Genomic DNA, 57,671 nt, shown 5'->3' with positions numbered 1-57,671 from the left:
ACGTCGCTGCCAAATCGAGCGAAGGTCTGCGCCATTTCGCAGCCGATCGGACCACCGCCGATCACCGCCAGGCGACGCGGCAGTTCGGTCAGGGAAAACACCGATTCGTTGGTCAAAGGCCGGACGTCGTCCCAGCCGGGAATCGGCAGTTCGGCGGCCCGGGCTCCCGTGCAGATGACCGCGCGCCGAAACGTCAGCGTCCGGCCATCGACTTCGACCGCGTTGCGCGACGTGAATCGGCCATCGCCGAGATACACGTCAACACCCAGACTCGAAAACCGCTGCGCGGAATCGTGCGGACTGATTCCGGCCCGCAGTCTTCTCATGCGTTCCATCACAGCGGGAAAGTCGGTGTTTATGCCGTCGGGAACCTTCACTCCGAACCGTCCGGCGTCTCGAACCGCCGCCGCCACCCGCGCGGCGCTGATGATTCCCTTCGACGGGACGCAGCCGACATTCAGGCAGTCGCCTCCCATCAACTGCCGTTCAATCAGGGCGACCTTCGCTCCCAGCCCGGCAGCAACCGCAGCGGTCACCAGACCTGCCGTTCCCGCGCCAATCACGACAAGGTTGTAGCGGCCCGAAGGCACCGGATTCTTCCAGTCCGGCGGAGCGACGCTGGCCTGCAGCCTGCGGTTATGAACATCAAGCGGCTGCAATACGATGGATGCGGTCATGGTGCGACTTTCGGTCAGAGGCAGGTGCCTGCCTGGAACAGGACGTGTGGCAGAACATTATTCCGATCCGACGATCAGACGGGAAACTGACCGGCATGGCCTGTAGACTTCGAAGTGCGGACCATTCAGCTTTCCGTGGTGCCGCTCGTGCAAGACGACTGAGAAGTCGTGACAAAACCCGGATGACTGACGCTCATCCGGCCTCTTGTCGGGAGGTATTTCCACGATTCTTCGTTCCGTGGTTGAAAGCATCGTGCCATGTTTGTTCGCGTATTTCTGATCTTCGCCGCTGTTGTAACTTCCGCGCAGGGTCACGCCCTGTTCGGACAGTCCATCCAGTACGGCACGCCAATCTACAGCGATTCCGCAATTCCGTCCGATGGATCAATCATTCTGTACGGCGACTCCGGAATTCCGTCGGGAAGCACAATCATTCGATCGGGTGATTCCGGAATTCCGCCGGGAAGCACGATCATCCGGTCCGGCGACTCCGCCATTCCGTTTCGCGATTCGCAGATCCCCGGCGGCGATATCACAATTCGCCGGGAATCACCCAGCGGGGCTCCACTCCAAGAGGCAGCTTCGCGCGCGGAAAAACGACTGCCGTTCGACCAGTTCTTCTGGCGGTATCTGTCGGACAGCCGCTACCGTCTGTGGGCACCGCCTCCGGGAACAAACGGTGACGCATACTACGGCCGCGAGCCCCACGGATCGCTGCTGAAGATGTATCTGAATCGCAAGGCTGTCGGCCGACCGGACGAACTGCCGGACGGTTCGATTCTGGTGATGGAAAGCTTCGAAGCTGACGGGGAGACGCTGCGGGCCGTTGACGTCATGTACCGATCTGACGGGTACAACGCGGGTGCCGGCGACTGGTACTGGGCCAGCTATTCTCCGGATGGCAAAGCCGAGCGAATGGAAACCGACACTGGTTCCGAAAAACTGGCCGGGCGCGTCAGGACCTGCATCGAATGTCACTCGCGCGCTCAGGGCGGTGACCTTGCATTCTTCAACGATAGAAACGATGCCGGCGCCGAATCACCGGCACTCAGCGAACGATAGGAATCCATCGCGGCGACCTTCGCTCACCGTTGCGGAATATCAGCTCGCGGACTCACACATCAAGTCCCATCATGCGCATCAGTTCGATGGCATTGCTGCGCTGCACGACGCCCGGGCGAAGCTGATAGTCGAAGCTCATCGAGCCGTCGATGATCTGATCTTCGAAGTGCATGTTGGCGGCGCGGCCGTCCATTGTGTCGACAATCTGCGTGAGTGCCAGGTCATGAGTGGTCACCAGTCCCAGGCCGCCTCTGGCCACCAGAGTCCGGATTACGGCTTCGGCTCCGTGACGGCGGTCGTGAGAATTCGTCCCGTGCAGGATTTCGTCCAGCAGAAACAGCACAGGCCGCGTTTCGGACGTCAGGTCGACGACGGACTTCAGCCGCTGGACAACGCTGAAGAACAGTGATCTGCCTTCCTGCAGAGAATCGCTGACTCGCATCGCCGTACCGATTTGAAACGGATACGTCGTCAGCGATGCCGCGTTGGTTCGCGAACCGCAGAAGGCCAGCACGGTATTGATGCCGATGGAACGCAGCAGCGTGCTTTTTCCCGACATATTCGATCCGCTGATCAGCAGCAGCGGTCGTTCGACGGTCAGGTCTACGTCGTTGCGGACACATTCCTCACGAGGCAGCAGCGGATGACCAAGCTGTTGAGCGGAAAACAGCGGCGCGGAATCGTCACAGTTCGGCAGGCAGAAGTCGCTGTTGTCGAAATTGAATGCTCCCACGGAAATCAAAGCTTCCAGAGTCGCGGCCGCTTCCAGCCAATCCGCGACCCTGGCTCCGTGCCGGTCCCGCCAGGTTTCGATGCGGTGTGTCAGCACCACCAGCAGCCCGCACATCCATGCGACGGGTGCGAAGAGCTGGTTCCGTAAAGCGTTGTTCAGCCAGGCAATCAGATTGCTCAGGTGCCGGATTTCCGCTGACGCCGAATGACCGGCAACACTGAACTGCCGCTGCAGGTCCTGCAGTGACGGTTCGGAAAAGGAATGCTGTTCGAATTCACGAATCATCGCCGACAACTGCCGCAGTGAGGAATCCACGTTGTCGACGACGCCGGCGACACTCTTGATCTGTGCGCGAGTCAGCCAGATCAGCGGTGCCTGCAGCACCAGCACCAACAGCACGATCGTCCACGGAATGAGCGCCAGCAGCACCAGCAGCAGCACAAGTGCTCCCAGAATTCCCAGCAGCGATGACAGCGACAGAATCCATGCGGGAATCGGTCGCGCAGATTCGGCAATCCAGCCCGTCAGCACGGCTTCAGCGGCATCCCAGCGTCCCTTTTCGTCGATCACAGCCAGCCGTTCCCGCAGATCAAGATCGTTACGGAGTGATTCCGCCTGACGCTGGCGTCGCCGCAGTACTTCGACGGAAGGCACAGTCGTCATCCACGATGCCAGGCGGCGGCGACCGGGCAAAGTGCGGCACTGATTCATCTTCTGGAACAATGACCCCTGACCGAACAGATCCAGATCCTGCGACCACGAATGCGCTGCGTCGCTGAATGACTGACCCGTGTCCGGCAGCGTCTTCCATTCACTGGTCAGCCGCTGCCTCGCGTGCTGGTAGAATTCGCTGGCGGCGTCAGCACGCTTCAGCTTTCGAATCGTTCCCGCATGAATCAGCACCAGCGCAGTAAAGACGCTTGCGGGAATCAGGATCCACCACCAGGAAACGGACTCGTCGCCAAAGCAGACGAAGACCGTGCATACCAGCAGCGCGAAGGCCGCCAGCCGAAACCGCACGAACCGCTGATCCGTGCGCCGCAGATCGTCGAGCTGCGACTGGCACGCGCGCAGCCGTGAATCGTATTCCATCGCGGCTGCCGCGGCCCCGCTGGTAACCGGCGAATCGCTGGGCATGCTTGTCCTGCTGCACGAAAGGCGACGGGGAAAATCAGGCCTGCGGACGCGGACGGCGCTTCTTCGCCGGGCGGCCCTTTGGTCCCTGAAAACTGCGCTGAACTTCTTCCAGCGACGTCTTGCCTTCCACGACAAGCCGCAGCGCATCCTTCTGCAGAGTGCGCATGTCTTCGCGGAACATCTGTTGCCGCATCGCCGCCGGATCGGCACCGGCGGCTACTACTTCCTTCATCCCGTCCGACATCTCCAGGACTTCAAAGCACGGAATGCGACCGTAGTAGGGCATTCCGTTGCAGTCGGCGCACAGTTCTTCAATGGTCGGAGCTTCAGGATCGTCCGCCGGCGGCGGCGCGGGAGCACGGTACAGCACGGTCACTTCCGGCGGCAGACCCAGCCGCTTCAACAACTGAGGATTGGGTCGAAATGCCTGCTTGCAGTCGTCACAAAGCTTGCGGATCAGCTTGTGCGTGACGACGCCTTTCAGGTGTTTCAGGACGCTGTCCACGCCGACCCACTGGATCAGCGTCTGCACGGCTTCGATCGGAGTGCGGCAGGGAATCTCCCCGACGAAGCACAGCCGGTCGCTGAAATCGAACAGCAGTTGCGTCGTTTTGGGGTCGGTGAACGGAGGCATGTAGACCAGGTCGGCTTCACGGCGGGAAATCCGGTCCAGCGTGAAAGCCAGATCATGACCTTCTTCCGGTTCGTAATCGGCGACGTTGACCAGCGAGTGCTCGCCGACGTCTGCCAGATTGAAAACGGAGTAAAGATACGGATCGGTACAGTGCAGCGTCACCAGCGATAGCGACGTAATTCCGGAATCCGGTGGCCCGCAGGCCAGCACGATGCCCTTGCTGTCGGACGTAAAATCTCGAATCTTCTGCCGCAGATCGTTGGGGACTCCGACGTCCTGCGGACGGATAAACGAATCTTTGGGATTCTCGATGCGAATTCGCAGACGCTCCGCGCCGCCTTTGACGGGAGTCGACAGGACCAGCAGTCGGTACGCCTTGCCGGTGTATTCGGATCGGATGCCGCCGGACTGCTGGACCGTTCGTTTCTGAGGATCCAGGCCGGCCAGCAGTTTCAGCATCTGCACCATCCCGACGCCCTGCCTTGCGGGGACCGCGCCGGCGGGATACGCAATACCGTCCACGACGAATCGAATCGCGATCTTGCCGGGTGCCGGTTCCAGCAGGACTGTATGAGCCCGCCGCGAAAGCGCATCCGTCACCATTCTCTTGACGGGAACCAGGGCCGCCTGCACCAGCCGGGGATTCTGCTTGAGGTTCGCGTCGCGACCGTACATGGGCCCCTGAAACAGGACCTGCTCACGTTCGTCCAGATCTTCTTCTTCTTCCTGAGCGTCGCCTTTCGCCACGTGCTCGAACCTTTCCGAATGATTGACAGTACTTCGCCTGGCCCGTGGACAACAACACCCTGCGACACCCGGACGCCACCGGCACGGCATTCTGATCGACAGTGCCACAAGTGGCCAGCTTTACAACGCAAATTGTCGCATCAGCAGCAGATCTCGCACGTCGACCGCATGAACTTCGTCACGCTCACCGTCTCGGGACGAACTGATAAACACCGCCGCGTCCGATTCCAGCCGCTCCGTATCCGGCAGCCGGCCGTGGCTGCCCCTGACGATCGACGCATCCAGGCCGATAACGTCCATGTAATACCGAAATCCCAGCAGCTTTCGCGCGAGTCGGGAGGCTACCTTCAACCTGGGAAAACGAATCTGCGGATCGATGAACAGCTCCACAGGGTCGTACCCCGGCTTGCGGTGAATATCGACGGTCCGGGCGTAGTCAGGCGCAACCGCGTCATCCAGCCAGAAGTAGTAGGTGAACCAGGAGTCACGGCCGCTGACCGCCACCAGCTCGCCGCTTCGTTCGTGATCCAGGCCGACGTCTCGCTGACCGCTTTTGTCGAAAACGTGTTCCACTCCGTCGAGACTCTGAAGAATCTGCCGCACGCGTTCGACATCAGTTTCCGCCTTCACATAGACATGAGCCACCTGGTGATCCGCCACAGCGAACGCTCGCGACGCGCCGCAGTCCAGTGTTTCCCAGCCCGTTGGTTCCCGCCGAACTCGCAGCAATCCGGCTTCGCGAAGAGCCCGGTTGACGTGAATGGGCCGGTTGACTTCGGTGATCCCGTATTCGCTCAGCACGACGATTTCCGCGCCGCGTTCACGGCCCGCCGCAATCAGCCGGCCGGCTTCGTGATCCACCGCCCGGATGTCGTCGACGATCCGCGGATCATGCGGCCCCAGTCGCTGCAGGTTGTAATCCAGGTGAGGCAGATAGATCAGCAGCAGCGACGGATCGTGTTCGTTCAGCACGGAAAGGCCGGCGTCCGTAATCCACCGGGAACTTCTGATGTCCGCCGTCGGGCCCCAGAAGTTGAACAGCGGAAATTGGCCGAGTTTCCGCTGCAGGTCATCCCGCATCTGTGGCGGTTCGGAGTAGATGTCGGGGATCTTGCGTCCATCGGCCGGATACGACGGTCGCGGCGTCACTGACCAGTCAACGTCGGCGTACATGTTGTACCACCAGAACAGGTTGGCGGTCGTGTGAGACGCGTCGCGGCGCTTTGCCGTCTGAAACAGCTTCTCCCCGCGGACCAGACCGTTGGACTGTTTCCAGAAACCGACTTCGGCCAGGTCTCGAAAGTACCAGCCGTTGCCGACGATCCCGTGATCGCGCGGCAGCGTTCCCGTCAGCAGCGTCGACTGGACGGAACATGTCACCGCCGGCAGCACCGTCTGCATCGGCCTGGCGAACCCGGTGTCCAGCAGAGAGCGAATGTGCGGCGTGTTATCGCCCAGCATTTCGTAAGTCAGCCCGACAACATTGATGACGATCAACTGTCGATGGGCTTCACGTCCGGAAGGCATTTCGCGCGATCACTTTGCCGGTTGCTGTACGTCCTGAACCACCATCAGCTTGTGGTTCGCAACATCGTATTCGTACCGCTGACCCTTCGGCAGAACCGGCAGCCTCATATTGTTGGCCTGGATCACCTGAGTCATGAATTCATCGTGATCCTTCGGATACCGGCCGTTCGTCGCCTGGAACAGATCCACCGCGTGCTGGATGGCCAGTTCGGAAATCTGCTGTTTGGCTCCCGGCAGCGCTTCCAGCGGCCCGGTAACGGGATTGGTATACACGATGTCGGACGACACGGTTTCTTCGCCTTCACGGACCTGGAACTCGCCGATGTCGGTCGTCGTCTTCGGTCCGGCCGGCTTCGACGACTGCATGCCTTCGTCAAGTCCGCAGCCGCCGGAAGTCAGCAACAGCACCAGCGGAATCCCATGCAGCAGGTTTTTGAGTTTCACGGTTGCGCCTCCGCCTTCAGGATTCAGGACCGTCTGAGAAGCAAACGGCACCAGGCCGCAGCGATGTTGCGAATCGGAATGACCTGGCTTCGTCAATGCATGATGCCAGGACCCGGTATCATAGGTGTCGCCGAGGAATCACTCGCCGAACCGTCATTCACGGCGTTTGACAGGATACACCAACCCCAGCAGAACTGTCACGCTGCACAGCATCGGGAACCAGTCGCCCCAGCGCAGATACAGCGTATCTCGCGAATCCAGCGGAATCTGCCCGCATAACACCGCCGAACACTGGCGACGGCGTGCTCCCGTCTGCTCGTCATACATCGAATCCACTTTGCGGAATTCCGCATCGAGAGCGGCGGTCTCTTCGTTCATCACCAGCATGTTGTCCGGCTGGCGAATGCAGCCGTTGGAATCAATGAACGCGGAGATCCCGGTGTTGACGGCTCGCACCATGGGCCGGCGAGTTTCCACGCAGCGAAACACGGCCGTAATCAGGTGCTGATCCAGTTCACTCGACCCGTGGAACCAGCCGTCGTTGGTCAGATTGATCAGAACATGCGGGCGGCCGAACGACTGATCGCCGGCCCGAACAACCTGTCGAACCAGATGAGGCACCGTGTCCTCAAAGCAGATCACCGGCGCGAAGCGAGCCGTTCCGTATTCGAAGACCTTTGGCTGTCCGCCGGCCTCAATGCCGAACCCCGCGCCGAACGGTGTCAGTTTCGCCAGCCACGGAAATACCGTCCGCAGCGGAATGTACTCACCAAATACAACGCGATGCATCTTGTCGTATCGGTCCACGTACCCGAGGTCCGGCCGCACGAAGGCCGCGGAATTGAACGTCTTCATGCCGGTCATCGTGGCCTGATGAGTCTGCAGGCCGAACATGATGGCCGCAGCCGTCTCCTGGCTGCGGTTTTCCAGCAGTATGCGAGTTTCCTCGTCACGCCATCGCGCGACTTCCTGCTTCGCGATCTCTGCGTTTGTGACACCGCTTTCGGGAGGAAGCATGGCGATCAGGTCATCATCCGAAACGTCGGCGTCCACCACGAAGTCGGGGACGGGAAACATGGTCTCCGGCCAGACAATCAGATCCGGCCGAAGCTTCGCCGCTTCCGTCGTCATCAGGTCATGCTCACGAACCATTCGCAGCCACTGATCGCGGTCGTGCTTGATCTCCGGCGTGAAGTTGCCCTGGACGATCGCCACCACCGGGCCGTCCGGATTCGGGACATCCGGCTGCCGGCGAATGTAACCGTACAAACAGGCTCCGCCGATCACAGCCAGGCTGACAAGGATCGGGACCTGCCGGACTCCGGACTCGGACGAAAGCATGTCGTGCTGACTGCGGACCAATCGCGTTCGCGCCAGCCAATGAACGGGAACCAGCCCCGCTACAGCCGCGGAAGCAAGCGCCACGATAAATGAAACTCCATACGCGCCGGTGACGTCCGAAATCTGAATCAGCGTCGTCCAGCGGTATTGAGAATGGCCAAGGTAATACCAGGAAAAGCCGGTCAGCAGATACGCCCGAGCGTACTCCAGCGCGGTCCACACGACCGGAACCGCCAGCCACATTGGTACGCCGCGGCTGACAATCCGGCGAGACACCGCCAGAAACACGGGTGTATACAGCGACACATAGAACGCCAGAGCCAGCAGAGCGAAGTGCATGGTCCAGTGCCCCAGCCTCATCCACTGCAGCGTCACCAGCCAGCACACGAACGAAACTCCGGTGACCGCCAGGTACGCTTTACGCGGAAGCCTCTGAATCCGAACAAGCTGGCAGATCGGCACCAGAGCCAGCCAGGCCACCGGAGCGAACTCCATTGGTGCAAAGCTGAACCACAGCAGAACTCCCGTCAGACCGCTGGCCGCCGCGACGGATTTCAGTGAACCCGCGGCGGCATCAGGAACTCGGCCCTGAGAAATGATCCGGTGGATTTCCGGGCGGAGCTGGGGTTCACGCAAGGGAGCGTCGTGTCCTTGTGGCTTGAGCTGCAATTCATTCACTGGCGGCCATCCTGGCTTGAAGCAATGTCGTGAAGAGCGCCTGCTGAGGCAGATGGGAACCCATTCTGAATCCACTCGGCCGACGATCCGAAGGATTCGGTTGACGGCGGCGGTTTCTGCCGCGATCCGACAGTCACTCCGCCGATTGCATTACCGCTGTTCGTGTGGAAAACGAATTCGCGGCATGATTCTGTCAACGGACGTCCGCCGACGCGGACGCCAATTGTAGCTGCCGTGCCCCGGGATCAGAATCCCGGTTCGCGAGAGGGCCCGGCCGGGGAATTCCGGGCTTCAGTTGATCAACTCCCGGATTTCCTCAGCGGTAAACTTGTGGTCCATTCTCGCTCCGAGCTGCGAGACGATTCGCGCGGCGGCGTGAGATCCCAGATGGCCGGCCTGCTTCCAGGTCATGCCGTTGGTGATGCCATACAGCAGACCCGCGGCGTACATGTCACCGGCGCCGGTTGTGTCGATGGCGTTCACGCTGACTCCTTCAATGGCGATCGCTTCACCGCCGTGCATCACGATCGACCCGTTTGGTCCCAGAGTCATGGCGACGTTCTCGGCATGCCGATGGATTTCCGCAGCGCATTCGATCGGATCCTCCCTGCCCGTCAGGCTTTTCGCTTCTTCTTCGTTGCAGAAGAACAAATCGACCGGGCCTTCCACCAGAGCCCAGATGTCGTCCCGCAGCAGGTTGACCAGAAACGGATCGGACGCCGTGAAAGCGACTTTCACGCCGTGCTTCTTCGCCAGTTCAATGGCCTTCATCGCGGCCGGCCGGGAGGTTTCGCCGGTCAGCAGATATCCTTCGATGTAGACATATTTGGACTGCCGCAGTTCGTCTTCGCGGATGTCGTCTTCGGTCAGCGTCGCGGCGACACCCAGATTGGTCAGCATCGTTCGCTGAGCGTCCTCGGTAATCAGAATGGCGCTGGTTCCGGTCTGGCCGGAGGACGACGGAGCAACTTCGACGGTGACGCCCATCTTCCGCATATCGTCCAGGAAGAACTGCCCGATTTCGTCCGTGGAAATCTTGCCGACGTAGGCCGCCCGGCCGCCAAAATCCGCGACACCAACGATCGTATTGGCCGCGGATCCTCCGGCGCAGCGGTTCAGCCGCACGCCGTCCAGACTCGCCAGAACGGCCTGCTGAGTGGCATCGTCGACCAGCGTCATGATGCCCTTGTCGAATCCGCTGGCTGCGATCACGCTGTCCGGGACGCGCGCCTGAATGTCCACCAGTGCGTTGCCGACACCAAAAACGTCGTATTTCATGAGTTTCCGTGTGTGATAGATGTTTCGATGCGACGTCTGCCCGGTCGAAATGAAGCCTGCCCCACCCGCGAACGAGTCGCGGACTGGTCCGCGATCCGGGGTCAAACCGGGGCAGGGCAGTCACGCGCTGGGAGTGATTTTGAGCAGAAGACACCCGTCAGAGAATTCCCGGCGGCGGAGCATACCACTTCTCAGTGCCGACGGAATCCGGCGGCGCAGCTTCACCCGTCAAACTGGCGAAACCTGCGCGGCAATGGTGGTTGCGACACGCATGCTGGATCATGGAGGCAATCCGTGACGATCTCAACCAAGACAGTTCAACGCCACTTTGAACCGGCAGATTCTGCGCGAACCGACAGGTCTGTGACGAACCGGCGGATCTTCATGAGCACGTTCACAGGATTACAGCAGCAGGCATCGCGGCGACGGCGGCGACTGGCGACCGACGACCTGGAACTGCTCGCTGAATTCGGCACCGAAATTCATGCCGACGATGACAGCGACGAACCCGCCGAACCCGAATTCTGCGCCGTTCGCAGCGACGAACTGCTGCCTCGCATGGTCTTTCGAAAGTTGTGGAAGCAAAGTCTTCTGGTCGCTGCTGTGGTGCTTCTCGGAATGATCGCCGTCGCGCTGGACCAGAGCTTCGCCGCGAACTTCGTCGCCACGGCGGAGGCGACTCCCCGATTGCAGGACGGGCTGGCGGGAATTTACCTGCTGGTGTCCGGCCAACTCGCACTGCTGATCGGCTGGATCCGGTCACGAAGCGCGGTCGACTTCAATGGACGTTACCGCTGGTGGAAGTGGCTGAGCGCTTTGCTGATCGTTTCCGGAATTGTCTGGCTGACGAATTCTCAGCACACGCTGCCCGTCCTGGTCGCGGAACTGGCGAGACCGCTGATCGGCGGCGTCACGGCGGCACGCGGAACACTGGTCATTGTTCCCATGCTGGCGCTGGGTAGTCTGGTGATCGTTCGAATTGTTCCGGACATGAGCCGATGCCGGACCTCGCAGGCCCTGTTTTGCCTGGGCCTGTTGCTGCTGACGGCCAGGTTCGCGCTGAAGTCATCGGCGGCGGGTCTGACGATCTCGCCGAGTGAGCTGACGACCGTGCTGCTGTCGGCTGCCACATGTCTGGTCGCTGCGATGCTGTTGCACAGCCGCTATGTTCTGTTCGTCAGCAACGATCCTCCGGTTGCCGCCAGAAAACCCGCTGCAAAGCCGGCGCGACTAAGCGAAACGGACGCACCACAACTCCCCGCAGCAGCGAATTCAGGTCCTGCCAAAGTACCGGCCGACAGCACGCCGCAGGCTCCCGCCGCGCAGTCCGCAGTTCCGCAAAAGAAGAACGCGGCAACAAAGGTCGCGGCGCCAAAGGTCGCGGCGCCAAAAATCGCGGCACCCAAAGCCGCGTCGCAAAAACCGCCGGCTGCGGCAACGTCCGGCGCGGCACCCGTTAATGCCGCCGCCAGCGCTGCAAAAGACAGTGCGAAGAAGGCAGATTCAAAGCCAACCGCGGATGAAGTCGCCGCCGTGGAATCGCCAGCCCGGCAGTCTCGCAAGAGCAAGAAGAAACGGCGCCGCGCCGCGTGACAACGGCCTATCGTTCCTTCAGCACCATGTCGATGCACATAACGGCCGCCATGATCAGCCCGCGAATCGGATTGTCGGGCGGCACGTCTTCGGAAATCTGCAGCATGTAGTTGTCGGCGGATGTGAACAGTTCGCGACCGATTCCTGCCCATTTCTTGGAGACACTGGCGAGTTCCCGATCGCCGGCCTTGAATTTGAAATTCCAGCCCGTCCACTTGCCCTGCAGCAGGCACAGTTCGCGATCGTCCGGACCGAGCACTCGGAACGCGCCGCCCAGTGAGAACAGCTTCTGCTTGAAGCCGCCGATCCGCTCATCGTCGGCATCCAGAACATCGACCGTCGACAGAAACAGCGAAACGCCGCGACGGACGCTCAGGATCGGTTCGCCGGACGGCGTGCGCAGATCCACATGAAATGGCGTCAGAGTCTTGTAGTCCGTGAACCGCAGCAGCTTCGTGAACATGCCAAGACGATCCTCACGACAATGAATGATCTCCTCATTCGTTTCCGGATCATAGATGTCATAATTGTTGGCCGCCTTGAACATGCCGACATGTTCCTTCACCAGATACAAATTGCCGTTGAGTACCGGATGCATAATCGTCTGCCCTGAAATGCCGCGGTCTTGGTGATTCGCTGACGGAACACGAATCGGACGGGTGCGAGAATCGTGGGATATGCCTACGGGAATTGCAATCAACCGGCCAGCGCTTCGTCAGTCGAACATTGATGAATCGCCCGAGCGGGGATATCGGCAGCTCGGCAATCGACGGGCTCTGCAAGAGTACGGGCGAGGCTGCCGCAGTGCCGCTGTCGTATCAGACGGCGCAGGGAACACACGGCTCGAAAGGAACCTCGCCCTCCGGGGCACCGTCGCGGCTCTCGCAGCGTTCTCAGTCGGCTGTTAGCTTACGGCGTAATTCGAACCACTTCGCGCCGACCATTTCGCCCCCTGAGACTCCCGTGACTGATCCTTCCATTTCTGACGCATTCCCGAAGGATTCAACGGAGGCGCCTGGCAGAGCAACCGGGGCGAATCTGACACTGATGGGCACGGGAACCAGTGTCGGGGTTCCGATCGTGGGTTGCGATTGCCACGTGTGTCAGTCCGACAACCCGAAAAACAAACGTCTGCGATCCGGCATCCTGGTGCGGGACGCAGGTGGTGAATTCGTCATCGACACCGGACCGGAACTGCGCCTGCAGCTCATTCGAAGCAGGGCGACGCTGATTCAGGCGGCGCTGTTCACGCACGCTCACGCCGATCACATCATGGGTCTGGACGACCTGAGAATTTTCGGCTTTCGACTGCCGGATCCGATTCCGCTGTACTGTGAGGAATCCGTTGAAGACAGCATTCGAAGAATCTTCCACTACGCATTCATCGACCCGGCGACGCTGGCCCATCCGTATGCCGCTCCCCGACTGCGATTCGAACGGATCACACCGGGAAAGCCGTTTGGAGTCCTCGGCCAGGAAATTCTGCCGGTACGGCTGCACCACGGACCTTTGCCGGTCCTGGGCTTCCGAATCGGCGACGTGGCGATCTGCACCGACGTTTCGACAATCCCCGCGGAGAGCCGGAAACTTCTGGCCGGACTGGATACGCTGATTATCGATGCGCTGCGATACAAGCCTCACCCGACACACATGCACCTGGACGCGGCGCTGAATGCCGTGAATCGACTGAAGCCGCGCCGTACGATTCTGACTCATATGGCTCACGATTTTGACTATGAGCAATTGGCCCGCGAACTGCCGGATGGCGTCGAACCAGGTTACGATGGCCTTCAGGTCCCGCTGGTGTAAGGGATTTCCGACGGACCGTGCCGCATTGTCGCGGGTCTCGTCGGTCGCCCCGTAAACGCCGCGTTTCAATTGCCGTGAAGCCAGCCGCTTCTTCGCGAACAGGCATCTTTGGAAATTCGATCCCGCAATGGTGGATATGACTGAAAATTCCGCGGTCGGCGTGACTGTCACCGGCAAACCTCGTGACCTGATGCCCATGGATCCGCAACTGACGGACATCCAGCCCGGCGGCGGAATTGTGATTCATCTGGAACAGGCGTGGGGTCGAGTCCGCCGGCTGTGGCTGAAGACGTTTCGTCGCGGCTACGTGAAACGAATGGAATCCTGCCGCCAGGGAGACTTCAATCCGTGCCCTCACGAAGTGCTGGATTCGCGGGATCTGAAGTTTCACCGCAACCAGGGAGGCTGGTACTGGGATCCTGCGGATGATCCGTTCGCCTGGCGGGACCGAATTCCGTTCGCTCGCGTCGGACTCGCTGAATTGCTGCTGATGGCGGGAAGCTTCTTTCTGCTGACCCTGGCGTTCGGCTGGTGGGCTGTGGAAACCGGCGGAACGATGCGTGCAGTGGCTTCGGTGTTGGCAGTCGCCGCCGCCGTGTGCGGAATTCTGATCGCATGGTTCTTTCGTGACCCGACGCGGGCAATTCCCGCCGGCCCCGGACTGGTGGTTTCTCCCGCAGACGGAAAAGTCGTCGAGATCGAAGAACTGGATCACGACGAGTTCATTGGCGGCCCGGCAGTCAAGATCGGCATCTTTCTGTCAATCTTCAACGTCCACATCAATCGAGCTCCGCTGGCCGGAAAAGTCATCGGGCTGATGTACCGGCCCGGAAAATACCTGAACGCTCTGCGCCCCGAATCCGCGCGGGAAAACGAACGGCTGACAGTTCTGCTGGAATCGCCGGAACCGCCATATCGCGGTTTCGTTGTTCGCCAGATAACCGGAGCCATCGCCCGGCGAATCGTGTGCTGGCTGAAACCAGGAGACGTTTTGCAGCGCGGTGAGCAGTTCGGGATGATTAAACTGGGTTCCCGAACGGAACTGCTGCTGCCCGCCGAATCGACCCTGAAGGTCCGCACGGCCATCGGCGAGCATGTGAAAGCCGGGACGTCCATTCTTGCCGAGTACCAGGACGGCGATTGATGAGTACCGAAACCGACGCCGATTACGAATCAGCGCCCTTCCGCCGAAAGACGCGGCGACAGAAGGTGTTCGCCGTGCTTCCCACGATGCTGACGCTGGGCAACGCCGTCTGCGGATTTGGCGCCATCTCGATCGCCGCAAAGGTCGGCCCGGATTCCTTCGGCGGGAACGAGCTGATCGTGGCGTCGCAACTGATCTTTCTGGCGATGCTGTTCGACGCGCTGGACGGCAGTGCCGCACGGCTGACAAATCAGACAACCGATTTCGGTGCCCAGCTGGACAGTCTGTGCGACGTCGTCAGCTTCGGTGCGGCACCGGCATTCATCATGCTGCAACTGACGCACCCGGCCCACCACCTGATGAACACGGTGGAGAACGCTCCGTTTGAATATCACCCCAGAGTGCTGTTTGCGATCGCCGCACTGTTTCTGGTCTGCGCAACGCTTCGGCTGGCGCGGTTCAATGTCGAAACGGACGAAGACGATTCGCATGATGCTTTCAGCGGACTGCCGTCTCCGGCCGCCGCGGGCGTCATCGTGTCATTTCCGATCGGGCTGAGAGGGCTGAAGGATCTGGTCACGGAATCCACGGCGTCGTGGGTGGCGCCGGTGCTGCAGATCGTAAGGCCGTCGCTGGTTGTGCTGCTGCCGCTGATCGCTCTCGCGACCGCCATGCTGATGGTCTCCCGCATTCCCTATCCGCACGTGTTCAACCAGTTTGTGCGGGGACAGCGAGGCCGCAAACAGATGATCCAGATGGTCTTCGCGATCGCTCTGGTATTCGTCGTGCGCGAAATGGCACTGCCGGTCCTGTTCTGCGCGTTCGCCTTCGCCGCGCCGCTGCAAAAGGCGTGGCAGAAGTCGCTGAAGCCGGCGATTCACGGTAAGGGCACTGCGGTGGGCGGATGACAACCCGCCGCAGCACGAAAGCATTGCGCCCGAAGACTACTTCTTCCGCTGCGGTTTGTACTGGTGCGTGGGCGACCCCAGCACGCCTTCGGCTGCTTCCATCAGCGTTTCGGACAAAGTCGGGTGCGCGTGGATGGACTCGGCGACGTCGCGCGCGGTGGCTCCCATTTCCACGGCAAGGACTGCTTCGGCGATCATCTCACCCGCCCCCGGGCCGACGATACCCACGCCCAGAATGCGCTGCTTTTTTGGTTCGACAATCAGCTTTGTCAGCCCTTCTGTGCGGGCCAGAGACTGAGCTCGGCCGGAGGCTGCCCAGGGAAAACGCGTGACGGTGACGTCCATGCCGCGTGCCTTCGCTTCGCCTTCGGTCAGGCCACACCAGGCGAGTTCCGGGTCGGTAAACACAACAGCGGGAATCGCCACACTGTCGAATTCGCCCGGTTCGTTCAGCAGAGTTTCCACGGCGACGTGAGCCTCCCGCGTCGCCTTGTGAGCCAGCATCGGTTCACCCGCCACGTCACCGATTGCAAGCAGCTTCGGATCCGCTGTGCGCTGACGGCGATCAATTTCGATGAAGCCCCGCTCGTCCACTTTGACTTTGGTGTTTTCCAGTCCGACACCACGACTGTTGGGGCGTCGACCGACCGAAACCAGCACTCGGTCAAACGTCTGTTCCGGAGCCACTCCGGCTCCCTCCAGGCGGGCGACGATCCCGTCATCAGTCGCCGTCAGTCTGGCAACTTTCGTCTCCAGATGAATCGCGCTGAATTGCTGTTCCAGCCGCTTCTGCAACGGCCGAACAAGATCGCGGTCGGCTCCCGGAAGCAGCCCGGACGTCATTTCGACCACCGTCACGCGGGAACCAAGGGCCGCATAGACCGATCCCATTTCCAGGCCGATGTATCCTCCGCCAATCACCAACAGACGTTGCGGCACGTCAGGCAGGCTGAGTGCTGCCGTGGAATTCATCACGCGCTCGTCACCGATGTCGAAGATCGGCGGCATCGCCGGCAGCGAACCGACAGCAATGATGCAGTGGTCGAAAGTCAGCGACTGCGAACTGCCGTCGCCATGCTTCAGTTCCAGCGCTGACGAATCCCGGAACGTTCCCCGCGCCTTGATGAGTTCAACGCCGCGCGCCTTGCAGAGCTGTTCGATGCCGCCGGTCAGGTTGCCGACAACGGTGTCCTTGAATTCCCGCAGCCGGTTAATGTCGATTTCAGGAGTCTGGAACGTCACACCCCATTCGGCGGATTCCCGGGTTTCATTGATCAGCCTGGCGACGTGCAGCAGCGCTTTCGACGGAATACAGCCGCGATTCAGACAGACGCCGCCCGGCTTCTGCCCTTCATCCACCAGGACCACCTGCAGACCATGATCCGCAGCGGCAAAGGCAGCCGGATAACCTCCGGGGCCGCCCCCGAGAACAACAACCTGAGCGTGTTTTGACATGGAAAAGCGTTTTGTTGGTGGTGGTCAGCGGATTGCGATGGAAGCCGGTGCGGCTGGCGATTGGCCGAGATTACCTGCCGGAAGCGACACTGTTTACCGGACGCAACAGCGGTGATTCAATGGCCGACAGTCAATCGAGGGCCATTCAGAACAGTTCGAAGAAATTCGTCAGGCTGCCGGAAAGTTTGACAATGAACCGTGCCGCATCGGCCCCGTTAATCGCCCGATGATCGTAGGACAGCGACAGAGGCAGCATCAGCTTTTCCGTCACCTGGCCGTCTTCCAGAGCCAGGTGCTTCTGTCCTCGCGACATCCCCAGAATGGCGACTTCCGGATAATTGACGATCGGTGTAAACGATGTTCCGCCGATCCCGCCAAGGTTGGTGATCGTGAACGAGGCACCCTGCATTTCCTCCGTCTTCAGCTTGCGGTCGCGTGCCCGAGTGGCGAGGTCCGTCAGTTCCTCCGCGACCTGCAGCACGTTTTTCTGATCGCAGTTGCGAATGACGGGCACTACCAGGCCGCCCGGTGTGTCAACGGCGACGCCGATGTGAAAGTAGTGCTTGATGATCAGTTCGCCGTTGTCCAGGTCAATGCTGCTATTGACCTTTGGAAACGCCTTCAGCGCACCGACGACGGCCTTGATCATCACAGCCGTCATTGTGACTTTCGGAGACCGCGGATTGGATTTCACATAGCGTTTTCGGGCCGCTTCCAGCTCGGTAATGTCGGCCAGGTCGTGTTGCGTGACATGCGGAATCGTGATCCATGCGCCGTGCAGGTTGGCGGCGGCAACGCGAGCGATCCTGTTCAGGGATTCCTTTTCAATCGGCCCGAACCGGCTGAAGTCCGGCAGCGGCGGCACGGACGCTGGCTGGGCAACCGGATCCGCCGACGATTTCGAGAGCCTTTCCTTCACATGTGCTTCCAGATCTTCAATCGTAATGCGGCCTCCGTCAGCGGAACCGCGAACCTGATACAGATCAACTCCCAGCTTGCGCGCCAGGCGGCGCGTCGCCGGCCCCGCCGGCGCAGGCGGACGCTTGTCGCCTTCCGATCCGCCGACACCTGCTGGCCGGACCACCGCTTTCGGTTCCGCATCGGCGGAAGCGGGTTTCGGCGATGGTGCGGTTCCGCCGGAACCTGACCGGGCAGAAGCCGGCCGGTTCGTTTCCGCATCGAACGTTGCCACGGAAATCAGCGGCGAACCCACACTAATCGTGTCACCAGCGGACACGTGGACTTCCCGGACCGTTCCGGTGTAAGGGCAATTGATCTCCGCGACCGCCTTGTCGGTTTCAACTTCACAGACAACGGCATTCGCCTGGATTGTCTCCCCGACACTGACCAGCACCTGAGCGATGTCGATGGACTCGATTCCTTCTGAAACCGGTGGCAGCCGGAACTCCACAACCCTGCTTTCGCCTGTCGCGGTGGACGCCGTCGGTCCCGAGACTGCGGTGGAAGCCGTCGCGGATTGCCCGCGTGTCGCGTGATCCGCCGTCTGGTCAGGTCGCGGACTGCCTTCACCGCGCGAACTCCCCGCGGACTCTTCAATCACAACCAGCGGTGAACCCACGGCGACGGAGTCTCCCGCGGAGACCAGTATTCTGCTGACGACTCCGGCATGCGGGCACTCAATTTCGGCGACGGCCTTTTCCGTTTCCACTTCACAGATCACAGCGCCGGCTTTGATCGTTTCACCTTCCGACACCAGGATCTCGGCGATGTCGACGGACTCGACACCTTCGGCGACTTCCGGCAGTTTGAATTCAATGGTCATGTCAGATGCTGTCAGGAGAGATTCGGTGGATGTCGCGTTGCACCCGTTGATTCAGCCCGTGGCGGACCGGTGACGCGGTGGCGGTGACCGAATCCGCAACCACCGGAAACTGGTCACGGACTCACGCATCGATCGGAAACGGAGCATCCCGGTTCAAGCCGAGACGATCGATTGCCTCGGACAACTGTGCCCTGTCAAAGGCTCCCATGCGAGCCAGTCCCTGCAATGCCGCGAAGGCGGTTGATTCGGCATCGATCCGGAAATGCCGCCTCAGTTCTTCCCGGGTTTCGCTGCGGCCGAAACCGTCGGTGCCCAGCACAAGATATTCACCCGGAATCCACTCACGAAGCTGGTCCGCCACCAGACGCACATTGTCACTGGTGGATACGAACGGCCCGGTGACATTTTCAAGAGTCCGTTCCAGGTAGCTCTTTCTGGGAGCGTCGTCCGGGTGCAGATCGTTGTAGTGACGGCAGGCCATCGCTTCACGGCGCAGCTCGCTGTAGCTGGTGACGCTCCAGACATCCGACCCGATGCCCCAGGTGTTCTTCAGGATCTGCTGAGCCGCCAAAGCGCAGCGCAGAATTGGCCCGCTGCCGAACAACTGCGGACGGTGCTGCTGACCTTCACCGCTGTCCGTGCTGCTGTAGCGGTACATTCCCTTGATGATTCCCTCGGCAATACCATCGTCATCCGGCATTGCCGGCTGTTCGTAGGCTTCGTTGTAGACGCTGAGATAATAGAAAATCTCTTCGCCTTCCGCATACATGCGACGCAGACCCTCCTGGATTATCACGGCCAGTTCGTAGCCCCAGGCCGGATCATAGGCTCGAAGATTCGGGACAGTCGTGGCCATTAACTGGCTGTGCCCGTCTTCGTGCTGCAGACCTTCACCGTTGAGCGTGGTGCGGCCGGATGTCCCGCCGCAAAGGAAACCCTTGACTCGCATGTCACCGGCGCACCAGATCAGATCGCCGACTCGCTGAAAGCCAAACATCGAATAATAGATATAGAAGGGCACCATATTCATTCCGAGATTGGCATAGGCCGAACCGGCGGCGATGAACGAGCCCATGGCACCCGCTTCGTTGATCCCTTCTTCCAGCAACTGCCCGTCCTTGGCTTCCCGATAGTACATCAGCGTGCCTGCGTCGACGGGCTCATAAAGCTGGCCCTTGCTGGCATAAATTCCACACAGGGAGAACAGACTTTCCATCCCGAAAGTACGGGCTTCGTCCGGAATAATGGGCACCACGCGATTACCGATGCCTTTGTGCCGGACCAGGCCGCGCAGAATGGCGGCCAGTGCGAACGTGGTGGATCCTTCACCGCCGTCACTGCCGGACAACAGCGGTCTGGCCTGAAATAACCGGTCGTCCAGATCAGGAACCGGCAGGCGTTCATCGACGGGACTTCGTGAAGGGACCGAGCCGCCCAGGGTCGCCCGGCACTTCTTCAGGTACTGCATTTCCTCGCTGTCGTCCGACGGGCGGTAGAACGGCACTTCATTGACATCTTCGTCGCTGACGGGAATGTTGAAGCGCGTTCGGAAATTCTTCAGTTCCCGGTCATTGAGCTTCTTTTCGTTGTGAGTCGTGTTGCGGCCTTCGCCGGATTCTCCGAGTCCATAGCCCTTGATTGTCTTGGCCAATATGACGGTGGGGGCTCCCTGATGCCGGACGGCCGCGTGGTAGGCAGCATAGACCTTTTTCGGGTCGTGACCGCCGCGGCGCATCTTTTCCAGTTTTTCGTCGGAGACGTTGGCGACGATTTCCAGCAGGTCCGGGTCGACGCCAAAAAAGTGGTCGCGAATATAGTCCGCCGACTCGACGGTATACTTCTGGAACTGGCCGTCGACGATTTCGCCCATGCGCTTGACCAGCTTGCCTTCCACGTCGGCGTGCAGCAGTGGATCCCAGTCACTGCCCCAGATGACTTTGATCACGTTCCAGCCGGCGCCGCGGAATGCAGCTTCCAGTTCCTGAATGATCTTGCCGTTTCCGCGAACCGGACCGTCCAGCCGCTGCAGGTTGCAGTTGATGACCCATGTCAGATTGTCCAGATTCTCCCGGGAAGCCAGCGTGATGGCGCCCAGTGTCTCCGGCTCATCGCATTCGCCGTCGCCGAGAAACGCCCAGACCCGAGACCTGGACGTGTCCATCAGGCCTCGATGCTGCATGTATCGCAGGAAACGGGCGTGATAGATCGAACAGATTGGCCCGAGTCCCATCGAGACTGTGGGAAATTGCCAGAAGTCCGGCATCAGCCACGGATGAGGATAGCTGGACAAGCCAACGCCGGCGGGAAGTTCGCGGCGGAAGTTTTCCAGATGAGATTCGTTAAGCCGGCCTTCCAGGAACGCTCGAGCGTACATTCCCGGGGACGCATGACCCTGAAAATAGACCATGTCGCCCGGACCATCATCACTCCGGCCGCGAAAGAAGTGGTTCTGACCGATTTCGTAAAGCGTCGCGGATGAAGCAAACGTGGAGATATGTCCGCCCAGGCCATCAAAATGTTTGTTGGCCCGATGAACCATCGCCATCGCATTCCAGCGAACCAGATTCTTGATGCGGCGCTCGATTTCGACATTACCGGGAAACGAAGCCTGCTCTGAATGGTGAATCGTATTGATGTAAGGCGTGTTAGCCGTAAACGGGAACACCACTCCGCGAGCGTAGGCGCGTTCCTGCAGGTGAATCAGCAATTCCCGCAGGCGGTCCGGTCCGTAACGGTGCAGCACGTCTTCCAGGGAATCGTACCATTCCTGCAATTCACCCGGATCAATCCCGGAAACGGTTTCCAGAACAGCCTGATCGACCATGTTATTCCCCGGAATCGCCGCGAACGGCGGTATTTTTCGGCAGTCAAGTTCCCATACATCCCCGGCTCCCGGCGCGGACCTCGTGCCGTGAACTTGCCACGGAACCGCAGAAAAACGGCGGTCAAACGTCGCCAGACGGGATAATGCGGGCGGGATTGTAGAGTCTTCCGCTTCGAACATTCAATCGGGGTGTCTGACGCCCGGCTCAGGCTTTCGAAATCCCGGTGACGGGAAGTTGGCCACAGCCTCCCTGCGACAAGGCGGAATTGCCTGCGGCGGTGGAGGCGGATAGTCTGTCAATCGAAGGGCAGCGTGTTCGCTGCCGGGTCATGGGTCGACGCGAGAAAAATCATGCTCACACTGCTGGTCGCTGTCCTGTCGTTCATCGGGTTCATCGTGGCGTACAACACGTATGGCCGCTGGCTGGCAAACAAGATCTTTCAGATCGATGAAGCCGCCGTGGTTCCGGCCCATGAGCTGCGTGACGATGTCGACTACGTTCCGACACAGCGCAATGTGCTGGCCGGTCATCATTTTACCAGTATCGCCGGAACCGGACCGATTGTCGGACCGGCCATCGCCGTTTTCTGGGGCTGGCTGCCGGCACTGCTGTGGGTCGTACTGGGGTCGATTTTCGTGGGCGCGGTCCACGATTTCGGAAGCCTGTTTGTGTCACTGCGAAGCCGAGGCCAGACCATCGGAGAAGTCGCCGGACGACTGATCAATCCCCGCGCAAAGCTGCTGTTCCTGCTGATTCTGTTCTTCGCCCTGACGATCGTTCTGGCGATTTTCGGACTGGTGATTGCCAACATCTTCACGATGTACCCCGAATCGACGCTGTCCGTGTGGGTCGCCATGCCGCTGGCGATCCTGATCGGCATGTACGTCCACAAGTGGCAAAACGCGTCGCTGCTCGTCCCGTCGCTGCTGGCACTGGCGGTGCTGTATGCGGCCGTTTATCTGGGCGTGTATTACCCCGACTGGCGAATCGTCCTGTCGGAATCCCTGCATGTTTCCGGTTCGCCGATTGTCGCGTGGACCGTCCTGCTGATGGTTTACTGCTTCTTCGCATCGGTGCTTCCCGTGTGGCTGCTGCTGCAGCCGCGAGACTACATCAACAGCCATCAACTGGTGGTGGCTCTGGTGCTGCTGGTCGCCGGCGTCGCGGTGGCCGGACTGACGGGAAAAGCGGACCTGGCCGGCAGCACTCCGGCGATTGTCAGTGCCGAGGATATCCCGGCCGACGCGCCGCCGATCATGCCGTTTCTGTTCATCACGATCGCCTGTGGAGCGTGCAGCGGATTTCACTGCCTTGTCAGCAGCGGCACCAGCAGCAAGCAGATCAACAACGAACGAGACGCCCAGTACGTCGCGTACGGATCGATGCTGATGGAAGGTGCCCTGGCGGTGCTGGTGATTCTGGCCTGCTGCGCGGGCGTCGGTATGGGAGTCAGCGACGCCGATGGAAATCTGGTTACGGGAGAAGCGGCCTGGCGAACTCGCTATCCGGCCGGCGGAAGCTGGGCAGCGTTCGGCCTGGCAAAGACCGTGGGAGCCTTCGTCGAAGGCGGAGCCAACTTTCTGTCGGCAACCGGGATTGCTCAGGAACTTGCGGTCGGCATCATCGCCGTGCTGGTCGCCTGTTTCGCCGCCACGACTCTGGACACCGCCACTCGGCTGCACCGCTACGTGATCCAGGAACTCGCCTCGTCGTTTCGAATCGCACCGCTGGCGAACAAGTACGGAGCAACGCTGCTGGCGGTTTCTCTGGGAACTCTGGTGGCCATGATTCCCAACTCCGCAGGAGAATACGGCAAGGGCGGCCTGATTCTGTGGCCGCTGTTCGGAGCGACAAATCAACTGCTGGCCGGTCTGGCGTTTATGGTCATCATCTTCTATCTGATTCGGCGAGGCCGCAGCGTGAAGTTTGCCGTCATCCCGGCGTTGATGATGACGATCATTCCGGCGGTCGCTCTGGGGTGGCAGATGTTTCATGAAGGCGGCTGGCTGGATTCCAAAGGCTGGACACTGGTCGCATTCGGCATCGTCATCCTTGCATTACAAGCGTGGATGGTGATCGAGTGCCTGATTCTGGTGCCGCGAGTGAAGGGCGTTCTGGAAGAAGCTTTGCCGCCGCTGGCTCGGCCTGCGACATCGCGAGCGTCGGCCGCTGCCGAAGCTGTTGCGGGGCCGAACTGCTGAGGATTCGATTGAGGACGGGAATTCATGCCACTACACGACTGGACCCGGGTTTCCGCGGGGCTGTTTCATCATTTTCACCAGAGTTGGTCGATCCGCATCTCGGACGCTTTGAACCAATCCGTGTTGCCTCCCGATATGTTCGCACTGGTCGAACAGCGGTCCGGGCCTCTGGAACCTGACGTCCTGGCGATCGAAAGCCGCGACTTCGAGAACGCCGATGTCGGGTCGGGGTTCGACGGCGGTGGCGGCAGCCTGACTGCAACCGCACCGCAAACCAGCATGGTCATCCACACCGACAGCACGGACTACGCCCGCAAGGCGAACCGAATCGTGGTCCACCATCAACTGGGCAACATTCTTGCGGTGATCGAAATCATCTCGCCGGGCAATAAGGACCGGCTGAAGGCGATCACCGAATTCGTGAACAAGACCGTTGAGTTTCTGGACGCCGGTGTTCACGTGCTGATCATCGATCTGTTTCCGCCGATGAAGCACGACCCGGCCGGCATTCACAAGCGCATCTGGGACGAGTACGAGGACCAGGACTTCGCCTTTCCGGCCGGTAAATCACGCCTGCTGGCGTCGTACCGGACTGACTGGGACCGGACCGCGTACCTGGAGCCTCTGGCTGTCGGCGACCCGCTGGTCGACATGCCGTTGTTTCTTTCGAGCCGTCATCACGTGAAGGTGCCGCTGGAAAGCACTTACCAGGCCGCGTGGAACGCCAGTCCCGCCGCGCTGCGACAGGCCGTTGAAAGCCACCCTATTGCGTGAGTCGCACGATGAGCGAGTCGTCAGCAGCCAGCTCAAAGCCTCGCCTCAGCCGCTGGACGCCGCGCCGAATCGTGTGGCTTGTTTCGGCTCTGGGAATCGCCGCACCGCTGCTGAGATTCCTCTGGATCATGTATGGCCCACTGCCGGCGATCGAGATCTCACCGGAAACCACCTGGGTCACGGAACCGCTGACGAACGACGGGTACGTGGACTACCTGGAGATCCTTCGGCAAGAAACAGCGGGCGATCCACGACCGTGTCGCCAGAGCAAGATCCATGGAATGTGATTCTGGATCGCGAGCGATCAGTCGGCTGGTGGTCACGAAAAACGCTGACGTGTACCGGGACCCCGGCGATGCATTCGAAGATGGCGTATCGGGTGATCCGACGGCGGATGAATTGCTGGACAGGCGGGTCCACTTCGAACTGCAACTTCCGCGCCCACCATGCACTTCCGTTTTCGGCAACAGATCAGCCGCTTATGGCCCGTGTCGTCGAGGAGAACTTCGATTGGTACCAGGCCTGCAACAGCTACGACGTCCAGTACCCGTTACATTTTGGCGTCGATTCTCTTGCCCACATTCCGCTCTCGGGCTCGAACACGAACGTGCGATTTGCCAGTCGGTTCTGCCTGCGGCGCGCTGCGTTTCGGCGAGGGCAGAACCCGAAGGCTTGCTGGACATCCGGTTCGTTTTCGACATCGCGGTACGCGAGGAACACGGAACACGGATCACGGGTTTTCGCGGCTGCGAACTTATTGAATCAGGGCTGCAACACTGCGGCAATCGGGCTGCTCTTCGGCAGACGTGCTGATCCATCGCGCTGGAGCTGATTCACAGTTGCCTTCAGACGAATTGCGACGGCGAATTGGTGAATCCTTCGAGCGATGGGAACGCATCCGGTATCTCGCCCTGCTTCAGAATATGCACGGAGCGGAGTCGGCAATCTGTTGACGTTCACCGGGGCATTCAAGACGCTCAAAGAACGAGGCGGTTTCTGCATACCGTGGACTGGAATCAGATGTTGAGAGATCAGAACCGCCTCTTCGATCGGTTCGTCGCCGCCATGAGGTTGCCAACATGGCGACAACAGAGCAAGGGATTCGGGACGCCTTCATCGCGATGGACAGCCACCCCTGCAGAGGCGTCGCTCCAGCCGCCGGTCGACGAGATCGCATTGTGGTCGTGGCATTCTCCGGGACGTGTCGCCCCCATACTTGCACGATCATGGCACCGCGACTGCGAAGATGACCTTGCAACCGCCCACACTTGCAGTCTGCAGCGTCGCGTTGTGCAAATTGCCGCCCGACTCTCACTTTTCCGGCAGCAGCACGGAACGTTTCCTGAGACATTGTCGGAGATTCTGTCGCTCGACGGCATGCGGGACGCCACGGCGGATTTGATCATAGACCCTTTCACCGGCGAGCCGCTGGTGTCCGGCGACGGGAAGACGGCTTCGTCCTGTTTTCGCAGGAAGAAACATGACGGAGGACGGGGCTGGCAGAGAAATGTTCGGTCAGGAGTGGCTGCAGTGACAGAGGATTACGACGACCTAATCTATCGCTGGCCAACAAGAGCGAATTGAGGCGGATCGTAGATGAACTCTCAATCGCCGGAGCGTGAACGAGGTCACGACGTCGCTACTCTCGTTTCAAGGATTGCTCGGGGAATCCACAGTGCGCGAGAAGCATCCGCCCAAAACAACGTCACGACGCTCAGTTCAGGCCTTGCAAACGACAGAGTTGAACGACTGCGTCTGGAAATCGAAGATCATTGCTTGAATCCTGCGAATCTGAACGTCCCCTCACGCCGTTTGCGGCCGGGGCGGGTTCTGCCAGTGGCCGCTGGTATCGCGACCGCGGACGATGACTCCCTTGGCGTTCCAGCCCATGGCCGCTTTCACGTCGGCGCAGCAATACCGCAGCGTCAGGCCGCAGCGACGGCGGTCGGAGTTGTTGGCGTCGGAACCGTGCAGCAGCAGGTCGCTGTGAATCGATACTTCACCGGCCTTCAGGTCGTCGACGACTTCGTGGCCGTACTGTTCGACGTTTTCCACTGTCTGATTCAGAACGTTGTGTTCGTCCGGCGTGCTTTCCCGATATGTCAGGTGGCCGGAATGGTGCGATCCGGCAATAAACTTCATGCAGCCATTTTCCAGATCGGCGTCGTCGATCGCCAGCCAGACGGTCACGGCTTTTGACGGCGACAGGGGCCAGTAGCTGGCGTCCTGATGCCACGCGACCGCCCGGCCGTCTTTGGGCATCTTGCAGAAGAAATGCGATCCCCAGGCAACGACGTTTTCGCCGAGCAGGTCGGCGACGCAATCAACGATCTCGCGTTTCGTCAGGATGTCGTAGACTCCTGCGTGCTTCATGTGAGCCGTGCTGATCGAATAGCTGTCTCCTCCTGCGGCGATCGCCTGAGCCAGCAGATCGTCAAAGTACCTGCGAATGTCGGCAATTTCGCTGTCGGAATACACTCGGATCGGCCGGACGAATCCGTCATCGTTGAAGCCTTCCACCTGCTGCGGCGTGAGAGTCTTCGCCGCTGTCGGATTCGCCGGATGAAACCGCAGGTCGCGCGGAATTCCGTTCAGATCTCCTGCGTCGGGTACAGCCTTGAACTGTTGTTCTGCGGTTGCCATGCGTCTTGCCTTCTCAGTTTTTGCGCTCTGAGTCCGAAGTCAATTTCCCGTTCTGAGTTCGAAGTTAGCAATGAAATGCGGATTGTACCCCATGGTTCAGCGAAACACTTCGCGACCGGCGAATTACTGGATGCGGGAATTCAGGGGGGATGAAGACGGCTGGTTGACCGTGGAATGACCGTCGATACGATTTCGGCCCGCGAGACATGTGAGACCACAGAATTCAAGCCACGGAGATCCACTCGATGCGACGCCTGCTTGTGGCCGGCAATTGGAAAATGAACACCACTCGTTCCAGCGGCGAAGCACTGGCAGATGCGCTGGCGGCGCAGGTGACTCGGCCGGAAGACGGCGTTGAAGTGCTGGTCTGTCCGCCGTACCCGTATCTGGGATCGGTTGCCGCGCGGCTGGTCGGCAGCGCCGTGCAACTTGGGGCTCAGGACGTCTACTTCGAACCCTCCGGAGCGTTCACGGGAGAAGTTTCTGTCGAGATGCTGAAGGACGTCGGCTGCAGCCACGTGATCATTGGTCACAGCGAACGCCGCCATGTGCTTGGCGAAACCGACACGGTCATCAACCGGAAGGTCAAAGCAGCGCTGGCGGGAGGACTGACGGTTGTGCTGTGCGTCGGTGAACTGCTGAGCGAACGTGAAGCTCAGAAGACGAAGACCGTGCTGGATACGCAGATGGCCGGCGGCCTGGCTCACGTTTCCGAGGCGGAGACGGCTCAGGTTGTCATCGCCTACGAGCCCGTGTGGGCGATCGGAACCGGAGTGACCGCCAGCCCTGAACAGGCGGAATCCGCCCATGAACACCTTCGCAAGTGGATCGCAAATCGTTACAATCCCGGCGTTTCCGAACAGATGCAGATTCTGTACGGAGGCAGTGTGAAGGCTGACAACGCCGAAGAACTGATGGGGCAGCCGAACGTCGACGGAGCATTGGTCGGCGGCGCCAGCCTGAAGGCGGATGCGTTTGTGCCAATCATCGAAGCGGCTCGTCGGCTGGCGAGTTGAATTGGATTGAGATCTGGCGGCGGTTGTGCCGTTGTGAAGGACCGGTCGCCGGGAGAAGAGTCGTACCATGGGTTCAGGTTTCATTTTCTATTCGTTCGCAGCCCTGTTGCTGTTCGCCAGCTTCGTCATGATCCTGCTGGTCCTGATCCAGCGGGGACGCGGTGGCGGGCTGGCCGGTGCTTTCGGTGGCATGGGCGGCCAGAGCGCGTTCGGCACGCGAGCCGGCGACCTTTTTACCAGGATTACTGTCGGCGTGGCCGTGGTCTGGGTCCTGGCGGCCGGAATTCTCGGAATCTCCATGCGAAGTCGTGCCGAAAGCGTCCGAACCGGCGAAACATCGCTGTTCGATGAGCGTGCTGCCGCGACAAACGATTCCGGTTCTCAGGTCATGACGGCGGAAGACGATGAAATGGACGACGATGGTTCGTCAGCCGCCGATACTGAACCCGGGGCACCGGCCGAAGCTCCGGAGGATGCGGGCACTCCCGAGTCGACTCCGGAAGCCGGTGCGGAGGAATCCGATGCCGCCGACGGCGACTCCGCCGCCACACCTCCCGATGCCGAAAAGGCCGCTGATCCGAATTCGACTCCGGATGCGGATGACTCGAAAGCTTCGGACGAGTAATTGTTTTTCAAAGCCCGTCCTGCCTGCTTGCGCGAAAAGCGCGTCAGAGAACTGGCGGATCGGCCTTCCGCACGCCGCTGGTTGCTCCGCCGCCGGATGAATCGCCTGTCGGCGGGCACGGCCCATTTTGAATCGCACAGGAGAACTCTCGACAGTGCTGCTTAGCATGACAGGTTTCGGCAACGGCTCGTGTCAAACGGAAACGGTCGCCGTCAGCGCTGAAATCAAGGCGGTGAATAATCGTTATCTGAAGCTGTCCATGCGGCTCCCGGATTCCATCGCGCGGTTCGAAAGTGATATCGAAAAGCTGATTCGCGAAGGCATTTCGCGAGGTTCGATCCAGGTCGGAATGCGGGTTCGATTTCTGTCGGGCGTCACCGGCTATTCCATCGATGCCGACGTCCTGCGCAGTTACGTGGAGCAACTGACGGCGGTCGCTCATCGAATCGACATTCACGGCAGCGCTCAGCCTGCGCTGGCCGATCTGCTGCAGCTACCGGGCGTGGTTTTGGAGTCCGATCAGTCCACAGAAGCCGCTCAGTCCGCATGGCCCGCCGTCAAACAGGCACTGACGGAGGCACTGGAACACTTTCAGGATTTCCGTCAGAAGGAAGGCGAGTCCATGAAAGCCGATCTGAAGCTGCAGTGCCGGACGATTGAGGACCAGGTAACCGAAGTTGCCACGCACGCTCCCGTCGTCGTTTCGGAATATCGCGAGAAGCTGCTGGAACGCGTCCGCAAGGCCGTTGACGACGTGCAGATTCCGGTCGAAGACAGGGACGTCATCCGGGAACTGGCGCTGTTTGCCGACCGCTGCGACATCAACGAAGAGATCACGCGGCTGAGATCTCATCTGCAGCAGTTTGACCGGTTTCTGGAAAGCGACCGGTCCATGGGCCGAAAGTTGGAGTTTCTCGGACAGGAGATGTTTCGGGAGATCAACACGATCGGTTCCAAGGCCAACAACGTCACGGTGGCCCACAGCGTTGTGGAAATGAAGGCGGCGATTGAACGGATTCGCGAAGTTCTGCAAAACGTGGAGTAGGAGTTCGAACCGCGAATGTCTGGCTCTTCCGCAGACAAGCCAGTTGCCGATCGTATTGTCGTCCTGTCGGGCCCCTCCGGCAGCGGCAAGACCACAATCGTCAACAAGTTGATTCAGGAATCTCCCGTTCGGCTGGTCAAGTCCGTGTCCGCGACCACGCGCGCTCCCAGGCCGGGCGAAATTGACGGCCAGGACTACTACTTTCTGACGGACGAGGAGTTTCAGAAGCGGCTGGAATCGAACGACTTTCTGGAACACGCGGAAGTGTATTCGTCGGGGTTCTTTTACGGCACGCTGCATTCGGAGGTGCAGCGGGCGTGGGACGAAGGCGGGTGGGCGTTCCTGGAAATCGACGTTCAGGGAGCCATGAACGTGATGCAGCACTACCCGCAGGCTGTTACCATCTTCCTGCGAACACCGTCGCCGGAGGTATTCGAGTCACGACTGCGGGCTCGCCGGACGGAGCCTGAAGACGTCATCCGAAAACGGCTGGCCACCGCTGCCGGCGAATTGCAATATGCCGATCGCTACCGATACGTTGTCGTCAATGACGATCTGGATCGCGCTGTCAAAGAAATCTGTCAAATACTGAAGTCTGAGGAGACGGCACAGAATGCTGGATGATTTTCGCGAAGACGACATTGTTCGCAAAGTGGGCGGACGTTTTAAGCTGTCGACACTGGTGCAGAAACGCATGGTGGCGCTGAATCGCGGCGCACGCCCGCTGGTAGACCTGCCGACCAAGGATCTGATGCAGATCGTGGTCGCCGAAATCATGACGGACAAGATCTACCTGGACATGTCCGGTCGCGTCCGCACCGTCGCGGACGAATCGGAAACCGTGGATGCCCTGAGCGCGCTGCTGGCTGACGACGATGGAGGTCCGGTCATCGACGACATGTGATCAGGCAGCACCTTTTTCCATCCTCTACGGCGTCGGAACGCTGATTCGCCACAGCGGCTGTCCGGGTTTCTCACTGTTGAGGTAAAGAAACGCACCGGACCGGTCAAACGCGATGGTTTCGCCCTGTTTTCTGGGCGGCAGCATCAGCGTGTCGTCAATTCGCCGGAAAGCATCGGCCCAGGTTTCCTCCGGCTTCCGTTCCACCAGAGTGCCTGCCCACATGGTTGCGATCGCCATATGGCGGCCGTCGGCGGAGATATCCATCGCCGTGGCAAACGGAATTGCAGCCGTCGCGATCGCTTGGGCCACATGTGACTGCTTCGGCTCCGTCAGATCCAGCGGCAGTCGATACAGCCGGCACGACTGTGGTGCGGACTTCGTGAGCAGCAGAATTTCCCGGCGTTCCGGATCGACGGCCACGGATTCGCAGTTCTGAGGTCCGAATTCGTAATGCAGACGAATGGTGATGTCGGGGCGACACGTGAATTCGTCCTGCCCCTCTGGAATCGCGGGTTCCTTCAGCAGATACAGCTGGCAGGGTGCTCGCTTCGCTGACCGGTCTTCGTCGTTGTCGCCTACATCAGCGACCAGCAGCCATGGCTGGCCGTCGATTTCAAAACTGCACATGTCTTCCCAGTCAAGCGCCGTCGCCGGATTAAGGTTGACGACTGCGATCGTCTTTCCGTCGTGGCCCGCAAGAAACAGTCGGGGCTTGTCACCGGAGTCGTTGTGGATCCAGATCGCGTCGTCACGAATCCTGCTGACCGCAATCCCGCTGCTTTCGTCGATGCGTTCGTCCTCGATGATGCACAGAGGCTCCGGGTCCTCCGCAGCAGCCGACAGCGACGTTGCGACGAACAGAACCCCGACGATTCGTAACAGGCAGCGCGGAAGCATGTTGGCGGAATCCGAGAGCGGTGCGGTGGGGCGACTTCGATCCGCCGAAGTATATACTGGCCGCGGCGGACGCCGATACTTTTCGCTCTTCTTACTCCCGCGAGCCCGAATGTCTCATTCTGCCCCGCTCGCGGTATAGCCGCAGCGAATTCAATTCACTCCGCACCGCGATCTGCGGGCAGTCCCTGCCAATTTCGGCCACCGTGATGGCCTCCGTGATGGCGGTGGCGCGGTCATCGGCGCGGTGCATTGCCGGGGTCGCCGGCTCGCATCAGTCGGTCGAACTCTTCGTCGTCGAACCCGGGAGCGGCCGTCGCCATCAGGCCGAAGCCGCCGCCCAGCATCATGACTCCCACGATCACGCACAATGCGATGGCGGGCATCGAAATGCGCCCCCGCAGACCGGCGTCCTGTAATCCTCCAACGGCAACCAGAAGAATCGTGGCCATGCCCGCCATGCTCAGCAGCAGGCCAGTGGCGAACCGGCGCTTCTGAAGCTTCCTGCGAGGACCAGCCTGTCGGATCGTCTCCTGCGGAACCGGCTGCGACACGACTTGCGGCGCCGGCTCCAATCGGCTCGATGGCTGCGGCATCGTTGTGGACGGCATCTCGGCCGACACGAGTTTGGATTGCGTCGTCATGGCGTATCTCCGTTCAGATTCGAGTCTGTTGGCAAACATCAGACATCGAACGGGCTAACGCCGTCGAAAACCGCGCGGTTCAAAAAATCCGGCCAGGATTCCCGGATGAATGGCGAAATGCGAAGTTCGCTCACCAAAACCGCCGAATGCGCGGGGTTGCATGACGCAGCAACGACGTATTTCCGATCCCGCCGTGCTCATTTCGGCGTGACGCAAACGCTGGCGACGATGGCAGTTGTGCCGCGATCCGGCTGCTGCGAGGAATCGCGAATTCCTTCCGGAATCGGCACGTGACCCGGCTGTCGGCGGCCGCCCCCGGAAAAGGCAGGTGAAGCAGTTGAGCGGATCAGGAAATTTCGAAAATTGGCCTGAAGTTCCCAGGAATCCGCGGCACCCGGCGAATTACTGACTGTGAACAGTCGCTTTCTCGGCGGCTGGCGGGTTCTGAGGCAAAACGTGTGTTCCACATAGGGAGACGAGAGATGTTGAAGAAGCTTTTTGTGGGTTCCGTGGTGACCGCGCTGGCGGCGGGGTTCATTTTCGGGGGTGACGTGTTCAGCTACATGCGAACGTTTGGCACAAATGTTCGCCAGGCGGTTCATGCTGAGATCGAGCCGGAATTCAAGCTGGATGTCATTCGGAATGAGGTCAACAACCTGATGCCGGAAATCCGCCAGCACATGACCGTCGTCGCCGAACAAAGCGTTGACGTGAAAGACATGACGCGGGCGATCGGCGAAAAGGAAGAGTCGATTCGCCAGCAGAAGGACGCAATTCTTGCGCTGCGAAGTGATCTGGACACCGGTCGCGACAGCTTCGTCTATCGCCAGGTGTCGTACAGTCGCGGTCAGGTCGAAGCGGACCTGGCAAACCGCTTCGATGCTTTTCGTACTGCCGAAGCGTCGCTGGAGCGGGACCGCACGATCCTGGCCGCTCAGCAGGACATGCTGGTGCAGAATCAGAAAATTCTGGACACGATGCTGGAAAGGAAGCAGGAACTGGTCGTTCAGTTGACTCAGCTCGAAGCGCGGCTGAAGCAGGTTCAGGCAACCGAAGCCATACACTGCATCGAAGTTGACGACTCCCGGCTGAGCCATGTGGAGCAGATGATTCGTGAAATGAACCACGATCTGGATGTTCGCCAGTCAATGCTGGAAACCGAAGGCCACGTGCTGGGCCGGATTCCGGTGGAAGAATCTCCGGCAGATCACGGCGACGTGATTGGTGAAATCGACCGGCACTTCGGTCTGAGCACGAACGCGGATTCCGTAGAAGTCACTTCCGCCGATTCCATCTAGTCCGCGACTGGCCACCGGCACGCCCCGAATGACGTCTGAAAGCGGCAGTGGAACGCCGCCCAACGTGCCGGGAACACACGTGGCTCCGGACTCAGGAGGAAACTGAGTCCGGAGTTTTTCCGCGAACAGGCACTTGCCTGCGGCAGCATTACGCTGTGGAAGAATTCTGAGAAACAACATTGAAACAAATTGGTTGAAGACCCGAATTGTGTCATCCGGAACCCGATCGCCGACGTTGACTGTTGAAGCAGGTCAGAATTCGGCGCAATTCACAGACGCGACGGACGCCGCTCGGAACAGGCGGCGAGCGATGTAACTGTGGGATTCTCCGAAACTGAACCAGATTCTTGGAAGTCGCCTGCGTAACGTTTGCCACGTCGCCAGGATACATCGAGCCATCAAGTGATCGACTCCGCCCCCGGAAAAACTCATCGCGACTGGCTGTGCGACACGTGCGTGCCGAACAGCCGGTCGTTTCGGAATTCTGCCACCGTGACGACTCGTCGCTGCAACTCGTACATGCTCTGGATTGACGGCGTGGGCGCCTGGCAGTTGTGCGTGGGTGACACGTTTGTCATCGGGGCTCCGTCGTTTGAGGAAAAATGTGCCGACATCGCGCTGCTGGCAAACGTTTCGCGGCGCCACGCGACTGTTTCCCGTCAGGACGAGAACTGGTCGCTGCAGGCTCATCAGCACACCAGCGTGTCCGGAAAGACGGTGCATGGTCGCTGCTCGCTGAGAAGCGGTGACCAGATCTGCCTGGCGGACCGGGTGCGCCTGGGATTTCGGATTCCCAGCGTTTTGAGTTCGTCGGCCGTCGTTGATTTCGAAAGTGACCATCGACCATCGCACAGCGTGGACGGTATTATTCTGATGTCGGACCACTGTCTTTTGGGGCCGCGGAAGGACCATCACATCTGCTGTCCGGAATGGCCGGAACTTGTGGTCCTGTTTCATCAGCAGGGACGCTTGATGTGCCGTTCAAAGGCGGCGCTGAAAGTGAATGACAGGCTGGTAAAGGACTCGGAAGTGCTGAATCACGGTTCGGTGGTCAGCGGTGACGAATTGAGATTTCGAGTTGAGCAACTGGTTTAGCAGGGCGTTGAAGAACGGTGGCCGGGCCGCTGCGGCACCGGCAGTGAGCCCGACGACGCGGATGCCTCCGGACTGCCGGGGCCGCTGACCGGCGTGCAGAAACCCGGTGAAGGCCGCCTCAACGCGTGACAGGACTGACTCGGGCACGGGCAAACAGACAAGACGGTCACAATCATGAAGTTCACGTTTGCACCTGAAGCACGACCTCTGGATGGGTACACCATCAAGCGTGCCATCCATCGAGGTGGGTTCGGCGAGGTGTACTACGCATTGAGCGATGCGGGCAAAGAGGTCGCTCTGAAACTTCTGAATAACAACCTTGAAGTCGAGCTGCGCGGAGTCTCGCAGTGTCTGAACCTGAAGCATCCGAATCTGGTCACGATCTTTGACATTCGTCAGGACAGCGACAGGGATCACTGGATCGTGATGGAATACGTCAGCGGTCGCGGTCTGTACGAAGCCCTGCAGGACCATCCTCAGGGAATGCCGCTGCCGGATGTGCTGCACTGGCTGTCCGGAATCACTTCCGGCCTGAACTTTCTGCATGACCGCGGCATTGTTCACCGCGATTTGAAACCGGCGAATGTGTTTTCCGATCACGGAACGGTCAAGATCGGCGACGTCGGGCTGTCGAAGTACATCTCGGAAAGTCGCCGCAGCGCTCAGACGCAAAGCGTCGGGACCGTGTATTACATGGCTCCGGAGGTCGCCCGAGGCCGCTACGGTCGTGAAGTCGACGTGTATGCTCTGGGCGTCATGTTGTACGAAATGCTGACGGGACGCGTGCCGTTCGACGGGCAGACAACGGCCGAAATCCTGATGAAACATCTGACCGCGGAACCGGACCTGTCTCCGCTTCCGGAAAAACTGCGGCCCGTGATCTCGGCGGCTCTGAATAAGGATCCCGATCAGCGCATCGGCGATGTTGAAGAGCTGCAGCGCCGCTTCCGAATTGCTGCCGGTACGGATGCCGCTTCGTCAACCGCGGGAGCAAAGGCGTTCGTCGGCGCGGCGATCCGGGACAATTCGCATGAGCGACGGTTCCGCGCACACGGCTCGCCGGCGGCTGCAGTGCCCACCGACAACACCGACGCGAATCCCGTCTGGGCGGCCATCCGTGACAACTGGAACAGCCTGCCGGCTCCGGCGAAGTGGGTTGTCGGGGGCGCGGTCGCGCTGCTGGTTCTGGAATCCGGAATGATCCGGCCGGTCGCGGTGGGCGGGCTGATCGGCGGTATCGCGTACTTCGGGTATCGAATCGTCAACTATGTCGTCCCGGCACGACGGAAGGCCCCGGCGGTCCGGAAGCCACAGCAGGAAATTCCGAATCCGGTGACCGCTGTGAACGCCACGGCGTACACCGCTCCTCCGCGGCGGGCACCGGTCGAAACGTCGCATCAGTCGGCTCCGAGTCAGGCGACGCGAGTCTATACGCCCGCCACGATTCGCAGACTCACAAAGCAGCAGCGCCTGGCGGACGCATCCTCGTCGCTGTCGGTGTCCCTGGCGGCTGCGACGCTCGTCACACTCGCCGTGTTCCTGACGACCGGACTGCTGCCTCAGATTCAGCACGCGGTGTACTTTGGAACGGTGACGATGCTGGCGGCATGGGGACTGATCGTGCCCGCGAAGATGTGGGAAGGACGCGTCGGTGACTCCGTGACTCGACGTCTGGTGCAGGGTTCCATCGGTGCCGGCGTCGGATTCGTGGCGGGTGTCCTGAGTCGCTACCTGATGGTTCACCACGATCCGCTGTTTCTGTCGCACAACGGCATCTCAAAGGAAATGGCGGTCGGCAGAATTGTCGTGACAGACGGTTCAGGCTTTCCCACAGTTGCCAGCTTCATGATTTTCTTCGCCGCATTGTTTGTCGCTCGCCGCTGGTGGTGGCAGGCGGACAGCTTTCGCAAATCACGGTTTCGCGTCTCCAGTGCGCTGTTCACTCTGCTGATCGGGGCGATCCTGACGGCAGTGCTGCCCGCGTTTCCGGAGACACTGGGGGCGACGTGGGCACTGGCGATTTCCGCCGTTGTGCAGTTGTCCGCAGGCTGGACGCCGCACGAAGAACGGTCCCTGAACAATCCGCCGGCCATGTCGCCGGAACGGCCCTCAACCAAACGCTCCCATCGTCCGGAGCTGGCGACAACAACACCGTCGCCGCCGGTGGAATCCGCAGTCTATCAGTAAAGAACCCGTCACATCTGCACTCGCCGATGTGCGGGGACCTCGACCAACCCGGCGGGCCGCGAGTCAGCCCGCAGCAGCATTGTCTTTCGAATTTGTCCCGACCGACGACCACTCGTCTTCAAGTTGAATGCTTCCGAAAATGGATGCGCGACCAGAATTCACCATGAACTTCGCCGTGCTGCTGTTGCTGACAGCGGTTGTCGTTGTCGGCGCGATCTTCGTTGGTGGCGTGCGGAGACTCGCAGGCCGACGCCGGCACGACGGGCCGACCGGACATCTGGCCCATCGTACGTCACCGTGGTCCGGGATTGTGAAAGCACTGTGTATCACGGCGGCCTTGTGCGTGGTCTTCCTGCTGTCCGCCGGGCTGTTCTGGGTGAGAACGGAAATGCGCACTGTCGAAGTGAGCAGGCATCCCGCTTCTCATGAATCGCCTTTCCTGAGTCCGGATCCGTTTTCCATAGTGCCTCCGGACGTTCCTCAGCCTGAGCTACCCGAATTTCCGGCAACGGCGACTTCTGACACAGCGAGTGGGCTGGCAAATGCGAATACGCCACTCGCCGAGTTTCCCGAAGAGCCAGCGCCGGGAGTCGCACACGGCACGGAAATCGCCATCGAAACTGCCGACGGCCAGATTCAGAGGATGACCCTTCCCGCCGATCTGCTCGATCAGCTTTCCGGCCCCGATGCCGCTCTTGCCCTCGAATCATTCCGGGATTCGCTGCCGGCTGGCCTGCAGCGCGCTTACGCTTTGGTTCCCATCTCCGCCACGGTGTCGGATCCCGCCGGAGTCCAGCAGGTCCTGAACTTCAAACGGCTGCGATCCCTGGCAGAAACCGTGGGAACGGTCTGGACGAAAGTCTCCCAGGCAAGCACCGATCGTCAGATGGAACAACTGCTGGCCGAACTGGAAGCACCGCAGGATCAGCCGGCATGGATCGACAACCCCGGCCACGGGCAAATCGTCGTGCAGACGAAATTTGTCGATGCCGCCGAACCGGTTGAAAAAGTCCTGCAGCCCATCCTTTGCCAGGCGCTGCTGGACGACGCGGCCAGGTCGATCGTCAGGGACTTCCCGCTTGATTCCGGCTGGTCAAAGCTGCTGCAGGTTGAAATGTCGGACGCTGTGGTGCGGCAGTCCATTCGAGAAACGTTCGCCCGGAACGAAGTTCTGCGCACCGGCGAAGGCCCGAAGCCCATGCGTCAGACATATGCACTTGTCGAATTTCCGGAGACTGTGATCAGCGACACGTCGGCGCGACTGCGTTCCGCCGTGCAGATCAACCGCACCCGAGCTCTGGGTGTTGCGATCGCAGCCTCCTGGCTGACCATCGTGCTGCTGACGTTTGCCGTGCGTGCCGGCCGAAGCACGTCTGCCATCAGGCGACTGTTCGCTGTGTCGCTGCTTGGCCTGCTGATGCTGCCGTGCGCGGGAGTTGCGGTAGGCACGGTCGTCGCGATGACTCAGGGCAGAATCCCGCCGATCCAGGTTCAGCCGATGGCGTATTCCGTGGACAGCCTCTCCCACCACTGACGCAGCAAACGCGCTCGCATCTTCGGCCGAAGGCGTCGCTTTCACCTTTGCGATCGGATGGCTATCGTTGGCCGATTCGCAATAGGTGTCAGTGTCAGCGAGGCGTCTTCATGTCCATGCATTCCCGTCAGTCTATTCTGGAACGTTTGCGCAGCAGGATTCAGGCCGGCAAGCCGATCATCGGCGGAGGAGCGGGCACCGGCCTGAGCGCCAAACTGGAAGAAGCCGGCGGCATTGATCTGATTGTGATTTACAATTCCGGCCGCTTTCGGATGGCGGGCCGCGGCTCGCTGGCCGGTCTGATGCCCTATGGCGACGCCAATGCGATCGTCATGGAAATGGCTCGCGAAGTGCTGCCCGTCGTCCGGAACACGCCGGTGCTGGCCGGTGTCTGCGGGACGGATCCGTTCCGCGTGATGAAACGGTTTCTTCGCGATGTCCAGGCAGCCGGGTTTTCCGGCGTGCAGAATTTTCCCACAGTCGGCCTGATCGACGGAACGTTTCGCGCCAATCTGGAAGAAACCGGGATGGGGTTCGGGCTCGAAGTTGACCTGATTCGCGCCGCTGCGGAACTGGACCTGCTGACGACCCCGTATTGCTTTAATCCCGATGAAGCGGCCGCGATGGCCACAGCCGGTGCCGACATCCTGATTCCTCACATGGGACTGACGACCAAAGGTTCCATCGGCGCTCAGACGGCGGTCACGCTGGAAGAAGCGGCCAGACGCGTGCAGGAAATGCATGACGCCGCGAAGAAGATTCGACCGGAAATTCTGGTGCTGTGCCACGGCGGCCCGATCGCCGAACCCGCGGACGCTCAATTCGTTCTGGATCATACGGAAGGCGTTGTCGGGTTCTACGGAGCCAGCAGCATGGAACGCCTGCCGGTCGAACCGGCGATGACGGACCGCGTGCGCGAGTTCGCGTCACTTCGCTTCGGAAAACCGTAGCGTTCAGCCTGCCTGCGACTCGATAGGCCCACCGCCGGCGATTCGAACACCGCTGACGGTGTGGCACTTTCGCCGCGTCGCAGTGCCGGTAAAAAGGCTGATCGAATCCGGTGGCTTACAGCGTCCCGCGGTTCAACGCACGGCGCGCACAGCCGGCGGCCCCGATAAAACCGGCGTTGCCGCCCAGAGACGCGTAGTCGATCTTTACTTTCGCAGCGACGACGGGAAACGCGCGCGCCTGAAATTCCTCGCGAACTCGATCCAGAAATCGGCGGCCGATTTTCGTTTCGTGGCGGCCGAATGTCATCGCGCCGCCCAGCAGCACAATCGTCGGATCGATGACGTGACAGATCGTTGTGATTCCGACTCCCAGACAGCGAGCCATTTCCAGGATCAGTTCCGTCGACAGGTCATCTCCCTGTTCGGCCTCCTCCGACATCAACAGCGGCGAAAGCGGCGTAACGTCGTCAAGTCGGTCCACGACGGAAGACGTCCGACCCTGGTCGACAGCTTCACGAAACCGCTTCATCAGTGCTGTCGCGCTGCAATAGGCTTCCAGAGTTCCGTACTGGCCGGTCGGACACAAGCGGCCACCGTCCATTTCGATGATGACGTGGCCGCATTCGGAACCGTGCGAATGTTCTCCTTCAACGATCATGTCATCGATGATGATCCCGCCGCCGAGACCCGTTCCGAGTGTGAAGAACACCAGGCTGGCGGCGTCACTGGCAGAGCCGGCCCAGTATTCTCCATAGGCTGCCGCGTTGGCATCGTTCTGCAGGATCGTCGGGCGTCCGAGTCGGTCCGCCACACGCTGACGAACGGGGAAGTTTTCCCAGCCGGGAAGATTCGGTGGTTCCAGCAACTTGCCGGCCGGAATGTCCATCGTCCCGGGCGTCGCCAGGCCGACGGCGGAAATCCGATCGATGCTGATTTCCGCGGAGCGGATGGCCTGATGCGCGGCCGCGACCATCTGATCGACGCCGTGATCCGGTCCGGAGACAGCCTCCGTGGGCAAACTGGCCAGAGACAAGACGGCCCCGCTGTCGTCAACAACGCCGGCCTTCACGTTGGTTCCGCCAACGTCAATCCCCAGAAAGATGCGGTTTTCGGATTCAGAGGTTTCCATCCGGCCCGGTTCGAAGGCTGCGGTCACAGAAAGCGGCAACAATCTTTGCGGAGTATATCGACATCCGATCGGACGTCAGCGAACCAGCGATGGAAATGCGGAAAACGCGTCTCCTGGCAGTACGAGCGCGTCAACAATCTCACACGTCGCCCGGGGAAAGAGTCTTCTGCTGAATACGATGCCGATCCTGCTGACGTGCTGCCGCTGCGGTTTCAATTTCCGTTTGGGAGGGCAACAGGCGCAAGAAAAAGGCCGCGCGGTTCTCAGGAGTACCGCTCGGCCTGGGTCGTTGCTGCTGCGTTTGCGGCGGCGATTCCCGTTAATCCTTCAGAGTGAAGTCAAAAGTGTTCTCACCGCCGACCGTCACCGAGGCTTCCAGCGGCGACTTGTCCTTAAGCGTATACTCGTCAGGAACAAGCTTCTTGAATTCCATCATGGGGTTTTCCTTGAACATCTTCATCGTCTGTTCCGTACTCATCGTTTCGCTTTTGTTCACGGTCACGACGTAGTCGCCGGGAGTTGCTCCGGAGACTTCATGCTGCGGGTCAATGTAAGTCGTCAGGCTGAATTCACCCGCCGAATTTGTCATGCCGCGCGCCGCCAGCACGTCCTTGTTATCAAGCTTGGAGACGAATGCAACTTCCGCGTCGGCCAGGGGCTGGTCCTTGTAAGTCACCTTTCCCTTAACCGGTACAGTCCTGGGGATTTCAACAGAGCTGCCGCAGCCGGAAATTCCGATGAGTGCGACGGCCGCCGGCAGCACGAATAATCCGGGGAATCGTGCAGTCATGTCTTATGTCCTCAAATGCCCTGGTGGGTTTCTAAACGAGGTAAATGAACGAACGGCAGGCTGCGTCGCAGTCTGCCGTTCGAGTAAAGTCAGGATTCCGTCTTAGAATTCACCGACCGGATATCCGTCCCAGCGATCTCCAAGCTGCTGGTACAGAGTGTGGTCAATGTTCTGACTGATGAACCGAACACTGCCGTCACACATTGCAAACTGTGCTCCACCAACGTGCAGTGACTTGAATCCCATGGCGGTATTCCATGCCAGGTGAGACCGGCAGCCTGTGCCACCACCGGCGGCGAGAGTCGGATTACCGTTCTCACCGGGGCAGGTCGGGAAGTTAATCGGTGCCGTCGTCGAGAACCACAGCGATTCTGAGTCGGCCCAGCCACCGCCGACGCCAGGAGCCCAGTAGCCCAGAGCATCTGAGCAGGCGCCGCGAACTTCACCCATCATGATCGTGTTTGACGTACCGTCCGTGATGTCACGGATGTTTGCCGCCCACGAACTTCGGGGAATGACGCCCGAGATGTTGTTCGGGTGAGGAGTGTCAGTTCGGAAGTACTGACCGATTGTCAGGCGTCCGAACCAGTCTTCGCCGTCGTTGTCCGGGTCGAACAGAGGACCGCCGTCACCAACGATTGACACCATGTTGCAGAGACCGCGGCCAGCCTGTGCCGTTGAACCCGTGCAGCCGGCGTAGTTCGTCATCGCCCGCGAGGGAAGGTCAGCACCACCGGAATACATCGACCCGCGGGACTCACTTGGGCACTGGTATGCGGCGATCACAGTTTCATTCAGCAGCTTTCCGTTAATCATCTGAGCCCACGGTTTGACCGTGGCGGCGTTGTTGAAGTTGATGCTCTGGTACAGGGGAGCCTGCTCGATGTAGGGCAGCAGGTTGACCAGATGACTGGCCTGGCTTCCGCCCCAGACGCGTTTGGAAATGTCCCACGGAGGGCCGTCCCAGATGATGTTGATGTTCGGCGCGAAGCTCTTGTACACGTCGTGATAGTTGTGGTGAGCCAGGCCCAGCTGCTTCAGATTGTTCTTGCACTGCGTGCGGCGAGCAGCTTCACGTGCCTGCTGTACCGCCGGCAGCAGCAGGGCAATCAGGATCGCAATAATTGCAATGACCACAAGAAGTTCGATCAGCGTAAATGCCGGTCGCTTGCGGTTACGAACCAATTCAGACTTCATGTGCAGCCTCCAGTTCTTCTCTTAGGTAGGACAAACAGACAGTGGACACAGAACGAACAGACTACGAAACGAATGGTTTATGCGAGTTCACTCTCCAGTTCAAAACACCCTGATCCGAGACAATCGCAAACCGAACGGGGCAGGAATCGCAGCAACCAAACGCAACACAGCAGATAAGCGTACCAGTACTTCGATACATGTACGTTTCGGGAATTCTGACACAAAGGCGGGGAAAAAAGCAGGGTTTACGCGACTGTCTTCAAGTCAACCAGTCTACATCTGAGGATTTTGATTGTCGAACCAGATTTTTCGGTTTTTCAAGTGGATATGGCTGCGGTGGTCTGCAAGGGCGAACGATCTTGTACCACTGTCGATCGAAGGCCCGTGGCGGCTCGCCAGGATGGTGCTGAGTGACTCCTGCCAGCGGTGGCGCCGCTGCGATGCTCCTCAGCGCGGATTCAGTCCTGTGCGGGAACCATCCAGCAGGAATCATGCGGCGTCAGCCCGATGTGTGGGTAGTACGTCCGGGCCTTTGGTGCCGCCAGCAGAATCAGATTCGTTTGCAGACCCGCAGCTTTGTGAGTGCGACGGATCAGTTCCCGCCCGATGCCGCGCCGCTGAAACTTTTCGTCGACGGCAAGGTCTGACAGGTAGGTGCAGTAGACGAAGTCGGTGATCGCCCGGGAGACTCCCACGAGCAATCCTTCGAAGCGGGCGGTGACGATGACTTCGGCGTTCGCCAGCATCCGTGCAACTCGCTTAACGTCGCCGACCGGACGACGTTCCGCCAAAGTCGACCGTTGCAGAACATCGATAAACTCCGACGCGGTCAAGTCCGGTTCCAGTTGATAGTCGACGATCATGGAAGGAGTTTCCGAAAGACTTGTTATCCGCTTCTGTGAAGTAGCGAGTCCGAGTTTCCGCACGGTGTCCAGGGATGCGTAGCCTTGTCGATGGCGATGGCTGAAACAGTCACTTCTGCCGGACGCGTCGCCTCGCGGCAATTCACGGCAGATTCAGGACATACTGCTGGAACGTGTCGTCGCGTTTCCAGCCCAGCCGCTCGTACAGTGCCATCGCTTGTGTGTTGGTGTGTGCCGCGTCCAGTTCCAGGCGAATCGCTCCGAGTTCCGAAGCATACTGAGCGGCCGTGTGCAACAGCAGAGTTCCGATTCCGTGTCCGCGAGCATCTTCGACGACAAACAGATCATTCAGCAGCCAGATCGGTTCCATCGAGATCGACGAAAACAGCGGGTACAGGTGCACGAATCCGACCGGCCGATCATTCCGTTTCGCGAAGAACAGCGTGGATTCGTTATTCGTCAGCCGCTGCGTCAGAAACAACCGAGCCTTGTCGGGATCTGAATCCGCACCGTACCAGACTAGATACGCGTCAAACAGGAGTGCCACTTCGGACGCGTCGTCCGGTGCGGCATGTACGACAATGGGGTTGCACATCGGCGGTCAGACTTTCCGGATGTTCTGGTTCAGACCGCGGATTCTTTCTGAACACGCGGGCAGTTGCCAACGAACGCAATTGACGACCGCGCAGAGATTTCTTCGCAGTGATGGCGGCAGGAAACAGAACGCGGTATTTTTCCGCCACGATTTCGCGAATTCTGTGACCTGAAGACTGACGGCGACAATCCGCCCGGAAACGACTGCGGTGATTTGCGTCTCGAATTTATCCAAACGGTTCGCCACCGCGGACGGGCCCGATGTGCTGGCGGTCGACGACGTTTCGTTTGCCGTCGACGCCGGTGAAGTGTTTGGCCTGCTGGGGCCAAACGGAGCCGGCAAGACAACGACACTGCGGATGATGCTGGGACTGATGCAGCCAACAACCGGTGACGTGTTCGTCGACGGTGTTTCGGTCGCAACCGATCCCGATCAGGTCAAGCGGCGCGTGGGATTCGTGTCCACAAGTGTCGGCGTGTATCAATGGCTGACGGCTCGGGAAATGCTGTCGTTTGTCGCGGACCTGTACGACGTTCCTCAGCGCATTTGCCGGGACCGCATCGAACGGCTGTCGGAATTGCTGGACTTCCGCGCGTTCATTGATCGCCGCTGCGGTGTTCTGAGCACCGGCCAGAAGCAACGCATCAATCTGGCTCGCGCACTGATTCATGACCCGCCGGTGATGCTGCTGGACGAACCGACTCGCGGGCTGGACATCGTCGGCAGTCAGGTCATCTTCGAATATCTGAATCATCTGCGCGGCGACGGCAAGGCTGTCATCATCTGTACTCACCGACTTGGCGAAGCCGAACGATTCGGTGATCGATTCGGCCTGCTGCATTTCGGAGGACTGCGGCATTGCGGAACGCTCGCGCAACTGCAGGCGGAAACGGGACAGACCACTCTGACTCAGATGTTCATTGATCTGCTGCAAGAAGCGCCGCGGAGGACAGTCGAATGAATTCGTCTGATACTTCCGCCGCGAATGCGTCACCACCGGTTCCGGAACCACCCGTCCACGACAGCGGTGACATTCTGCTGGCCAGAACGTTCCGGCTGGCTCGCAAGGAACTGCGCGAGATTCTGCGCGACCGGCGCACGATCATTACTCTGGTCCTGATGCCGCTGCTGGTGTATCCGCTGCTGGGAGTCATCATGCGGCGCGGGCTGCTGAGCGGCCTGGAGACTCCAGGCGAGGTGGAGGTTCACCTCTGCGTGCAAACGGAAGCCGATGCCGACATCGTCAGCCGGATCCTGCAGCGCGGAGAACGTCTGCTGCAGGCAAGCGGGGCGCCACCGGCACCACCCGTGAACGACGGCAGCCCGGCCGCAGCCGTGTCGGAACTGCTCGGCGCGGAATCACAGAAGACCGTTTTTCAATACCGCCTGTCGGACGCTCCCACCGAGGAGTCGCTGCGATACCTGGTGTCCGAAGGCTATTCCGACCTGGGGATTCAACTGCGGCCGCAGACGGATCGCGAACCGTTCCTATTCGATCGCGGCGGCAATCCCGTGCAGTTTCACAACTGGGAACTGTTTAAGCGATCGCAGTCACCGATCAGCGAACGGGCCTATGAGGAAGTCACGTCACGGCTGGAGGCGGTCAACAAGCGATACATCGATCGTCTGCTGCGTGAGATCGGAATCTCCGCGTCGAAGCCGGCGGAGTTCACGACGGTGGAAGTGACAAGTCAGGGAACCGGAGGTTACTCGCTGATTACCTTTATTCCGCTGGTGCTGGTCCTGATGACGATGACCGGAGCCGTCTATCCGGCGATCGATCTGACCGCCGGCGAGCGCGAACGCGGGACGATGGAAATTCTCGTGGCCGCGCCCGTGTCACGAATGACGCTGCTGGGAGGCAAGTTTCTGGCAGTGCTGGTCGTCGCCCTGCTGACAGCGTCCGTGAACATGATCTCCATGTTCGCAACGCTGTTTTCGCTGGGACTGGAAGACGCGGTGCTGGGCGACGCCGGCTGGAAGGTCATCCCGCTGATCGTCGTGATGATGATCGTCTTCGCCGCGTTCTTTTCGGCGGTACTGCTTAGCCTGACCAGTGTGGCACGCAGCTTCAAAGAAGCCCAGGCGTATTTGATTCCGCTGATGCTGATATCGCTGACTCCCGGCGTGTTCAGCCTGATGCCGAACCTGAAGATGAATACGCTGCTGGCCGTCACGCCGCTGGCCAATACCGTGCTGTTGGGACGCGATCTGCTGCAGGGATATTTCAATCCGCTGATGTTCGGGATGGTGCTGATTTCAACAACTGTCTATGGCTTGCTGGCGCTGTCTCTGGCGGCGCGGATATTCGGTTCCGATGCCGTCCTTTACGGAAGCGGCGGATCGTGGTCGGACATGTTTCGACGGCCGAAGGTTCCGCTGCAGGTGGCGCCGCTGGCGGTTGCATGGACGACGCTGGCGATTGTCTGCCCTCTGTTCCTGTTTGTGAGTTCTCTGTCAGGGCGAATCGACGGAACCATGACAAGCCGGCTGCTTGTCAACGGCGCGGTTTCCGTGGCGATCTTTGTCCTTGTGCCGCTGGTGCTGGCAAAACTGGCGAACGTTTCCACAGTGACGGGCTTCGCATTCACAAAGCCTGCCGCGGCCATGATGATCGTCGCGGTGCTGCTGGGAACGTCGCTGTGGGTGTTTGTTTACGAAATGAATCTGTTCATCATCAGCGACGCGCGAGTCGAGGTGCTGAAGGAACTGACCGAACGCATGAAGCTCGATCTGAATGCGGTACCTCTGGCCGTGAAACTGCTGGGGCTGGCCATCGCACCGGCCTTATGTGAGGAATTTTTCTTTCGCGGATTCCTGCAGAATTCGCTGCGAACGCGACTCTCCGCCGCCGGCGCGATCGCCGGCAGCGCGATTCTCTTTGGATTATTTCACGTCGTGATGCAGGACGCTTTGTTCTTTGAACGCTTCTTTCCCACGATGTTCATGGGTGTCGTACTGGGGATTGTCTTCGAACAGTCGCGCAGCGTTGTTCCGGGAATGCTGCTGCATGTGACTCACAATGGCCTGCTGATGACAATCTCCCATTACGAAAACCGCCTGAAGGAAATGGGCATCGGCACCGAGGATCGCCAGCATCTTCCGCTGACATGGTTGGTTGTGGCGGCCGTTCCGATCGTCGTTGCAGCGGGAATCATGTGGCGTCGGCGCGCTTCAGTGCGATCCGCCTGACGGCGCCGGTCGATGCACCTGGACGCTGGTTTCAGCCGGAAGTCAGCGTGCTCACTTCAGAAGCCGGACGACTTCCGCGTCAATCGGCGTCGCGTGTTGCAGACCCGTCGATCACTGCCTTGCAGCGAAGCAGAACCTGACGGACCGCGTCCTGCTGGCGAGCGCGTCGGATCTCCAGCGGATCGCTGGACGGCGCCGGCGACAGCAGTTTCAGCCGCCGGGATTCCCGGATGATCGGTTGCCCCGAGTTGTTTCGCACGGCGACCGCGCACCACGCGATGCCGTCCAGTTCCGGCGGAGCATCCGGGCCAAGGTGACCGGTGACGCTGGCGGAAATCATCGCATGACTGGTGTTGCGAAGCACGTTGACCGCCATCAGCTCGGCGACTTCACGACTGACGGGGCCGGGGTTATCCAGCAGCGCCTCATCGATGCCCAGCCAGGCGATTTTTGTGGCCACCTGATAGACCACCGACGATCCCGCCAGAACCGCGGAAACTCCGGGAATCCTTGCCAGACTGGCGGAAATTAGTCCCGCTGTGCAGCTTTCCGCAAACACAATCCGCTGTTCGGTGCGAACGAGTGAACTGACCAGAGTTGCGGCGATGTCGTCGACGCAGGAAACTGTCGTCATGGAGTTCTCCAGGCCGAAACGACGGTGGCCTTCCGAATTGAAACTGATGTGACGTGTCTGACGCGCGACCGACGCAACATTCTGAAGAACCGGTCGTTCCGCTGCCGGATGACGAGCACCGCATCGTCCTGCTTCACTCGTCCGGCGAAGTGCAGAAACTTTCTTCGCTGACGAATGTCGCCGTTCTGCCGGGATCGTTCAATCCCGTTCACAATGGCCATCGCCGGCTAAGGAGCGTTGCCGAACGAATGCTGGGTGTGTCCGTCGTCTTTGAGATTTCGGTGACAAACGCTGATAAGCCGGAACTCACGAACTGGCAACTGCGGAATCGCCTGATATCACTGCGAGGAGAAGTCGTTGCCCTGACGCGTGCTCCGCTGTTTGCTCAGAAGTCGGCTCTGTTTCCCGGTTGTTCGTTCGTCGTGGGATTCGACACCGCTCGAAGAATTCTCGACCCGCGATTTTACGGCAACGAACCCGGAGGAATGATCTCCGCGCTGTCTGCGCTCGCGGCGGGCGGTCATCGCTTTCTGGTCGCCGGCCGGTTACGGGAAGGAACTCCGGCGGATCGTTTTGAGACTATCGAAGACCTGCCGGTGCCGTCGGATCTGGCGAGACTGTTCCACGGAATCCCGGAGCACGATTTTCGTGTCGACATCTCTTCGACGATGCTTCGGAATCGCGAACCACAGTAACGATGTCGTTCTCGCGAGTGCTTTGTCAGGCGTGGATCGGTGGGTCGTGTGCCCCTGTCTGTGCCAGTGTTTTCCGGACCACAGGGCACTGGCACAGCCAGTGGCACACATCAATTTACGATGGACAGAACACGAGGCGGTTCAGAACTCGCCACATCGATGATGTCCGACCGCGGGCGATAAGTGAAAACCAGTGGTGAGCCGCAATCCGGCGACGCCCCGCGCGGTTGCCGGATTTTCGGGTCGGGACAAACGGCCGAGTTTCTCCTGTTCGGTCAGGCTGCGGACTTTCCGGGCAACTTGCCGCCGTTCCGTTCGATGACGCCAGGAAAGAGAGTTCCGTCGGCGAGGCGGAGCCCGTCCCGCTGTTTCATCGGAACAATCGTCATGAACCGAATCTCGCTCGAACGCGTGCTGTCATCCGACCAGTTGCCCACGCTTCCGGAAGTCGCCGTCCGAGTCATTCAGATTGCGAAGCAGTCGGAACCGGACATGCAGGAACTGATCGACACGATTCGTGCCGATGGTGCCATCGCCGGGCGGATTCTGAAGTTTGCCAACTCCGCTCTGTTTGGCGTTCGCCGAAAGCCGTCGTCGATTGAGGCCGCTGTTCCGCTGCTGGGAACGACCATGGTCCAGACGCTGGTGCTGGGATTCTCACTGGCGCAACTGGAAAGTCAGACCGACGATCTTCGCCCGTGGTTTCAGAAAATCTGGCGCGAATCGCTGCTGCAGGCATCCACGGCGGAGACTCTGGCGGAACGCATTCCAACGCTGGACGCGCCCACATGGTTCCTGGCGGGGCTGTTGCAGGATATTGGCCGTCTGGCGCTGCTGGCGACGTGCGGACAGAGCTACGTCGACAGCGTTCTGGACGTTCGCGATGACCGGACAACCTTCCAGCGCGAACAGGAAGCTTTGGGATACACGCACGTTGATGTCAGCGTTGGCCTGTGCCGAAAATGGAGTCTGGACCCGACAATTGTCGAATCGATCGCCGTGCATCATCGTTCCATCGAAGACGTGCTGCCAAACACAGAACACTCCCGGTCGTCGCTGGCCGCGGCGCTGATCGCGTCCCGCTGCTGTTCCGACTACATGGAAGAAGTCGTCCGCAATGTGAAGTGTGCCCGGCAGGGTCTGGAAAAGCTGCTGATTCTGGACTTTGGTCTGAGGCCGGACGAAGTGTTTCGTCTGCTGGCCGACGTCGACTGCCGAGTCAGCGAACTGGCCAGCGGATTCAGCATCGACGTTGGCCGCGTTCCGAGTCGCGAAGCCATCCTTGCCCGCGCGCAGGCGGCACTGGTGGAAATCGCCATGCGAAGTCACCTGTCCCGCGTCACGTCAGGCCGAATGACAGAAGTCCGCGAAGCACTCGTCAGCGAAACCAGTGACGACGACGAACAGGACGTCGACTACAGCCAGTGGCTTGACGAATCGACGGGAACGTACAGCCCGGACTATCTGCAAAAGGCATTGCCGGCGGAACTGAGCAGGAATCACGCTGACAACACGTCCACCGGTTTCCTGTGCGTGACGCTGCCAAATACTGTGGATCATCGAAGCGAGCTGCTTTGCGATGTCGCGGAAACAATTCGCGAAAACGTCCGGCCGGCCGATTCCATCGTACGGAACTCTCCCGGTCAGTTGCTGGTCCTGCTGACCGGTCTGAATATCGACGTGCTTTCGAAGATCGCCGAACGGATCCACAGCGAACTGCATGGCCGCTCCATCGGTGGTCTGCCGAAGGGTGACGCTGACGTTCGGATCGCCGGGCTCCTGCATATTCCGTCAGGCCGCAAACCGATCGATGCAAAGCTGGTGCGCAGACAGCTAGAGGAACCGCAGGCATCAGCAAAATCCGACACCGCCGGGACAGTCTCCATGAAGCTGATGCACGGATGCAAGGTCCGCGAGGTCACGGTTGCCGCTTCGCCATCGAACGTTTGAGACGATGCACAACGAGGTTGCGTCTTCGATCCGCTGCGGCGACCTGTCTCGTCTACCGCACGCGTGCTGAAAAGATAATCGTGCCGTAAGCACGTCCCGGCAGCGGTTCGTCGAATTCGAAGATCAGACGGTGACTGCCCTCGCCGTTGGGTTCGACAATTGTTTCGCCGGGCAGATCCGCCTGAGCACTGTCGTCGACGTATGCCAGCCGAGGAGTCAGGTTGTCGATGATGCGCACGTCGGTGACTTCGAAATCACTCAGGTTCTGATAATGAATCGTGAACGTGATGATTTCGCCGGCCTGAGCGGTTTCCTTGTCGGCCAGCTTGATAATTCGCAGCGGACCTTCCTTGCGCTGGTCTTCAAGTCCGATGGTTTCCTGAGCCTTAAACGTTGCCCGGATCTGAGTTGACTGTGACGTGGCTGCCGAAACCTGCGGGAACGTTTCGCGCGTCCACACGATGGCGTTCTGCAGTTGCTGGCGTTGTTTTGCCGTGAATCTTGCCTGAAGCGAGTTCGCGGCGCTGTAATGGCGACTCTCGTGCCGTGCGTCGAACTTGGCGTTCTGATGAGCGGAATCCGCCTGCTCGCTGGAATGCGGAATGATGTCCGTTTCGACTCCGTCGGCGCGATGGCGAGCCTGGACGCCTTCGACCAGCGTGTGTTCAATGCTTTCCGCATGGCCGTTGCTGGCGAGCAGGTTGCCGACGCCTGACACCTCGACGGCTCCCACAACCTTGTCGACCTTGATGTCGTTATGCGGACCGGAAACAGCGCGCACCGAACCGAACCGCGGAGCATAAACTGCAACTCGATTGGACGGGCGCACCTGATTCCGGCCGTCGTGATTCCTGTATTCCACGACCGTGTCTTCGGTCTCCAGACCTTTCATCGAACCGCCGTAATAGTGAACCGGTTCGCCTCGGTCGCCGCCGTCAAAGATGTATTCTTCCGGATACGTGTCGACCAGCGCGGCTCCCACGGTTTCCGCGGGGATGCCGTACTCGGACTGAGCGGGATCGCAGACTCGCGGTTCCGCCTCGGCAAATGTGGCCAGCGGATGCGTCGTCGCGACACGACCGTTCAACGCGGCACCGGTTTCATAGGACACGCGCATGACTTTGGGATCGACAATGCTGTTGATGTCAGCAGGTTCGGGCTCGGTTTCACGACCGACAACCTGTTGAACACCAGCTTCTGACGCGTCACGGTGCTGAGTAATGCCATCACCATAGTCCGCGCGGCTGACCGGTACTGAGGCGGCCGCCGGTGACGCGGAGAATTCTTCATCCGGCCAGGCAACAGCGCCGACGTGTTCGTTCATCCCGCCGGGAGACTGTGCTGAATAGACGTGGTCACTCGAAGCCTGCATTGATCCCGGCATCGCGCATCCGGTCAGCAGCATGCCCTGAAGACACGCCAGCCCCGCGAACCAGGCCGAAACCGTCGTCCAGGAGCTTCGCGACGCAGGAGCGAATCGTGCGGCGTCTGATTGAGAACTGAGCATGGCGTTCATGTTGGCTGCAGGGAGGGATGTTTGGCGAGCGAAACTAACGCTGAACCAGCGACCGGATCGCTGCTGTCGACGGGGTCGCCGGGCGAGCGTCGACGAATTCCGGCGGAAGAACCGTGGCTCGCGGCTCGACCGCTCCACCTGTTCCAAAGAAGGATGCAGGAGTCGACCCGTCGATTGGTCGGCGGCTGCCGATGCGAACAATCATCATCGGACGGCCAAGCCGGTCCGCTTCTTCAAGAGCATTGTCCGTCGGGCCGACCGACTGCGGAAACTCCCGACGCAGCGGGTCCAGTGCCTGTGCCGTCTGCGGCTGTTCCAGATAGATGACTCGCGTCACCATCTGACCGCTGAGAGCGATGCGGATATCGTCGGCCGCCAGCGGGACGGGAATGGGAAATTCATCTTCACGACCAACCGGCGGATGCAGGTGATCCAGCAATTCAATGGTCGGGAAAAGTTCGACACCGGGAAATTCCGGCATGTTGCTGACCTGCAGCCGATAGACGTGACCGGCGTTGACCGCGAACGTCGCCGGAGCCGCCGCCATCGCAGACGGCTGAGACGACGCGGAAAACACGGCGACGTCTCCTGTGCTGGGAAGTTCGACACGCACGGGCTGCAGCCAGCTCGGGTCGTATCGCCGAATCAGATTCATCCACCCGGCCGCTTTGCCAGGCGGAACATGCTGGTTCAGCGGCTGGTGGTATCCCGGCTGAGCAAAGGCCGTCGATGTGGCCAGCGCGGCAAACGCCAGCATCCACGCGACGGCGGTCATCCCTGCTCTCGGAATTCCTCGCTCAAAAGCCATCTCGGCGATTCCTTCGCTGACGTTCAAACGGGAAAAGAGGGCGACTCGGAGAAGTTCCCCAAATCGCCCCCCGGTAACCTTTTCCCTCGTACTTCCAACTAGAAGCCGTAGATCTCAGCAGCCCTGGACTGCGGATGACTGACTTCTCCCGGAGCATGGACCGGATGATCTTCGCTGTACTGAATGTGCTTCACAGGAGCCGGCATGTTGAATCCGGGGTTGTGCTTCACATCAATCAGCATGTGGTCGGTCGGCTGTGGAACGTTGTTCTGCGACAGATTGCGAATCGTGTGTGACTGCAGTCCCGCTGGTCCGCCAAGCGGCAGATGAGGCGGTCCGGGCAGACCAATCGGAGTTCCCGTGATCGGCATACCCCACGGAGGAGTCGGTCCCATTCCGGCAATCGGCATCGGAGCCTGACCGGGAACGCCATAACCAGCCGCGATCATGGCCGAAGGAACTCCCTGAACATCCTGAGGAATCCACGCGATCGGAGTTGGCGGAGCAAACTGTCCGTCGGCACCTTCCATCACCGTGTGAGACACCTGCTGCAGAGTCCCGTCCGCCGCCATGGTGGTCATCGGATTCATTTCCAGATCTTTGTTGCCGAACCGCAGGACCAGCATGATGGTTCCCATCTTTTCCGCCTGCTGCACGGGATCGACACCCGGATCAAGCTTTGTGGAAACCAGCGTTTCGACACCCGCGATGGCTCGTGCCTGGAACTCCGGATTCGGCAGATAGATGACCTTGGTCACCATGTTGTTGCTCTGCACGTGATCCAGGTCTTCGTTGGTGATTTCCACCGGCACGCTGTTGTGTTCCAGATAGGCCAGCGTCGTCGGGTGAGCACCGCGAACTTCCAGCGTCGGGTACAGCTGCAGCGACGGGTATTCCGGAATGTTGGAGAACTTCAGTTGGTAAACCGCGTTCTGTGCGAAGTCATAGCGGCCGGGAACCACCAGTTGACTTTCAGCAAAACCGTCGCCGACTTTCCAGCCGACGATCATGCCAGCCTGGTCACCGGTGAATTTCACCTGCGTGTTCTGGGATCCCATTGCGGGCATTCCCATACCTCCGGCGGCTCCCTGAGAAGCCAGAATTCCAAGGACTCCCGGACCAGGTCCGTCAACCATCGGTCCGGGGTGCTGCAGCATCGCGGCCGGCGGAGCAATATGCTCGTTCGTTTTCAGCACGCTGCTTCCGCCACCGATTCCGGCGCAGCCCATGCAGACGACCATCAGGGCGCCCAGAGCCAGAAAGTAGTACCTCATTGCAACCCCTTCCGTATCGTGATGACAGTTCGAACCAACGGCCACCGGTCAAATCAGCGTATGTTTTGTGAAGTTCGTCAGTGATCGGGCTGCCGGAATGCAGTGCCTGACCTTTTCCAGTCGACCCAACGATGCCCAACGGCATAGAATCCGATCGCCGCCGCGGCCCGCTGCAGCGTGCCCGAGCGACAACCGAAATCGGTCTTTCACTCTCAAATGTCGGGATATGACAACTCCATTCTTTGGCAAATCCGCTACTTTCCGAACATGAAGCACAAACCGCAAAGTCTGACATTCCGGATGCTGGGGCTCCTGGCGGCAGTTTTTGCCGTCACCGGGGCGCAGAAGGCCGCTCCGCTGATTTTCGCCGCACAGCCGACGCAGGAACCGGCGGGATCGGCCGCTCCCGGCGCCGCCTCCGAACCGACTCAGACGGCCGCTGAAGTCCTGGATACCGTCCGCGAAAAACTCGACTCGCTGGATTCCCTGTCGGCCGATCTGAACGAAACTGTCGTGATGTCCGGCTCCCGGTTTCTGGCGACCGGACACTACACGCAGGCATCCGGCAATCGCATCCGGCTCGAATTCCAGATGTTTCCCGTTCGATCCGTCAAAGCTTCCGACACTCAGACAGACGGAATCAACGAAGACCCCGAAGACACCACCGAACTGAAACCAACCGCTTCGCTGATTCAGGTCAGCGACGGCGGGACTCTGTGGACTCTGTGGAACAACGGAGGTCTGCAGCAGTTGAATCGCCAGGACATCCGGGAAATCCTCGAAGCCGTTCCGCAGGCCGGGTCTGAAGACGCAACTCGCATGCTGCAGGATCTTGGCGTCGGCGGACTTCACGCGCTGCTGGCGAAACTACAGGCAGTCATGGAATTCGGCCCCGTTCGCGAACAAACGATCGGTCAGACACGGTTCCTGGTGCTCACGGGCCGCTGGTCCGACACCAGTCTGCGGACCTTCTTTAATGCCACCGATTCAACCTCGCAGTTGCCGGACACCGTGCCCGAATTCGTCCGCGTTTACGTCGACGCCGATGCACTTCTGCCGCGACGAATCCAATACCTCAAGAAACACCCCGATCCCGCGCAAACGCTCGTCCGCCCGCTGGTGACACTCGATTTTCGCAAGCTGACGCTGAATGAAGCCATTCCCGAAGACACGTTCGTTTTCCACGCTCCTGAAGGCGTCGTCGAAGAAAACCTGACTCCGCAGGTGATCGAGCGAATCAAAGCGCTGGCAAATCCCGAGCCGACAGAACAGGAACCAGCGGACACCGGACAGTAAGGCGAAAGTAGAGCGAACCGCGGGCCGACACCTGCCATGAACTGCCTGCCCGTTCGCCATGTGGAAATGGTGTGCCGGCGGTGCTCTTTCAGATGTGTGCATTCGGCGTTTCCGGGAATTCGGTTCGCCGCCAGTTTTCCGAAGCCGGGGAACAGACATCGTGAACGTCAAGCCAACAGCACTGCAGGCTGACACAACCGCATGGAAGTCGCTGCTTCCCAGCAGCCTGGGATCGCTGGTTCTGCATGTGCTGGTGCTGTTACTCGCTGGCTGGTCGCTGCGAGGCTGTCAGCAGGGACAACCCGCCGATGCCGGTGGCGAGCAGTTCCGAGATATCGGATTGACCGCCATCAACGACTCATCAGACGCCGTGTCTGACCGGCCGGCCGACCAGCCCCAGGACGCCGACGTCATTCAACCCGCTTCGCAGCGCCCGCCGCAGGATGTCGTGCCGCAGGAAGCACCAACCGTCGCCGAACTACTGGGGAAAACAGATCTGCAGTCGACGAATTCGTCCACGGCAGCAATGCTCAACGAAGTACCCGCCGTCATTGGTCCCGGAGCACCACTGGCTGGACTCAGCGGCACCCAGGGCGGCGTTCCGGAGTTGATTCAGCCGTCGGGAACATCCGGGCGCGGAGCATCCGGGTCACCGACTCCCGGCCCCGGCGAAACATCCTTCATGGAGATCGCTGACTCCGGGCAGAGATTTGTGTATGTCATCGATATCTCGGGCAGTATGAGTCAGGAGCAACGCCTCCGGCTGGCGAAGGCTCAGTTGCAGGCAAGCCTGCGTCAGCTTCAGCCCCATCAGCGGTTCCAGGTCATCTTCTACGACGACGGGCCTCCGCAGCTCATCAATCTTCGCAACCGCCCTCAGAAAGACTGGTACCCGGCTGACACGATCCACGTGGATCTGGCCTGCGCGGCAATCAGCAGCCAGGAAGCGACAGCCGGCACGGAACACAAGCCGGCCATCCTTGCCGCACTGCGTCTGGATCCGGAAGTGGTCTATTTCCTCACCGACGGCACAGAACCCCGCCTGGCTCCCGCCGATCTTCGCGATATCCGAAACGCGAACCGCAGCGGCGCGAGGATTCATGTCGTCGAATTCGGCATCGGTTCGCCGGAAACGCGCGACCTGACATGGCTGCAGCAACTGGCAATGCAATCCGGGGGAAAATACCGGCACTGGTCTGGCCGATAACGCAGGCAGACCGTCACCGACACTCGCCGCTCCGGATCGGCACAGCGGCCATCCGTCATCACAGTCGCACAACCATCCACAACGAGGTTGGAATCGCCTGCACGCTCGCATCGCGTTACTTGAAGCCGCAACGCGTTCCCTGTTATCTTTCCGCCGAGTCGGAACGCGAAGACACCGAACCCACCCGGCGTCGTTGTGTCATCCACAGATTCTTCCATTCTGCTTCCGACATCAGCCGGACGATCACGCTCTCGTGGTGGAATTGGTAGACACGCATGCTTGAGGGGCATGTGGGAGCAATCCCGTGCAGGTTCGACTCCTGTCGAGAGCATTTGCCGCTGTAGAAGCAGGCCCGTACTAACGAGCGATGGCCGCGAAAAACCAAGCGTTTTTCCCGGCCATTCGCATGAGTTACCGTCGACGGGCGACCGCAGGATGGTCCCTACAGGAGTCGAACAATCAGCGAATTCGCTTGTTGAAACGGCTATTCAGAGCGTCGGTGGTGCGCAGGGTGGTGCACTTGAACTCGATTCGCGTCTGTTCGCCTTGGTTCGCGTTTGGCCGCAACTGACGGAGAGTACGCGTCGGCAAATCTTGAGTGAAGCCGGGATTGACGCAAGTGTGACGGCACCTGGTTATGCTCGCAGTCCGTGAGCAAAAGACCGAATACACACGGCACTTTGTCCCATGTTCACTCCGAGTACCGGAGGCCGTTGGTGAGAGTGCGTGGATCAGCGAAAACACTGGCTTTCAGTACGGCCACCGCTAACAGAATTTCCTGCACTTTGTCGCGAGTCTCCCGCAGCGATTCCTCTGCCGATGTCTCGGCGATGGAGAATAACTGCGCAGATTCCTATAGCATCGGCCGATTTACGGGGCGGGGTGGCTCACCGCCACGGGAGTATTGATCTTTGTGGTGCTCATGCCGGTTTTCGACAGG

The 57,671-nt window shown here is 60.0% G+C and carries 47 protein-coding genes and 1 tRNA gene (1 of these 48 only partly in view); 25 read left to right on the top strand and 23 right to left on the bottom strand.

The window, feature by feature from the left end:
• Window positions 1-677: the beginning of a mercuric reductase gene (locus R3C19_17740; GenBank protein MEZ6062185.1), read on the bottom strand. 889 nt of this gene lie to the left of the window's left edge; 677 of the gene's 1,566 nt are visible here — the first part of the coding sequence; the start codon lies at window positions 675-677; its stop codon lies off the left edge, out of view.
• A gap of 258 nt (window positions 678-935) precedes the next feature.
• On the opposite strand from R3C19_17740, the gene R3C19_17735 reads away from it, so the two are divergent.
• Window positions 936-1,739 (top strand): cytochrome P460 family protein, encoded by an 804-nt coding sequence (locus tag R3C19_17735; GenBank protein ID MEZ6062184.1) that lies wholly within the window; start codon window positions 936-938, stop codon window positions 1,737-1,739.
• A 52-nt stretch (window positions 1,740-1,791) separates the two neighbouring features.
• On the opposite strand, the gene R3C19_17730 is transcribed toward R3C19_17735, so the two are convergent.
• The 6 genes from R3C19_17730 to R3C19_17705 form a co-directional block, all read right to left on the bottom strand.
• Window positions 1,792-3,609: a hypothetical protein gene (locus tag R3C19_17730; protein ID MEZ6062183.1), complete on the bottom strand. Its 1,818-nt coding sequence runs from the start codon at window positions 3,607-3,609 to the stop codon at window positions 1,792-1,794.
• Between the two features lie 34 nt (window positions 3,610-3,643).
• Window positions 3,644-4,990: an ATPase, T2SS/T4P/T4SS family gene (locus tag R3C19_17725; GenBank protein ID MEZ6062182.1), complete on the bottom strand. Its 1,347-nt coding sequence runs from the start codon at window positions 4,988-4,990 to the stop codon at window positions 3,644-3,646.
• Between the two features lie 120 nt (window positions 4,991-5,110).
• The gene (locus R3C19_17720) at window positions 5,111-6,517 is read right to left on the bottom strand and encodes an alkaline phosphatase family protein (GenBank protein ID MEZ6062181.1); all 1,407 of its coding nucleotides are present in this window, start codon (window positions 6,515-6,517) and stop codon (window positions 5,111-5,113) included.
• A 9-nt stretch (window positions 6,518-6,526) separates the two neighbouring features.
• The gene (locus tag R3C19_17715; protein ID MEZ6062180.1) at window positions 6,527-6,961 is read right to left on the bottom strand and encodes a hypothetical protein; all 435 of its coding nucleotides are present in this window, start codon (window positions 6,959-6,961) and stop codon (window positions 6,527-6,529) included.
• Between the two features lie 153 nt (window positions 6,962-7,114).
• Entirely contained in the window at window positions 7,115-8,938 is a 1,824-nt protein-coding gene (gene lnt, locus R3C19_17710) for an apolipoprotein N-acyltransferase (GenBank protein ID MEZ6062179.1), read from the bottom strand.
• 333 nt (window positions 8,939-9,271) lie between these two features.
• A complete protein-coding gene (locus R3C19_17705) occupies window positions 9,272-10,258 on the bottom strand; it encodes an adenosine kinase (protein MEZ6062178.1) in 987 nt (328 codons plus the stop codon).
• A gap of 384 nt (window positions 10,259-10,642) precedes the next feature.
• Between R3C19_17705 and R3C19_17700 the strand changes: the two genes are divergently transcribed.
• Entirely contained in the window at window positions 10,643-11,851 is a 1,209-nt protein-coding gene (locus R3C19_17700) for a hypothetical protein (GenBank protein MEZ6062177.1), read from the top strand.
• 7 nt (window positions 11,852-11,858) lie between these two features.
• Here R3C19_17700 and R3C19_17695 read toward each other — a convergent pair whose 3' ends face one another.
• Window positions 11,859-12,449 (bottom strand): phospholipid scramblase-related protein, encoded by a 591-nt coding sequence (locus tag R3C19_17695; GenBank protein ID MEZ6062176.1) that lies wholly within the window; start codon window positions 12,447-12,449, stop codon window positions 11,859-11,861.
• A gap of 365 nt (window positions 12,450-12,814) precedes the next feature.
• Here R3C19_17695 and R3C19_17690 point away from each other — a divergent pair, with 365 nt between their 5' ends.
• The 3 genes from R3C19_17690 (at window position 12,815) to R3C19_17680 (ending at window position 15,712) form a co-directional block, all read left to right on the top strand.
• Complete coding sequence (locus tag R3C19_17690) at window positions 12,815-13,660, top strand: MBL fold metallo-hydrolase (GenBank protein ID MEZ6062175.1); 846 nt, start codon at window positions 12,815-12,817, stop codon at window positions 13,658-13,660.
• A 136-nt stretch (window positions 13,661-13,796) separates the two neighbouring features.
• Window positions 13,797-14,804 carry a phosphatidylserine decarboxylase family protein gene (locus R3C19_17685; GenBank protein ID MEZ6062174.1) on the top strand — a complete coding sequence of 336 codons (1,008 nt, stop codon included), beginning with the start codon at window positions 13,797-13,799 and terminating at the stop codon, window positions 14,802-14,804.
• Window positions 14,804-15,712 (top strand): CDP-alcohol phosphatidyltransferase family protein, encoded by a 909-nt coding sequence (locus tag R3C19_17680; GenBank protein MEZ6062173.1) that lies wholly within the window; start codon window positions 14,804-14,806, stop codon window positions 15,710-15,712. The genes R3C19_17685 and R3C19_17680 overlap by 1 nt, the downstream gene beginning before the upstream one ends.
• A gap of 36 nt (window positions 15,713-15,748) precedes the next feature.
• Here the strand turns inward: R3C19_17680 and lpdA are convergent, their stop codons facing one another.
• The 3 genes from lpdA to aceE all read right to left on the bottom strand — a co-directional run bounded on the left by lpdA (window position 15,749) and on the right by aceE (window position 21,774).
• Complete coding sequence (lpdA, locus tag R3C19_17675; GenBank protein ID MEZ6062172.1) at window positions 15,749-17,167, bottom strand: dihydrolipoyl dehydrogenase; 1,419 nt, start codon at window positions 17,165-17,167, stop codon at window positions 15,749-15,751.
• A 145-nt stretch (window positions 17,168-17,312) separates the two neighbouring features.
• A complete protein-coding gene (locus R3C19_17670) occupies window positions 17,313-18,950 on the bottom strand; it encodes a 2-oxo acid dehydrogenase subunit E2 (GenBank protein ID MEZ6062171.1) in 1,638 nt (545 codons plus the stop codon).
• A 121-nt stretch (window positions 18,951-19,071) separates the two neighbouring features.
• Window positions 19,072-21,774, bottom strand: a complete 2,703-nt coding sequence (gene aceE, locus R3C19_17665; GenBank protein MEZ6062170.1) for a pyruvate dehydrogenase (acetyl-transferring), homodimeric type — start codon at window positions 21,772-21,774, stop codon at window positions 19,072-19,074.
• Between the two features lie 351 nt (window positions 21,775-22,125).
• Between aceE and R3C19_17660 the strand changes: the two genes are divergently transcribed.
• From R3C19_17660 to R3C19_17650, 3 genes are read left to right on the top strand one after another with little or no spacing between them, the layout of a single operon-like run.
• The gene (locus tag R3C19_17660; protein ID MEZ6062169.1) at window positions 22,126-23,976 is read left to right on the top strand and encodes a carbon starvation protein A; all 1,851 of its coding nucleotides are present in this window, start codon (window positions 22,126-22,128) and stop codon (window positions 23,974-23,976) included.
• Window positions 23,977-24,000: 24 nt separating this feature from the next.
• Complete coding sequence (locus R3C19_17655) at window positions 24,001-24,750, top strand: DUF4058 family protein (protein MEZ6062168.1); 750 nt, start codon at window positions 24,001-24,003, stop codon at window positions 24,748-24,750.
• Between the two features lie 8 nt (window positions 24,751-24,758).
• Complete coding sequence (locus tag R3C19_17650; protein MEZ6062167.1) at window positions 24,759-25,037, top strand: hypothetical protein; 279 nt, start codon at window positions 24,759-24,761, stop codon at window positions 25,035-25,037.
• Between the two features lie 1,516 nt (window positions 25,038-26,553).
• On the opposite strand, the gene R3C19_17645 is transcribed toward R3C19_17650, so the two are convergent.
• A complete protein-coding gene (locus R3C19_17645; GenBank protein MEZ6062166.1) occupies window positions 26,554-27,393 on the bottom strand; it encodes a phytanoyl-CoA dioxygenase family protein in 840 nt (279 codons plus the stop codon).
• A 245-nt stretch (window positions 27,394-27,638) separates the two neighbouring features.
• Here R3C19_17645 and tpiA point away from each other — a divergent pair, with 245 nt between their 5' ends.
• The 5 genes from tpiA (at window position 27,639) to R3C19_17620 (ending at window position 30,983) form a co-directional block, all read left to right on the top strand.
• The gene (gene tpiA / locus R3C19_17640) at window positions 27,639-28,409 is read left to right on the top strand and encodes a triose-phosphate isomerase (GenBank protein ID MEZ6062165.1); all 771 of its coding nucleotides are present in this window, start codon (window positions 27,639-27,641) and stop codon (window positions 28,407-28,409) included.
• Between the two features lie 67 nt (window positions 28,410-28,476).
• Window positions 28,477-29,034, top strand: coding sequence for a preprotein translocase subunit SecG (gene secG / locus R3C19_17635; GenBank protein ID MEZ6062164.1), 558 nt, complete (start codon window positions 28,477-28,479; stop codon window positions 29,032-29,034).
• Between the two features lie 154 nt (window positions 29,035-29,188).
• Window positions 29,189-30,079, top strand: coding sequence for a YicC/YloC family endoribonuclease (locus tag R3C19_17630; GenBank protein MEZ6062163.1), 891 nt, complete (start codon window positions 29,189-29,191; stop codon window positions 30,077-30,079).
• 15 nt (window positions 30,080-30,094) lie between these two features.
• The gene (gmk, locus tag R3C19_17625) at window positions 30,095-30,703 is read left to right on the top strand and encodes a guanylate kinase (protein MEZ6062162.1); all 609 of its coding nucleotides are present in this window, start codon (window positions 30,095-30,097) and stop codon (window positions 30,701-30,703) included.
• A complete protein-coding gene (locus R3C19_17620) occupies window positions 30,693-30,983 on the top strand; it encodes a DNA-directed RNA polymerase subunit omega (protein MEZ6062161.1) in 291 nt (96 codons plus the stop codon). The genes gmk and R3C19_17620 overlap by 11 nt, the downstream gene beginning before the upstream one ends.
• Window positions 30,984-31,007: 24 nt before the next feature.
• On the opposite strand, the gene R3C19_17615 is transcribed toward R3C19_17620, so the two are convergent.
• A complete protein-coding gene (locus R3C19_17615; GenBank protein MEZ6062160.1) occupies window positions 31,008-31,880 on the bottom strand; it encodes a hypothetical protein in 873 nt (290 codons plus the stop codon).
• A 233-nt stretch (window positions 31,881-32,113) separates the two neighbouring features.
• Window positions 32,114-32,521 carry a hypothetical protein gene (locus R3C19_17610; GenBank protein ID MEZ6062159.1) on the bottom strand — a complete coding sequence of 136 codons (408 nt, stop codon included), beginning with the start codon at window positions 32,519-32,521 and terminating at the stop codon, window positions 32,114-32,116.
• A 482-nt stretch (window positions 32,522-33,003) separates the two neighbouring features.
• Between R3C19_17610 and R3C19_17605 the strand changes: the two genes are divergently transcribed.
• The 5 genes from R3C19_17605 to R3C19_17585 all read left to right on the top strand — a co-directional run bounded on the left by R3C19_17605 (window position 33,004) and on the right by R3C19_17585 (window position 39,585).
• The gene (locus tag R3C19_17605) at window positions 33,004-33,819 is read left to right on the top strand and encodes a hypothetical protein (GenBank protein ID MEZ6062158.1); all 816 of its coding nucleotides are present in this window, start codon (window positions 33,004-33,006) and stop codon (window positions 33,817-33,819) included.
• A 492-nt stretch (window positions 33,820-34,311) separates the two neighbouring features.
• On the top strand, window positions 34,312-34,914 hold the full coding sequence (locus R3C19_17600) for an FHA domain-containing protein (protein MEZ6062157.1): 603 nt from the start codon (window positions 34,312-34,314) through the stop codon (window positions 34,912-34,914).
• 174 nt (window positions 34,915-35,088) lie between these two features.
• Window positions 35,089-37,101 (top strand): serine/threonine-protein kinase, encoded by a 2,013-nt coding sequence (locus tag R3C19_17595; protein ID MEZ6062156.1) that lies wholly within the window; start codon window positions 35,089-35,091, stop codon window positions 37,099-37,101.
• A gap of 139 nt (window positions 37,102-37,240) precedes the next feature.
• Window positions 37,241-38,635 carry a hypothetical protein gene (locus tag R3C19_17590; GenBank protein ID MEZ6062155.1) on the top strand — a complete coding sequence of 465 codons (1,395 nt, stop codon included), beginning with the start codon at window positions 37,241-37,243 and terminating at the stop codon, window positions 38,633-38,635.
• 110 nt (window positions 38,636-38,745) lie between these two features.
• Window positions 38,746-39,585 (top strand): phosphoenolpyruvate hydrolase family protein, encoded by an 840-nt coding sequence (locus R3C19_17585; protein ID MEZ6062154.1) that lies wholly within the window; start codon window positions 38,746-38,748, stop codon window positions 39,583-39,585.
• Between the two features lie 115 nt (window positions 39,586-39,700).
• Here R3C19_17585 and R3C19_17580 read toward each other — a convergent pair whose 3' ends face one another.
• The 5 genes from R3C19_17580 to R3C19_17560 form a co-directional block, all read right to left on the bottom strand.
• Complete coding sequence (locus tag R3C19_17580; GenBank protein MEZ6062153.1) at window positions 39,701-40,714, bottom strand: ROK family protein; 1,014 nt, start codon at window positions 40,712-40,714, stop codon at window positions 39,701-39,703.
• A gap of 319 nt (window positions 40,715-41,033) precedes the next feature.
• The gene (locus tag R3C19_17575; GenBank protein MEZ6062152.1) at window positions 41,034-41,504 is read right to left on the bottom strand and encodes a hypothetical protein; all 471 of its coding nucleotides are present in this window, start codon (window positions 41,502-41,504) and stop codon (window positions 41,034-41,036) included.
• 102 nt (window positions 41,505-41,606) lie between these two features.
• Entirely contained in the window at window positions 41,607-42,701 is a 1,095-nt protein-coding gene (locus tag R3C19_17570) for a DUF1559 domain-containing protein (GenBank protein ID MEZ6062151.1), read from the bottom strand.
• A 458-nt stretch (window positions 42,702-43,159) separates the two neighbouring features.
• Entirely contained in the window at window positions 43,160-43,564 is a 405-nt protein-coding gene (locus tag R3C19_17565) for a GNAT family N-acetyltransferase (GenBank protein MEZ6062150.1), read from the bottom strand.
• A 142-nt stretch (window positions 43,565-43,706) separates the two neighbouring features.
• Window positions 43,707-44,159 (bottom strand): GNAT family N-acetyltransferase, encoded by a 453-nt coding sequence (locus R3C19_17560; protein ID MEZ6062149.1) that lies wholly within the window; start codon window positions 44,157-44,159, stop codon window positions 43,707-43,709.
• Window positions 44,160-44,367: 208 nt separating this feature from the next.
• Here R3C19_17560 and R3C19_17555 point away from each other — a divergent pair, with 208 nt between their 5' ends.
• Both R3C19_17555 and R3C19_17550 read left to right on the top strand, forming a co-directional pair.
• Entirely contained in the window at window positions 44,368-45,120 is a 753-nt protein-coding gene (locus R3C19_17555) for an ATP-binding cassette domain-containing protein (protein MEZ6062148.1), read from the top strand.
• Entirely contained in the window at window positions 45,117-47,351 is a 2,235-nt protein-coding gene (locus R3C19_17550; GenBank protein ID MEZ6062147.1) for an ABC transporter permease subunit/CPBP intramembrane protease, read from the top strand. Before R3C19_17555 ends, R3C19_17550 begins: the two co-directional genes overlap by 4 nt.
• Window positions 47,352-47,430: 79 nt before the next feature.
• Here the strand turns inward: R3C19_17550 and R3C19_17545 are convergent, their stop codons facing one another.
• On the bottom strand, window positions 47,431-47,985 hold the full coding sequence (locus tag R3C19_17545) for a CinA family protein (GenBank protein MEZ6062146.1): 555 nt from the start codon (window positions 47,983-47,985) through the stop codon (window positions 47,431-47,433).
• A 53-nt stretch (window positions 47,986-48,038) separates the two neighbouring features.
• Between R3C19_17545 and R3C19_17540 the strand changes: the two genes are divergently transcribed.
• Both R3C19_17540 and R3C19_17535 read left to right on the top strand, forming a co-directional pair.
• Complete coding sequence (locus R3C19_17540; protein MEZ6062145.1) at window positions 48,039-48,680, top strand: hypothetical protein; 642 nt, start codon at window positions 48,039-48,041, stop codon at window positions 48,678-48,680.
• Window positions 48,681-49,067: 387 nt separating this feature from the next.
• Entirely contained in the window at window positions 49,068-50,630 is a 1,563-nt protein-coding gene (locus R3C19_17535) for an HDOD domain-containing protein (GenBank protein MEZ6062144.1), read from the top strand.
• A 52-nt stretch (window positions 50,631-50,682) separates the two neighbouring features.
• On the opposite strand, the gene R3C19_17530 is transcribed toward R3C19_17535, so the two are convergent.
• From R3C19_17530 to R3C19_17520, 3 genes are all read right to left on the bottom strand, one after another.
• A complete protein-coding gene (locus tag R3C19_17530; protein MEZ6062143.1) occupies window positions 50,683-52,146 on the bottom strand; it encodes a hypothetical protein in 1,464 nt (487 codons plus the stop codon).
• Between the two features lie 34 nt (window positions 52,147-52,180).
• Entirely contained in the window at window positions 52,181-52,954 is a 774-nt protein-coding gene (locus R3C19_17525; protein MEZ6062142.1) for a hypothetical protein, read from the bottom strand.
• A gap of 98 nt (window positions 52,955-53,052) precedes the next feature.
• Window positions 53,053-54,228, bottom strand: a complete 1,176-nt coding sequence (locus tag R3C19_17520) for a hypothetical protein (GenBank protein ID MEZ6062141.1) — start codon at window positions 54,226-54,228, stop codon at window positions 53,053-53,055.
• Between the two features lie 267 nt (window positions 54,229-54,495).
• Here R3C19_17520 and R3C19_17515 point away from each other — a divergent pair, with 267 nt between their 5' ends.
• The 3 genes from R3C19_17515 to R3C19_17505 all read left to right on the top strand — a co-directional run bounded on the left by R3C19_17515 (window position 54,496) and on the right by R3C19_17505 (window position 57,062).
• A complete protein-coding gene (locus R3C19_17515) occupies window positions 54,496-55,524 on the top strand; it encodes a hypothetical protein (GenBank protein MEZ6062140.1) in 1,029 nt (342 codons plus the stop codon).
• 160 nt (window positions 55,525-55,684) lie between these two features.
• A complete protein-coding gene (locus R3C19_17510) occupies window positions 55,685-56,731 on the top strand; it encodes a VWA domain-containing protein (protein ID MEZ6062139.1) in 1,047 nt (348 codons plus the stop codon).
• 247 nt (window positions 56,732-56,978) lie between these two features.
• Window positions 56,979-57,062 (top strand) — tRNA-Leu (locus R3C19_17505).
• Window positions 57,063-57,671 lie beyond the last annotated feature (609 nt).

Source organism: Planctomycetaceae bacterium, assembly GCA_041398785.1.
Taxonomy (GTDB): Bacteria; Planctomycetota; Planctomycetia; order Planctomycetales; family Planctomycetaceae; genus JAWKUA01.
The sequence above is the reverse complement of the archived record's forward strand: the minus strand, read 5'-3'. Positions and strand labels throughout refer to the sequence as shown.

Bases quoted from the DNA above. Each gene is read 5' to 3' on its own strand.
- R3C19_17720 (MEZ6062181.1), bottom strand. From the start codon at position 6,517: ATGCCTTCCGGACGTGAAGCCCATCGACAGTTGATCGTCATCAATGTT.
- R3C19_17545 (MEZ6062146.1), bottom strand. From the start codon at position 47,985: ATGACGACAGTTTCCTGCGTCGACGACATCGCCGCAACTCTGGTCAGT.
- R3C19_17695 (MEZ6062176.1), bottom strand. From the start codon at position 12,449: ATGCATCCGGTACTCAACGGCAATTTGTATCTGGTGAAGGAACATGTC.
- R3C19_17610 (MEZ6062159.1), bottom strand. From the start codon at position 32,521: ATGACGACGCAATCCAAACTCGTGTCGGCCGAGATGCCGTCCACAACG.
- R3C19_17700 (MEZ6062177.1), top strand. From the start codon at position 10,643: ATGAGCACGTTCACAGGATTACAGCAGCAGGCATCGCGGCGACGGCGG.
- R3C19_17580 (MEZ6062153.1), bottom strand. From the start codon at position 40,714: ATGGAAACCTCTGAATCCGAAAACCGCATCTTTCTGGGGATTGACGTT.
- tpiA (MEZ6062165.1), top strand. From the start codon at position 27,639: ATGCGACGCCTGCTTGTGGCCGGCAATTGGAAAATGAACACCACTCGT.
- R3C19_17520 (MEZ6062141.1), bottom strand. From the start codon at position 54,228: ATGAGGTACTACTTTCTGGCTCTGGGCGCCCTGATGGTCGTCTGCATG.
- R3C19_17575 (MEZ6062152.1), bottom strand. From the start codon at position 41,504: ATGACTGCACGATTCCCCGGATTATTCGTGCTGCCGGCGGCCGTCGCA.
- R3C19_17620 (MEZ6062161.1), top strand. From the start codon at position 30,693: ATGCTGGATGATTTTCGCGAAGACGACATTGTTCGCAAAGTGGGCGGA.
- aceE (MEZ6062170.1), bottom strand. From the start codon at position 21,774: ATGGTCGATCAGGCTGTTCTGGAAACCGTTTCCGGGATTGATCCGGGT.
- R3C19_17615 (MEZ6062160.1), bottom strand. From the start codon at position 31,880: ATGCTTCCGCGCTGCCTGTTACGAATCGTCGGGGTTCTGTTCGTCGCA.
- R3C19_17645 (MEZ6062166.1), bottom strand. From the start codon at position 27,393: ATGGCAACCGCAGAACAACAGTTCAAGGCTGTACCCGACGCAGGAGAT.
- R3C19_17535 (MEZ6062144.1), top strand. From the start codon at position 49,068: ATGAACCGAATCTCGCTCGAACGCGTGCTGTCATCCGACCAGTTGCCC.
- R3C19_17590 (MEZ6062155.1), top strand. From the start codon at position 37,241: ATGGATGCGCGACCAGAATTCACCATGAACTTCGCCGTGCTGCTGTTG.
- R3C19_17660 (MEZ6062169.1), top strand. From the start codon at position 22,126: ATGCTCACACTGCTGGTCGCTGTCCTGTCGTTCATCGGGTTCATCGTG.
- R3C19_17730 (MEZ6062183.1), bottom strand. From the start codon at position 3,609: ATGCCCAGCGATTCGCCGGTTACCAGCGGGGCCGCGGCAGCCGCGATG.
- R3C19_17550 (MEZ6062147.1), top strand. From the start codon at position 45,117: ATGAATTCGTCTGATACTTCCGCCGCGAATGCGTCACCACCGGTTCCG.
- R3C19_17605 (MEZ6062158.1), top strand. From the start codon at position 33,004: ATGTTGAAGAAGCTTTTTGTGGGTTCCGTGGTGACCGCGCTGGCGGCG.
- R3C19_17530 (MEZ6062143.1), bottom strand. From the start codon at position 52,146: ATGAACGCCATGCTCAGTTCTCAATCAGACGCCGCACGATTCGCTCCT.
- R3C19_17515 (MEZ6062140.1), top strand. From the start codon at position 54,496: ATGAAGCACAAACCGCAAAGTCTGACATTCCGGATGCTGGGGCTCCTG.
- R3C19_17670 (MEZ6062171.1), bottom strand. From the start codon at position 18,950: ATGACCATTGAATTCAAACTGCCGGAAGTCGCCGAAGGTGTCGAGTCC.
- R3C19_17595 (MEZ6062156.1), top strand. From the start codon at position 35,089: ATGAAGTTCACGTTTGCACCTGAAGCACGACCTCTGGATGGGTACACC.
- gmk (MEZ6062162.1), top strand. From the start codon at position 30,095: ATGTCTGGCTCTTCCGCAGACAAGCCAGTTGCCGATCGTATTGTCGTC.
- R3C19_17705 (MEZ6062178.1), bottom strand. From the start codon at position 10,258: ATGAAATACGACGTTTTTGGTGTCGGCAACGCACTGGTGGACATTCAG.
- secG (MEZ6062164.1), top strand. From the start codon at position 28,477: ATGGGTTCAGGTTTCATTTTCTATTCGTTCGCAGCCCTGTTGCTGTTC.
- R3C19_17565 (MEZ6062150.1), bottom strand. From the start codon at position 43,564: ATGATCGTCGACTATCAACTGGAACCGGACTTGACCGCGTCGGAGTTT.
- R3C19_17560 (MEZ6062149.1), bottom strand. From the start codon at position 44,159: ATGTGCAACCCCATTGTCGTACATGCCGCACCGGACGACGCGTCCGAA.
- R3C19_17585 (MEZ6062154.1), top strand. From the start codon at position 38,746: ATGTCCATGCATTCCCGTCAGTCTATTCTGGAACGTTTGCGCAGCAGG.
- R3C19_17735 (MEZ6062184.1), top strand. From the start codon at position 936: ATGTTTGTTCGCGTATTTCTGATCTTCGCCGCTGTTGTAACTTCCGCG.
- R3C19_17525 (MEZ6062142.1), bottom strand. From the start codon at position 52,954: ATGGCTTTTGAGCGAGGAATTCCGAGAGCAGGGATGACCGCCGTCGCG.
- R3C19_17680 (MEZ6062173.1), top strand. From the start codon at position 14,804: ATGAGTACCGAAACCGACGCCGATTACGAATCAGCGCCCTTCCGCCGA.
- R3C19_17570 (MEZ6062151.1), bottom strand. From the start codon at position 42,701: ATGAAGTCTGAATTGGTTCGTAACCGCAAGCGACCGGCATTTACGCTG.
- R3C19_17650 (MEZ6062167.1), top strand. From the start codon at position 24,759: ATGAGCGAGTCGTCAGCAGCCAGCTCAAAGCCTCGCCTCAGCCGCTGG.
- lpdA (MEZ6062172.1), bottom strand. From the start codon at position 17,167: ATGTCAAAACACGCTCAGGTTGTTGTTCTCGGGGGCGGCCCCGGAGGT.
- R3C19_17685 (MEZ6062174.1), top strand. From the start codon at position 13,797: ATGACTGAAAATTCCGCGGTCGGCGTGACTGTCACCGGCAAACCTCGT.
- R3C19_17655 (MEZ6062168.1), top strand. From the start codon at position 24,001: ATGCCACTACACGACTGGACCCGGGTTTCCGCGGGGCTGTTTCATCAT.